Source organism: Gordonia otitidis (assembly GCF_020735545.1).
Taxonomy (GTDB): Bacteria; Actinomycetota; Actinomycetes; order Mycobacteriales; family Mycobacteriaceae; genus Gordonia; species Gordonia otitidis.
Genome location: NZ_CP085974.1, coordinates 2,130,448 through 2,188,118, shown reverse-complemented (window position 1 = coordinate 2,188,118; position 57,671 = coordinate 2,130,448). Strand labels below are relative to the sequence as shown.

Sequence of the window (57,671 nt, the reverse complement as noted above, 5' to 3'; positions counted from 1 at the left end):
CCGTACGCCGACTTCCAGCTCCTGCGCTTCCCCGACAAAGACCAGGCCATGGAGAAGATCCGAGATCTCGCCTTGCTCTCGGACATTCTGCCGACCGCGTTTCACGGACTCATGGAAGCGGGCGCCAAACCAGGATCCACCGTCTATATCGCCGGCGCTGGCCCCGTCGGGCGCTGCGGAGCCGCGGCGGCACGACTGCTCGGGGCCTCGTGCATCATCGTCGGCGACTACCATCAAGACCGGTTGGACCTGGTCAAAAGCAACGGCTGCGAGACTATTGATCTCAGTCAAGACATCCCCCTCACCGATCAGATCGAGGCAATCCTCGGCGAGCCCATGGTCGATTGCGCCGTCGACTATGTCGGCACCGAAGCTCACGGTATCGGTGCTGACGCGCAGTCCATGGACCCCGCAAACGCGATCAATCAGGTTCTCGACGCCACCAGGGCCGGCGGAGCTACTGGCGTTATCGGCGTCTACGGGCCCGACCCACTTGCCGCGTCGAAGGATGAGCAACAGGGCACCTATCCGATCGACTTCGGTAAGGCCTGGATCAAGTCGCCACGCGTGACGGCAGGGCAGGCACCGATCATGCACTACAACCGCGAACTGATGATGGCCATCCTCTGGGACCGCATGCCCTACCTCAGCGCAATGCTCAACACCCAGGTCATCAGCCTCGACGAGGCGCCCGCCGCCTACGAGACCTTCGACCAGGGCTCGCCGAACAAATTCATCATCGACCCCCACGGGATGCTCTCAGCCTGAGCGCTACCAGCTACCTAGACGTGGTCGGCCCTGTGTCTGCACAGAAGCGCAGACACAGGGCCGATGGTTTACTAAAGCGAGAACCTAACCCACTGGCGGTGATCACGAGATGGTCGATACACACGACATTGAACTCCCAGTGTTCGAACATTGGTCTACGGCCGACACCACCGACGACACTATTGGCGACCGATGGGCGCAGATCCGTCGACACAGTTACACCGACGTCGCTACCGATCCCGTTCTTCCAGGCTTCTACGGCGACGTTGCTCTTGGCCGATACACCAATTTCACGTTGTCGACCAAGCGCGCCAACGCCGAGGACGCCCGTCGCTCGGCAACCCGCATCGCGCGGGGACATGACGCCGATGAGTATCTCTTCGCAACGTTCCAGATCCGTGGTAGCTGCCTGATCGAGCAGGCCGACCACACCCACCTCGCCGCACCCGGATCGCTGTTCATCTACGACAGCTCCCTGCCGTTCCGCATGCGCGCCGATGGACCCTACGAGCAGGTGGTCGTCCAGGTGGGCGCCGATCGCGCCTTCGCACTAGCCGGCATGGACCGCACCACCGATATCCTCGCCACACCCATGGAGTGTTCTGGAGTTCTCTCCGCTGTGTCTGCATTCTTCACCCAACTGGCCCACTACCAGGCCGACGACCCCGTCGCAGCAGCCCGACTCGAACCGCACGCAGCCTCATTAGCCGTGTCTTTGCTACGGCTGACTAGCCCCCTACGCCCGCCGGCCGAGATACCCGCGCTCCTTCGTCGCGATCAAGTAATCGCCTACATTCATGCACACCTCACCGACCCTGACCTCGACGCCGACCGCATCGCCGATGCGGTGAGATTGTCCCGCAGAAGCCTCTACCGACTCTTTCACGACACCGACTACACGCTCATGGACTACCTGCGCAGGGCCCGCGTTGAAGCCGCACAGAACCTGCTCCGCAACCACCCCACAAAGTCTATTTCTCACATCTCGCGGGAAGCGGGCTTCAACGACGAACGCTCGTTCTACCGCACCTTCCGAACCATCACAGGCATGACGCCGAACGACTACCGCGAACAGTTCCATTAGCCGCCCGGCCACGCAGTCGTCTCCCCCGCTCGCCTAACCGAACCAGCATGCACGCCGCCTGGTTTCCCGACGTGAGCGCGCCCCAAAGCGAGCTTGCATCAGGGTCGCGCCGACGGAATCCCGGGTGTTGACACCGGCTTTGGCCAAGGCGTGAGCGTGTCCCGTTTCAGTTACGGTGACACTGGACCGTAGCGGGATCGTCCCCGTCAAGGCGCGGGTAGACCCATTCGATGCGAGTCATCTCGCTATCGGGGCTCACGCCGCGATGGGTGGCGCAGAAGAACTCGACAAACTGCGCTCGCGTCAGCTCCGGAAACCCTTCGGCGACGACATCGGAGGCCGTTGCTCGCCCTGGCCGCAATCGACGACGGCCTGCCGACAAGATCTCGTACCGCTGTGGCGATCGCGTCTCTACTTGGGGCATCGGTGGGGTTGCCCGCGTACCTGCTGCTGCGTGAGCGCGCCCAACCGCTGGGCGACGAGGGCGGGTGAGCCGAAGTCGAGCACATCGAGGGCGTCGGTGACTATCTTTCGTCTGTGGTCAGGCAGCTCGACGTATACCTATTTGCGGAGCTGCTCGACGACGCCACCTGTCGTCGCCGCGTAGTCATCGGCGTTGGCCCGCTCGTCGTCTGTGAACGCCTGCACATCTCCCGGCCCGGCTTACGTATACGACCAGGTCAAGCAGCAGTTGCGGCTGCAGTCCGACCGGCCCACCGCCCTCCGAGAGGCGATCTACGCCTGCCGCAAAGGCGGCAGCCTCTTCATCCTCGGAGTCTTCGGCGGGTTCGTCGACAAATTCCCTCTCTGTGCGATGGTGAACAAGAGCATGACCGTGCGCGGGGCCCAGCAGCACGGCCATCGCTACATCCCCCAGATCCTGCAGCACATCGCCGACGGCGACCTCTCTACCGAGCACCTCGCCACCCACATGATGCCGCTGGACCAAGGACCCCACGGCTACGAGATGTTTAAGTACAAGCAGGACGGCTGCGTCCGGGCCGTCTTCCAACTCGACCGATGACCCAAGCAGTAAGCCAGCACCGGTCGCGGACGCGCCGGCCCTTCGAGGATCTCAGCCCACGTCCCACCTCAGGACAACCAGAAGGAAGTGATCGCGGATGCGACGGATAACGCTGCCGAGCGGGGAGTCCATCCCTGTGCTGGGCCAGGGCACCTGGGGCTGGGGTGAGGACCCCGGCCGCCGCGGCGACGAAGTCGCCGCGCTGCACGCCGGCCTCGAGCTGGGCGTGACGCTGGTCGACACCGCCGAGATGTACGCTGACGGCGGCGCGGAGGAGGTGGTCGGTGAAGCATTGGCGGGTCGCCGCGACGAGGCATTCGTGGTCAGCAAGGTCCTTCCGTCCCACGCCTCCCGTTCCGGCACGATCGCGGCCTGCGAACGCAGCCTGAAACGCCTGGGCACCGATCGGATCGACCTCTACCTGCTGCACTGGCAGGGCAGGTACCCGCTGCAGGACACCGTCGCGGCCTTCCAACAGCTCGTCGAGGACGGGAAAATCCGATACTGGGGCGTCAGCAACTTCGACCACCGGGCCCTCGCCGACCTGCAGGACGTGCCGGGCAGCAGCGGGCTGGCCACGGATCAGGTGCTGTACAACCTGTCGCGGCGAGGACCGGAGTACGACCTCCTGCCGTGGTGCGCCGACCACCAGCTGCCGGTCATGGCGTATTCGCCGATCGAGCAGGGCCGCATCCTTCACGACACGACGCTGAACGACGTCGCGGCGCGTCACAGCGTCAGCGCCGCGGCGGCGGGCATCGCCTGGGTGCTGCGCCGCGACTCGCTCTGCACGATCCCCAAGGCGAGCAGCCCGCAGCACGTGCGAGACAACGCCACAGCACTGGACGTGGAGCTGACCCGCGAAGACCTGGATGCTCTGGACCGTGCGTTCCCGCCCCCGAGCGGACCGCGACCACTAGAAATGCTGTGACCCTGACCAAGGGCGCAGCCCGGTCGGTCCGGGCAGCGCGGCAGCACCGTCGGTGAGGGTGGGAGTTGCCGGGCTTGAAAGGGGATGATTTCGCGGATGTCAGAGAACTCTGAGCCGGGCAGCGAGGCCGACGCGCGGGACAGCGGCAGCGGGTCGGTGGGCAACCTTGAGCTGTTCTTCGACCTGGTGTTCGTGTACGCCATGGCGCAGCTGACCGAGCTGGTGCGGGACGACGTTTCGTGGCGGGGTTTCGGTCATGGTGTGCTCGGCCTACTGGCGGTGTGGTGGGCCTGGGTCTGCTACACCTGGCTCACCAACACCTTCACCACGAATCGGGTGGTATTTCGCTGCCTGGTCATCGCCGCCATGGCTGCGATGCTGCTGGCCGTAAGCGCACTCCCGACCGCGTTCAGCACCGGAGCCTTCGTCTTCGGGCTTGCCCTGCTCGCCATCCGCGTCATCCACCTGGTCTTGTTCGTCGTGGACGCCTCCCACGACGACGAACACCTCCGTGCAGGCCTCCTGCGGCTGGCCCCGAGCCTGCTCATCGCACCAGTCCTGATCGCCGTCGCCGCCGCCTTCCCAGCCCCCTACCGAGAGCTGCTCTGGATCGGCGCAGCCATCATCGACTTCGGCGGACCCCTGGTCGCCGGGGTCGAGGTTTTCCGGGTAATGCCCTCCTACTTCGTCGAGCGCCACGGCAACATCATCATCATCGCGCTCGGTGAAGCCGTCGTCGGGCTGGGCACCGGGCCAGCGAGCACCTGCAGCAACCGGTCGTGCTCGCCGCCGCTGTCCTCGGAGTCCTGATCGCCGCCTCGTTGTGGTGGACCTACTTCGGTCTGACCGCCGGCGCCGAGCAACGCCTCAAAGACGCCGACGGGCCCGAACGCGCCCGACTGGCCCGCGACGCCTACAGCTACCTCCACCTTCCCCTGGTCGCCGGGGTCGCCTTCTTCGGCTTCGGCGCCAGCGTGGCGCTCGAGCACGTGTTCGACCCGTTACCGCTGCTGCCGGCCATCGCCCTCAGTGGCGGGGTGGGTCTGTTCTACGCCGCCGATGTCGCCTACCGATGGCGCGATCACCATCAGCTCGTGCCGGACCGCCTCCTCACGGCGGCCGCATCCCTGCTCATCATCCCGCCAGCACTGATCATGCCCGCATGGTCAGTGTTGACGGTTCTCACCGCGGTCGGCGCCCTGCGCCTGACGTGCGAACTCGTGCGACGGCCGCGGATCGGTCCCGCAGCCGCCGGCCAAGTCCACTGAGGCCGGAACGCCTAGGGCGTGTCTGACAATGAATCCAGGGGTCGGCTGGCACCTTCGAAGACGTGTCCGCGGTCCCCACTCGCTGAAGCTCGAGGGTGCCCGCTTTGTCGGCAGGAGCCTGCGGGACGCAGCGGCGCGCCGAGGACGCCGAGGGACTGCGCGGGGCCTGGGGCGCGGTAGAAGGCGCATGGCGCCAGGCGACCGACCGCGCATCGGCGCTCCCGGACGGCGCAGTCGACGTCTCGGTCGAGGGAGAGTGGTGCTTCTCCCAGACCCTGCGCCACCTCGTCTTCACGACCGGGCCTGGCTGAGCCGGGGGGGGCAGGACCCCAGGTCAACGAGGTGTCGACCGGTCGGCCGCCACGCCACAGGCCACACGCTCGAACGGTTTGCGGAGCCCTGGTTGCGTCGAAAGGTATTTTGCAGCAGACGGTTTGGCGCAGGTTGTGCTGAGGATGAGTGTGCTGGATATCACCGAGGTGTGCAAAGGCCTCGCCGAGAAACTGGGTGCCGCACGCACCGCGACGGACGGACATACGCCTATTCCATTCGAGGTTCTTGATGTACTTGAGCAGGCGGTGAGGCGGGCAATTGAGACTAGACGCCCGTTTAGCCCGAGGCCAGGGAGAGGATGGCGGCAATCTGGGATTCGGGTGCATGGAGATCCTCCGCGTCGGATGATGTCGAATGACGGCCCCGCGGTGAAACTGTCCTCAGTGACAGCCGATGTGTGAGTTCGGCGTGGATTCTTGCAGGTCGGCGAGTTCGAAGTCCTAGTGTCCTGAGTCATTAATTCGTGTGCAGTAGTGGGCGATGGAGTCGAGGATCTGGTCAGCGGTCTTGACCCACACGTAGGGGCGGGGGTTGTCGTTCCAGGTCTCGATCCACGCTCTGATGTCGGCGTTGAGTGCTCGTACGGTGCGGTGGGTGGAGCGTTGGAGTTTCTTGGTGGTCAGTTCGGCGAACCAGCGTTCGACGAGGTTCATCCAGGATGAGCTGGTGGGGGTGAAGTGGACAACAAACCGTGGGTGCGCGGTCAGCCATCGTTTGACCGCGGGTGTCTTGTGGGTGGAGGCGTTGTCCATGACCAGGTGGACGTCGAGCTCGTCGGGTACTTCGGCGTCGATCTTGCGGAGGAATCCGATGAATTCTGTTGCGCGATGCCGTGAGTGAAGCGAACCGATGACTTTTCCCGACGCGATGTCCAACGCCGCGTACAGGCTGGAGGTGCTGTTGCGCACGTAGTCGTGGCTGGCCCGTTGCGGGGTGCCCGGGAGCATGGGAAAGATCGGCTGGGTGCGATCGAGAGCTTGGATCTGGGTCTTCTCGTCAACGCAGAGCACCAGGGCACGTTCGGGTGGGTTCATGTAGAGCCCGACGACGTCGCGGACCTTCTCGGTGAACATGGGATCTTTCGACAGCTTCCACGAATCCTGTTTGTGTGGAGCCAATCCGAACGCTCTCCATACACGCGAAACAGTTGACTGCGACATGCCGAGATGCTCAGCCATCGACCGAGTCGACCAGTGTGTCGCATTCTTCGGCGTGGTCTCGAGAGTTGCGGTGATCAGGTCTTTGATCTGCTCGTCGTCGACGGTTCGAGGTCGCCCGGGCCGGGGTTCGTCGAGCAACCCCTCGCAGCGGTGCTCGACGAACCGGCCTCGCCATCGCCGCACGGTACCTCGGTTGAGGCCGAGTCGTTGTGCCACTTCGGTATTCGACCCGCCATCAGCGGCAGCGAGAACGATTCGTGATCGCATCGCCAAACCCGAGGCCGTCGTTCGCCGACGCGCCCACCCTTCGAGCTCACGGCGCTCGTCATCGGTCAGAACAATATCCACTGCTCGCGGACCCCGGGTTGCCATTCCCCAGTCTATCAACCGAATGACAATTAATGACTCAGGACACTAGCGGTAGGCGATCACGGTGCCGACGGTCATGGCAACAGCGAATGCGGAGAACGCTGCGGCCCGTAGATAGCGATTCTTCACTTGACGCGGCGTCGTCCCAGTGTGAGTGTGAGGAAGTCAGAGGTTTGCCAAGCACAACCATTTGGAGACTCGCCATGAAGGCTGTCGTCTATCAGGGGCCCAGAGATGTCGCGGTCACGGATGTTCCGGACGCGAAGATCGAACGTCCCACCGATGTGCTGGTCAAGGTGACAACGACCAATATCTGCGGCTCGGACCTGCACATGTATGAGGGCCGGACCTCCTTCGAGCAGGGCCGCACGTTCGGCCACGAGAACATGGGGGAGGTGGTGGAGGTCGGTCAGGGCGTGGAGAAGGTCAAGGTGGGCGACCGGGTCGTGCTGCCCTTCAACATCTCGTGTGGGTTCTGCAAGAACTGCGAGCGCGGTCTCACGAATTACTGCCTGACCACGCAGCCTGACCCGTCCGCCGCCGGTGCGGCATACGGATTTGCGGACATGGGCCCGTACGGCGGAGGCCAAGCGGAGCTGCTCCGGGTCCCCTTCGGCGACCACAACGCGCTGCGCCTGGGTGAGGATGCGCAGGAGAAGGAGAACGACTACGTCATGCTCTCCGACATCTTCCCCACCGGTTACCACGCCACCGAGATGGCCGGCGTGATCCCGGGCGACAGCGTCGTGATCGCCGGGGCCGGACCGGTGGGGCTGATGGCTGCCCTGTCCGCGACGAACGCGGTGCGCTTCACCGGCGGGATCGGCACCGTCGGCGTGTTCGTCCCCCAGGATCCGGGTGCCGAGGACGACTTGGCCAAGCAGGGCAAGGCGGCCATCGACTTCGGCACCCACTGGTTCAAGGGGCAGACCATGGGCAACGGTCAAGCCCCGGTCAAGAAGTACAACCGCCGGCTCCGGGACCTGATCGCGGCTGACAAGGCGAAGCCGTCCTGGATCGTCTCCCACGAGATCTCGCTGGAAGAGGCCGCCGACGCCTACAGGAACTTCGACGCCCGGTCCGAGGGCTGGACCAAGGTCGTCATCAAGCCAGGTACGTCCAGCGGAAAGAAGGCGAACTGACATGGCAGCAGATCTGCAGGGCAGGAGAGTCGCGATCCTCGCCGCGGACGGGGTCGAACGCGTCGAGCTCGAGCAACCCCGCGAGGCACTGGACAGGGCCGGCGCCCGGACCGAGGTCCTGTCGATCCACGACGGCGAGATCAAGGCCCGTAAGAACGACCTGGATGAAGCGGGCACGTTCACCGTCGACGGGCTGGTCGCCGACGCCTCGATGGGCGACTACGACGCCCTGCTGCTTCCCGGCGGCACGGTGAACCCCGACCAGCTCCGGGTCGACGAGGACGCTGTCGCGTTCGTCCGCGATTTCGTCGAGAGTGGCAAGCCTGTGGCGGCGATCTGTCACGGGCCTTGGACGTTGATCGAGGCCGGTGTGGTTACTGGTCGCACCCTGACGTCCTTCCCGAGCATCCGCACGGACCTGCGCAACGCCGGCGCGAACGTCGTCGACCAGGAGGTCGTGGTCGACAAGAATCTCATCACCAGCCGCACGCCCGACGATCTGTCGGCGTTCTGCGACGCGCTCGTGTCCCAACTCGCCGGCACCACGACAAAGGAATAGGAGACATCATGAGTGTGACCAAGGGATTGCTGGTCAGGTTCGACGCGTTGCCCGGCAAGGAGGACGAGGTGAAGGACTTCCTCGACAGCGGCCGTGGGCTTGTCGAGGGAGAGCAGGCCACCACCGCGTGGTTCGCGATCCGCCTCGGGCCGACCTCGTTCGGCATCTTCGACGTCTTTCCGGACGACGCCGGACGTGATGCCCACCTGTCCGGACCCGTGGCGGAAGCGCTCGGCGAGAACGCCGGCACGTTGTTCTCCGAACCCACGATCGAGAAGCTCGACGTCCTGGCTTCCAAGCTCCCCGCCTGACACCACAGACCGGGAGTACTGACCCCGATATGAGGGGTCGCTGCGCGCGGTGACTTCGGGCTGACACAGCCCGTTGACGTCGTGGCAGCGGCCCCTTCTCTTGCGGCCTATCGCCCATCCCTAACAGATCGAGGAACCGCGATGACAGGAACTGACGACGACGTTGCCCCGACGCGTTCACCCGAGGTAGCAGTGATCGGGGGCGGGATCGTCGGTCTGTCGACGGCGTACGCGCTGCGGGAGCAGGGCGTGCCGGTGCGCTTGTACGAGGCCGGTCTGCCCGGAACGGGTCAGTCCGCGGGCGAGTCGCGGATCTTCCGGCATGCCCACGACGACCCGCGACTCGTCGCTTTCGCGCGCGAAAGCCGCGGCGTATGGGATGAGTGGGCCGAACACTTCGACGTCGAGCTGGTCTCATCAGACGGTGTCGTGGCGATCGGCGAGAGCGCCCTGGCGCGGCTGCGGGTGCTCGACCAGGTCGGCGGCGTGGAAGCGCACGAGATCGATGCAGCCGAGCTCGCCCAGCGAATGCCGCTGCTCGCTGGGTACTCGGGGCCAGCGGTGCTCGACGAGTCGGGCGGCGCGATCCGCACCCGCACCGCGATCACGGCACTCGCGGGTGCCCTCGCAGATGCCGTCACCACCGCAGAGGTCATCTCCATCGATCCCCGTGCCGATGGGACGGTCGAGGTGCGCAGCGTCACCGACCGGGCTGTCTACTCCAAGGTGGTCGTGTGCGCCGGCCGCGAAACCGCCCGCCTGGCCCGCAGCGTCGGCCTGTCGCTGCCGGTTCGCCTTGCCGCACACGTCCGGCTGACCTTCGACGTGAAAGCCGCCGCCCCGGCTCGAGTCGCGTGCCTGCAGGACAGCAGCGGCGTCTTCGGCGAAGTCGGCGTGTACGCGACGCCGCTACCGGGCAACAGCAGTTATTCGGTCGGACTCAGCGAAACCGTCGGCGTCCGCGACGACGGAACGTTCATCGACCCTGCGGCGATTCGATCGCTGGACGAACGCGCGCGCGAGTACGTGACACGGGCGCTGCCCGGTCTCCACCCAGAGCCGCGCGACTTTCTTCACTGCTGGGTGACCGACCTCCCATGGAGCGAGGACGGGGTGGCCGTGTGGGAGGCAGGCTCTGTCATTTTTGTGGCCGGTCACAATCTGTTCAAGCAGGCACCTGCGCTGGGTCGCGCTCTTGCCCGGGCTGCGACCGGCGGCGGTCTCGCCGCCGACCTCACGCCCGCCGCTCGCCTCGGCGAAGCCCTGCGATAGTTCGCCTGACCCCAGTACGGACGCACTCAATGGGTAAACGTCTCCTCGTCGAGGACAACGGCAGCCCGCCCTGGGTCAACCCAAGAGTCGCGGCTGGACAGCAGTCACAGTCTCAACCACCTTGTCATGGGGTGTCTTCATCGTGAGGATTGGTACGCGGAGGTGCCGCAGCGGGATCCGTCACTGCGGGATCCACCTCTGGCACCTTGCCGTGTCCGCGAACGTAGAACGCGTCCGTCGGAGTAGGCACCTCGGTGAGCGCCGCCAGACCACTCTCGGCGTTGGAGGGTCGCGACTCGTGAACCACCATGTCACCGCGAGTTCCGTACTGGCCCACCAGCCGATACCAGGACCGCAGCCTGAAGCGAGATTTGCGCTGCCTCTCCGATCTTGAGACGTAGCGTTGCCCGCGAACCGGCCCTTCTCTGCGCGTACCGCGCGACGGTGCGCCAGCGCAGCGTACCGGTGACCGATCCCTGAAAGGTCGCGCTCGTCGAAGGCATAGTCACCGTGCCACCGGTCGAGGTACTGCAAGCAGATCGCAACAAGTTGTCGGGCCTGATCGATTGTGACCTCGTGTCCGCGGCGAGAGAAGCGAATGCGCGCGTTGGACACCACCGCCCCTTGCACGTCGGGAACGCCACGGTCGAGATCCATGCACGTGCCAAGCACGGCGTTGAGGTCACTACGGCGCAGCCAGGGAGCGACCCCCCTGAAGAGCAGGCAGCAACTCGACGACGTTCTCCGCGAGCGCGAGCCGACAGGGTATGCTCGGCGAAAACACCGGCATGACGTCGAACTTAGGCGAGACAGCCCTCGCCCATCGGTCGACGCGATTGGCATGTGGCACACAACCAGGAGGTACTCATGACCATCAGGCTCGAATCCGTATCGCTCGAGGACGCTCAGCGCGTGATCGCCGCCGCTCAGGCTAAGGCGGAAGAGATCGGGTCGCCGAGCAACATTGCGGTGGTCGACGCGGGTGCTAATTTAGTTTCCCACATTCGCATGGACAACGCGTGGGTGGGCAGCGTCGACATTTCGATCAACAAGGCCTTTACGGCGCGCGCCTTCGACATCGCCACAAAGGACCTGGCCGAAAATGCTCAGCCCGGTGAGCAGTTCTACGGCATCCAGAACTCGAACCATGGCAGGGTCATGGTCTTCGCTGGCGGCATCCCGCTGCGCCGCGACGGCCTGGTCGTCGGCGCGGTAGGAGTGAGCGGGGGTAGCGGCGAGCAGGATCAGACGGTCGCCGAGGCAGCTGTAGCGGCGTTCTAATCCATCCCAGAGAACGCAAAACCGAGCAAAGGATAGAAGGTCAGCAAAGCGCTTCTGGTGCGCCTCGAAGCACTGCCCGGCAGGGAGGAAGAAGTCCGCGACTTCTTGAACCAGGGGCTGTCAATCGTAGAGGGTGAGCCCAAGACGGGCCTTGACCCCGGATCGTGGACACGATGTCATTTCGGTTATGCCGCTTCCGTGAGGGTAGCTGATCTCGCGGCCGCGTAGGTGTTCTCGTAGCTGTTCGGGGTGATCTGGCCGATCGCGGAGTGGCGTCGGCGCGTGTTGTATCGGTTCGTCCACCGGAACACGGCCCGGTGGGCGGTGGCTTGATCGGGGAACGCCGACGCGCCTTGGAGGAGCTCGCGTTTGAGCGCGGCGTTGAAGCTCTCGGCCAGCGAGTTGTCGGCGCTCGTGCCCACCGCGCCCATGGACTGGGTCACCTTGAGCTGCTCGCAGAGTGCTGCGTAGGCTTTCGACGCGTAGACCGAGCCGTGGTCGCTGTGGAACACTGCGCCGGCCAGCGATCCGCGGTCGCGGTGCGCGCCGCGGAGAGCGCCTTCGACGAGTTCGGTGCGCATGTGGTCGGCGACCTGCCAGCCGGCGAGCTTGCGCGACCCGAGGTCGATGCAGGTCGCCAGATACAGGTTGCTGCCGTCATCGATGGGGAGGTAGGTGATATCGCCGACATACCTGCGGTTCGGCTCCCCGGTGCTGAAGTCCCGCCCGATCAGGTCGGGGAACTTCCGTCCGGACTGGTCCGGGATCGTGGTCTTCACCCGGCGGCGCAGTCGGATCCCGCGAGCGCGTGTTCCCGCATCACCCGAGCGACCCGCTTATGATTCACCCGCCCGGCGGCGGGGACGCCGTCGTTGAGGTCGGCAGTGATCCTCGGTGCCCCGTAGGTGCGGTCACCACCCTGCGCGGGGTCCTGCAGCACCCGGATCCGTGCCGCCAACCGGGCGTCGTCCGCGGCTCGCGCGGCCCGTCCCGGGGCTGCGGCCAGCCACGCGTAGAACGAGGACCGGGCGATCTCGATGACCTCACACAACCGCTTCACGCCGTAGGCGTCCTTGTGGTCCTCGACGAACTGGAAGCGGTTCACCAGTTCGTCTCCGCAGCGAAATACTTCGCCGCCTGACGGAGGATGTCCCGCTCCGTCTCGAGCTTGACCTGCTCCGCTCTCGAGACCGCTAACTCGGCTTCCAACCGGATGATCCTCGCCGCCTGCGACTCCGACCGCACCGACACCGGCGGCGACACCGAACCGGCCGCAGCGGTCCCGGATCCGAGCTTGTCGACCCATTCCTTCAACGCACCACGGGAGATCCCCAAATCGGCCGCGATCGCTTTCAGCGTCGCGCCCGGCGTGGACTCGTACAAATCCACCGCACGCTGCCGGAACTCGTCCGTGTAGTTCTTCCTTGCCATCCCTCAGATTCTCGCTTCCCCAGCATCGTGCTGGAATCAGCGTGTCCAAGATCAGGGGTCAAGCCCCTGTTGTGGATACAGAATGCCATACACCTTTCGACCAGAAGGCGATTACGGCGCGCACCCGCAAAGCATTCTCCTCAGAGAACCATAGGAATAATTCGTCACAGTGACAGTTACCCTCACTGACATCGGGCTTGGAAGCTGACAACCGCATCGGAATCGGTTCCGGCCATCGATGTCATTCGCTGTCACGAGATCCCGGAATGCCCGATTCTACTGACAAATCCGCTGACACCGAGCCTGGAATCTGCCAACTTCTGTCGGAACCTACAAGATCCGACAACAACAACAACTACCCTCGCGCCATGTCAACGAAGCGGCTCAGATGTAGTTGGTGCGCAACGGTAATCGTGGCGGTCGGCCCATTTCGATGCTTGCCAACAATGATGTCGGCCTCGCCCGCGCGAGGATCGTCACGTTCAAAGGCATCCGGCCGATGCAGGAGGATAACCATGTCGGCATCCTGCTCCAGGCTGTTGTGGACCGAAATGCCGTTTGCGACAAAGTTATGTGTCTCCGCGACGGTTCCGTCGAAGACGTCTTGTTCACCGACGCTGGTTATATCGACGATCCGATCCCAGTAGACGTCGTTGGTGGCCAGCATCTCGATGTCGGCACTGTCGAGCACCGCGGCTACCCGAGCGAGTCGAGAACGACTGGGTGAGTGCTTCCACATCGTCGCCCCACAGAAACGCGATCCCATCGCTGCAGCGAATGCTCGGTGCGTCATTCCGTTATGCCGCAACAATTCTCGAACCTGCGTCCACACCGCCGCAGGTACCGTGTCGGCATTGGTGTTCGCCTCGACCGTGTTGAGCTTCTCCAACGCACGCTTCGCAAGGACCCCGCGAACGCCATGGACTCCGATCTTCGCCAAAAACGTCGTCTGATTCTCGACGCCAGTCACGGTGACGTGCCAACACTCGCGATAGCCCGACTTTTCGGTCCGAACCGTACGCGAATAGATGCCGAATCTCAGAAGTAGATTGGCGACGTCGTCCGCCAGGCGACGCGAGGTAGTTGCGTAGTAGATACGGGCCTGACTCGCCTTGTCGTCCCACCGCACCGACCCATCCGTCGACCACAAGTGATGCAGGAACAACGCGATCTGGTCGTTCGGCAGGGAGAATACCGCACAGGGCACGAACTTCTCGTAACTCCGTAACCCGAAAAGACCCAAGCCATCAAGCCACGCTGCGATAGGATTGCGCCTGCCGTGAGTAAGCCGATAAGGCGCCGGAAGTCGCAGAGTTGTCACGCGGGCCGCGGCGTACTCGTCCCGCACGGCCGTGATCCCGAAATGCTCGGCGGCAGCGGCCACAGCCGTGAGATTGTCTTCGTCGATACTCGCGTACCGGATCGGCTGACGCTTGACACATGATCCGTCGCCGATCATGTGCGCCAACATCACAATCTCGGCTTCAGCCATGACGCTGGTGTCACGCGGTTCGGGCGCCCAACGTGGTGCGGCAACGCGATCGTCGACCCGTAAGTCCGACAGCGGGATCCAGCCATCGAGCGTCATGAACGGATGGTTCCCCGTCGCCTCGACGACGCGGCCTGAAGCCATCCGAACCCGGAACACTTCCTTGTGTCCGCTCGGGAACACCTTCACCATCGGGCGAGCCACCATGCGCATACGCTCGTCCAACGACCACACGAGTGGCTGTTCACCGGACTCCAACAATTCGCCGAGCGTCACCTCGGAACCGTTGTCGGCCCTCAAGATCCGCGTCGATGCCGGAAGACAGCCCGACTCGCGAAGATCCGACACCTGCGGCTTCTTGTCGGTGCGCTGCTCCGGTCCGCGGTTGAGCTGGCTGATCGCGACGACCGGAACCTCGAGTTCCTTTGCGAGCAGCTTCAATTGGCGGCTGAACTCCGAGACCTCCTGCTGGCGCGACTCGACCTTTTTGCCCGAGGTCATCAGCTGCATGTAGTCCACCACAACGAGTTTCAGGTCGTGACGCTGTTTGAGGCGTCGCGCCTTGGCGCGGATCTCCATCATGGTGAGGTTCGGCGAGTCGTCGATGAACAGCGGCGCCTCGGAGATCTCACCCATGCGGCGCGCGAGACGGGTCCAGTCATCGTCGGACATGGAACCACCGCGCATGTCGCCGAGTTTGATCTTCGCCTCGGCCGAGAGGAGTCGCATCACGATCTCGACCTTGCTCATCTCCAACGAGAACATCGCGGCCGTCATCTGGTGGCCTATCGAGCACGACCGGATGAAATCCATGGCGAGCGTCGAGTTGTGTGTCGGCACCATGGCTTCGCCTGCGAGATACATGTGGTCGTCGTTGTCGACCTGCACGCACCGGACCGGGACACTGCGCACAGGGCGCACGGCGACAAGTCGTCGGACTCCGGAGCGGCGTCGAAGCTCCTTGTGGCGCAACGCTTTGTGGTAGACGGTGAACACATCATCGTCGCCGGTGTCGACGCGCAGCCAGCCGGTCGCCGACCGCTTGTAGGTGTATCCGAGTCCTGCGACCAGGTCGGCGAGTACGGCGGTCATGTGTCGGGTGGCGGCGGGCACGATGATCCACCCGTCCTCATCGACGCTGGCGCGGGCATCGAGAAGTCCGGCGAGCAGTGCTCGGCGCTGCGCAATCGACCCGCGCAGGTACTCGTAAGGAATGCGGCCGCCGAGATCCGACATCAGCGCCATTACGTCGACATCGCCCTCGGCGTCGATGCGGATACCGATCTCGGGATCGTCGAACGCCATCCCCGCAAGCGCCGCAACGGTATACGGACCGTAGGCGAAGTTCTTGCGCGGCAGGTCGAGCGGCGCGGTGTTGCGCACCATGGCGCAGCCGACGTGCACTCGTAGGTCGGCGGTGGTGAGGGTGCGTTTCTCGTCGTCGATCTCGGCGACCCACTGGTGCTGTTCGTCGGCGACCAGCACGGTGCCGTCGCTGAACTCGACCTCGAAGCACGGCCGGTCGGTCATGACGTCGGTCGCCGCGACGACGCGCGTCGGGGCACCGCTGGCGTCGATGAGTTGGTCGCCGACGCTGACGGTGCCCATCGTGGTCCAGCCGGTCGGCGTCGGCAGCGGGGTGTCGAGGGCGAGTGCCTTGCCGACACCGGGACGCGCGGCCACGATGATCATCTGGCCGGGGTGCAGTCCGTTGGTGAGCTTGTCGAGATCGGCGAAGCCGGTGGGCACCCCGAGCGAGATGCCGCCACGCGAGGCGATGGAGTCGATCTCGTCCATCGTCGGCTGCAGCAACTCTTCGAGCGGCACGTAGTCCTCGGCGGTGCGGCGCTCGGTGACCTCGTACACCTCGGCCTGGGCGCGGTCGACGACCTCCGCGACGTCTTGACCGTCGGCTCCCGAATAGCCGAACTGCACGATGCGCGTACCCGCCTCGACAAGGCGTCGGAGAATGGCCTTCTCTGCGACGATCTCGGCGTAGTAGCCGGCGTTGGCGGCGGTGGGGACCGTCGAGATCAGCGTGTGCAGGTAGGGCGCGCCGCCGATGCGGCGCAGTTCTCCCGCGCGCTCGAGCTCGGCGGCGACGGTGACTGCGTCGGCGGGCTCGCCCTTTCCGTACAGCTCGAGGATCGCCTCGTACACAGCCTGGTGTGCCGGCCGGTAGAAGTCGTTGGTGCGGATCTTCTCGATGACGTCGGCGATTGCGTCCTTCGAGAGCATCATGCCGCCGAGCACCGACTGCTCTGCGGCCATGTCCTGCGGCGGTTGCCTCCCGAACTCCTCGACGGGGATGTCGGGCTCATCTGCTCGGCCGGAATCCCGCGGCGCGTCATGGCCGCGATCATCGACAACTGCCACCCTGTGCCAACCTCTCGAATTCGAAACCCTGACGATCGACGTCCCCCAACCGTCACATTCGTCGAACACGGCGGTGCGCAGACGATTCCACCGTCAGCTGCAGCAGGTTGGCAGAGCCGTCTTTGTTCATACCCTCGAGGTCTGACACGTCGACTCGACGGACTCCGGTCGCGACCTTGTCGGGCACTGTTCGGAGACATTAGGGGGCGACGACGCCGCACTCAAATGCTCCTGTGTACGGATCTGTGGATGACCTGTGGACGATGCGCGAACAACGCAGCGACCGTTGTGCAGGCCCTGTGGACAACATGGGGAGTTTGTGTGTGCACAAACGCGTTTGTGCACGTCAGGGACTGTGCGCGATTTCCACAGCAAAGAACTTGTATTCACTCGGCGTGTCACGGTGAAGTCGCATTCGGGCGTGTTCTCCATCTCGGGCAACAAGCGGAGAGCGACGAAGCTGTGAACACTCCGTGTGACGTGGGCGACATTCCCGTTCACCTCGGTATTCGACGCCGGGCCACTCGTCGACAGCATTCGGTGACCCGATTCCGCCACCTCCGCGCCGCCCACTGTGGTGGACTGGGCGCGTGTCGCCTTTGGGTAGTCGTTCACGACAGTCGCGCATTCGGCTGGCGTCCGCGCTCGTCGGTCTCGCAGCGATCTGCGCTTCTGTGGTTCACGCGGCGCCCGCGACGGCAGCGCCCCCTCTCCCGGCGGCTTTCGACCTCTCTCGGTTCCGGACCGTCGACCCGACACAATTCCGTTCACTGGCCTACGACGACAACGGACGATCGTTCTTCACCACCGGCCGATGGAACTGCCAGATAGGTCCGACGTTCCGCTCGGTGGGCTGTCAGGGCCGTCCTGCCACCGCGCCACCGGGCATCCAGGGCGCTGCCATCACCGCCGACGCCCAGGGTCCGTGGTGGGTCCCCAGCGCCGGTGGGCTGACCGGGACCACCTACCGCTTCGGCTCGACGTCGGGCTTCCGCCCGCCGCGTCTTGGCGTCGGTACACGGGTCACGATCGCAGGTGTCACCTGCACCGTGCCGTCCAGCACTCAGGTCGCGTGCCGTACCGGCGAGCGGGCGCTCATCTTCGCCCCCGGGTTCCACAAGTTCTATTACCCGGCAGCCGACACCGCACACAACGGAAACCCTGCGGCACGCTACCTACCGGTGTCGTTGCGATCGTCTGATCAGCTACCGAATCTGCCCGCGCCACCGATGTAAACGGCACGGCCGCGTCGATATGAGCGATCGCTCAGCTCGCCGCAGCGGACGCGACTGCCGTCGACGTCGAGCGGTGCCGACGAACGTGCACTCGACGCGGCGTCGCGGTCATCAGAAGACTGGCATCAATTCCGTACGGGACAGCAACGACGGGCAGATCACCGGTGGCGCAAAGCCTTCGGGCCAGCTGCGTCGGGATCGACCCGCAGCCGAGGACCACGGCTGCAGCGCCGATGTCTCGTGCTTCGCGCGCGAGCACGACCGCCGGTGCACCGCTGCGTACCAGTCCGTGAACAGTCCGAGCTCCCGCAGCATGCGCGATCTCGCGCGCATGGCGCTGCACCTCGTGGATCACGGCCAGGTCTGTGAGCAGATATCCCTCGTCGCGGAGAGCGTCCCGCAGCCGACGTTCTTCGGCAGACCCCCTACCGGAACGCTGATAGCTGACGGGCGACGTCGGACGGACCGCGCTGACGAGATACAGCGGTGCAGTGTCGCCGACCGCTCGTGCCGCGTGCTCGACGGCCCACCGCGATCGGTCGGTGCCGCAGACCCCGATGACGATGGGTCGTTGGCCGTCCGGCGCCGAATCCGGTGTAGGAGTGCACCTGCTATCTGACGCGAGTGGAGTCCCACCACGGAGCGGGATGGTTGCGACCTGATGGTGGGTGATGTGGTGTCCGAAGAGTGTGCGTTTCATGACGACTCCGAGAGGCAGTACGTATCGTGATCGGACGAGCCCAGATCTGCGGCCGCACGTCGTCGTACTTCCCCGGTTCAAGTACTTCCCCGGTTCACCCGGTCGGGGCTCGCTTGACGATGACGCTACGAGTGCACACCGCCGACGCCGCGCGTAGCCGACTACTCCTTTTGCGTCGGCGCGCGTGTGCCGGGCTGCGGCGGGTACTCGGATCATGAGTCATGCCAACGACTTCCAGAGACGCCAAGAGCCGGGCGGAACGAACCCCGCCCGGCTCTGGTGACCGAGTTACGCTACTGCGAAATCAGGCAGCGACGACGTCGACCTGAACGGTCGCGGTGACGTCGGGATGCAGGTTCACGACGACCGGGAAGGTGCCGGTCGACTTGATGTGTCCCTTGGGCAGTTCGACGTTGCGCTTGTCGACTGCGGGGCCACCTGCGGACTTGATCGCGCCGGCGACATCGCCTGCGGTGACCGAGCCGAACAGCTTGCCCGAATCGTGCGTCTTGACCGTCAGGCTGATTCCCGAGAGATTCTCGAGCGCCTGCTTGACCTCGTTGGCGTGCTCGACGCCACGGATCTCACGAGCCTCTTGCGAGCGTCGGATGGTCTCGACCTGCTTCTCTGCGCCACGGGTGGCCTTGATGGCCAGGCCGCGGGGCAGCAGGTAGTTGCGGCCGTAGCCGTCCTTGACCTCGACGGTGTCGCCGGCTTCGCCGAGGTTCTCCACGGCGGCGGTGAGGATGAGTTTCATGTCTGTATCCCCTTCCGGCTTATCGGGCGGTCGAGGTGAAGGGCAGCAGTGCCACCTCACGCGAGTTCTTGACGGCCACAGCGACGTCGCGCTGGTGCTGGACGCAGTTGCCGGTCACGCGACGCGACCGGATCTTGCCGCGGTCGGACAGGAAACGACGCAGCAGTGCGGTGTCCTTGTAGTCGATATCGGCCTTCTTGTCCTTGCAGAAGGAGCACGCCTTGGTCTTGGTGACCTTCTCGACGCGCACCTTCCGGGTGCTCTTAGCTTTTGCCATGTGTTACTCCAAAGTTGTTGCGCGACAGCATGTGTAGGTGCCGCCGTCGCGAATCAGAAGGGGGGTTCGTCGTCCCCGCCGCCGAAGTTTCCGCCGCTGCTCGCGGGTGCACTGCCCCACGGGTCGTCGGCCACCTGCTGGCCCGATCCCGACCCGCCGCCGCGGCTTCCGCCGCCGGACGAGCCGAAACCACCGCCGCCCCCACCGCGCGAGGCCTTGTTGACCTTCGCGGTGGCGTAGCGCAGTGATGGGCCGATCTCGTCGACCTCGAGCTCCACAACCGTGCGCTTCTCGCCCTCTCGGGTTTCGTACGACCGCTGCTTGAGGCGACCCTGCACGATGACCCGGGATCCCTTGGTCAGACTCTCGGTCACGTTCTCCGCGGCCTCGCGCCAGATGTTGCAGCGCAGGAACAGCGCTTCGCCGTCCTTCCACTCGTTCGTCTGACGATCGAATGTGCGCGGCGTCGACGCCACCGTGAAGTTGGCCACCGCCGCACCCGACGGAGTGAACCGGAGTTCCGGATCAGCCGTGAGGTTGCCGATGACCGTGATGACCGTGTCGCCTGCCATGTGTTTCCCCTTAGGTCTACGTGTGGGCACTCGTCGAAGTCGATGTGCACCGCGAGTTGACCTCAACCCTAGGTGTGGACACCGACGAGATCGATGGATTCGTTCGGTCGATCAGGGATCTGTGGGTTACTTGCGCAGAACCTTCGTGCGCAGAACCGACTCGTTCAGCTTGAGCTGACGATCGAGCTCGCTGACCGTCTTGGGCTCGGCGTTGAGATCGATAACGGCGTAAATGCCTTCGCTGTGCTTCAGGATCTCGTAAGCGAGTCGGCGCTTGCCCCAGATGTCGACGTTGTCCACCTTGCCGCCGTCGTTACGGACAACATTGAGGAAGGTATCGAGTGAAGGGGCGACGGTGCGCTCGTCCAGATTCGGATCGAGGATGACCATCAATTCGTAGTGACGCATAAGACCACATCACCTCCTATGGGCTCATCGGCCACGGACTGTCCGCGGCAGGAGGGTCGCCTGCGTCGGCAACCGCTCCACCATACACGGGACACCCCTGACCAGCGAAATCAGCGTCGCGCCGACTCACGCAGTCGCTCAGCAGCGTCGTCGACAACCCTGCGCAACTCCTCAGGCGACTCGATCACGAAGGCGCATCCGAGTCCTACGAGCACGCTAGGAATCCATTCAAGTCGCTCGGCCGAGATCGACGCCCTGCACCAGATTTCGCCGTCGTCGGTCGAAAGTCGTTCCACGAGGGCAACACTCGCCGGCAGGTGTGCCCGGATGCTGTCCTCGTCGGCCTGGATACGGAGCGACACCTGCCAGGCGCGCTCCGCGGTGGCGAAGCGATGCGCGAGGTCGAGCGGACCGCGTTCGTCGCGGAAGGGGCGTGAGGTGTATTCGCCATCCAGAGTGCGGATCGTCTGCACCCTGTCGACCCGGAACGTGCGTTCGGCACCCCTGCGCAGATCGAGACCGACCATGTACCAGTGACCCCTGTAGGCGATGAGGTCGTAGGGGTGCACCGTGCGGCGCTGCATGGCGCCGGGTTGCGCGGTGCGCGACGCCGACGCCCCGCGGTATGTGATGGCCAGCGGTCGACGATGCGCCACCGCGTCGGCGATCGTCAACAGGACCTCAGCGTCGGCCACCTCCGGTGTGCGCTCTCCCGCGAATATCGCGGTGTGCAGAAGTGCGTCGACCCGTGCCGCCGCGTGGGGCGGGAGCGCTCGTCGCAGCTTGGACAGCGCGGTGTGCACCGCGGTGTCCGATGACAGATCCGTCGACTGCGCACGCAACAATCCGAGGGTCACCGCCACCGCCTCGTCGTCGGACAACATCAGCGGTGGCATGCGGTAGCCGGCCGAGACCCGATAGCCACCGTTGCGCCCACGAACCGACTCGACCGGGATGCCGAGCTCCCGCAGCTGCGCCACGTAGCGCCGCACAGTTCGTTCGTCGACGTCGAGTCGTTCGGCAAGTTCCCCACGTTTGCGCACTCCGCTCGACTGCAGCAGTTCGAGGAGCATCAACATGCGGGAGACGGGAGCCGTCATGCCCCTGATCTTCTCATCAATACTGGACCGATTCTGTCCGGTATCGGACCTAGCGTGAGTGGTCGGTGATCACGAGGTCACCGTTCCCGCCACGGAAAGGTCGCGACATGAATCTGGCAGCCACCCGAATCATCACCGACGACGTCGACGCCCTGGTGACGTTCTACGAGAAGGTCACCAGCCTGACGGCCACCCGCCTGCATCCGTTGTTCGCCGAGTTCGCCACGCCGACCGGAACACTTGCCATCGCGAGTTCGCAGACCATCGGCCTGCTCGGAGAGAACGCACTCGAGCCGCGAGCCAACCGCTCGGTCACGTTGGATTTCCTGGTCGACGACGTCGACGCCCTCTACCCCACGTTGCAGGGCGTCGTCGACGACTTCGTGAACCAACCCACGACCATGCCGTGGGGCAACCGCTCACTGCTGTTCCGCGATCCCGACGGAAACCTCGTCAATCTGTTCAGTCCGGCGACGGACGACGCGCAGGCACGTTTCGCCCAGTGACCTCGTGGAGACCACCGACATCGACGGGTAGGTGACGCAGCCCACCGCACCCCGATCTCCTACCCTGTAGGCCATGCCCGCGCTCCGCTTCTCTCCGACCATGGGCTTCGGGCAGTACACGCTGTCGCGCCGCGGCGAGACGGCGCTGATCCTCCTGGTCTCGCTGCTTCTCACCTCGGTGGCTCTGTACTGGTCATACGTCATCAAACTGAAGTGCGGTGGCGAACCCTTCTACCCCGACGGACGCTCGCACCACTTCCCCGTCGGTGATGTGAACGCCGTGGTCCCCTGCTACTCCGACCTGATGTACCTGTGGGTTGGGCGCGACATCAACAACCATGTCTTCCCGTTCATCCACGGCGGCATCACGGCCGACGGGCACCTGTTCGGCGGTTCCGTCGAGTACCCGGTCTTGTCGGGACTGTTGATGTATCTCGGTGCGATCGGCGCCCACAACGACACCGAGTTCTTCACGCACTCCGCGCTGATCCTCATGCCGTTCGCCTTCGCCATCACGATCATGCTCGCGCTCATGACCCGCTGGTGGGTGCTGCTGTGGGCGGCCACTCCGCCGCTGGTGCTCTACGCGTTCCACAACTGGGAGCTGCCGGTGGTCGCGACGGCGGTCGGCGCCGTGGCGGTGATGGCGTGGGGGGCGTCGATCAGTCCACGCACCGGAGACAGACGGCTCACGCTGCGCACGTCGGCGATACTCGCGGCCGTCCTGTTGGGAATCGGCTTCTGCCTCAAGCTCTATCCGGGCTTCTTCGCGCTGCCGTTGGCGCTGTACGTACTGACGCGCGGCGGCGAGATCGCTGGTCCGGTCCGTCGACGCGGGACTGACGATCTCGACTGGGCAGGTGCCGCCATGACCGCGGTCGCCGCGGCGGTGACGGTCGTGGCGATCCAGCTGCCGTTCATGATCCTGGGCTTCGAGGGGTGGAAAGCTGCGCTCTCGTTCCAGGGCAAACGCAAGTCCGAGGTCGACACCAACTCGATCTGGTACTGGGGTCTCCGCCATTTCACGGGCGGACAGACCGACACCTACAACTCACTCGTCGGACTGCTGTCGCCCCTGCTGATAATCTGCGCCTTCGCGCTCGCGGTGTATCTCGGCTGGCGCGTGTACCTGGACTCCGGGACCTACCCGTGGATCGGCGTCTCGGGTTCGATGCTCGCCGGATTCATGCTGTTCCACAAGGTTCATTCACCGCAGTACACCCTGTGGATTCTGCCGTTCTTCGTCCTCCTCAGGACACGCTGGCCGATCATCGTCGCCTACCTCGTCGCCGACTTCATCCTGGACACCACCATCTTCCGGCTGTTCGGCATCTACACGTCGGGATCGCCGATGCAGTGGTGGGTGATGGCGGGCGTGAACGTCGGCGTCTGGGTGACCGCAGCGATCCACCTGTATCTGATCTTCGCGTTCGTGCGCTCCCCATTGCGAGAACCGTTGGCCACCATCGTCGCTCCCCGTCCGCGACCGTCCGGCGATCCCGAGCCGGTACTCGCGACCTCGTCGTAGAGGAGTCGGCATGAACGAATGGCTCGGCACCGAGACGCTTGTCGGCGAGCGGGTCACCCTGCGGCCGTTGACCTTCGACGACGCTCCCGCGCTCGCGCGAGTGGTCGACGACCCGCAGCGCTTCGCGTGGACGTCGGTCCCCGACGACGAGGCGTCGGCGCGCGACTACATCGCCACGGCCCTGGCCGACGATGCACGCATCGCCTATGCCGTCATCGACAACACCGACGGCCGACTCGTCGGATCGACGAGCTACTACGACATCGATCAGGCCAACCGCTCGGTCGCGATCGGCTACACGTTCTACGCCGATTCAGCACAGGGCACTGCGGTCAACCCGACCGCGAAATACCTTTTGCTGCACCACGCCTTCGAGGACTGCGGAGTGATCCGCGTCGTCTGGCACACCCACGAGAACAATGCTCAGTCGCGGGCTGCGATCGCCAAACTCGGTGCGACGTTCGAGGGCCTTCTCCGCAAGCACCGCCGCTGGGGCGACGGCTGGCGCACCACAGCGCAGTACGCCATGGTCGACGACGACTGGCCGCAAGCGAGAAGTGCTCTACTGCGGCGCATCTCATCCCACTAGTAGGACATCCGCGCGCGACGACCATCATCGCCGTAGTACTGCTCGAGCCTGTGTGCGGCCCATTCGACGAGTTCCGTGGGCGGTTGGAGGTCAGGGGTTGTCATTCAACCTATGACGTCGAGAGTCTCCGAGCGGTTCCGCTCGAATTCTCGGCCATACCCGCACGGGGTTCGAGCGCGTCCGGCCGATAAGCGCCCGCGGCACCGTCGAGCGGGCCGCCCGCGGGATCGTCGAGGGGTCGTCCCCGCCGGTCCCGTCGGACCAGGTCGTCCTCGGGGTGGTAGATCTGCCAGATCACGACGATGCACAGTACGACCACCATCAACCCGCGTAGTGCCACGGCCAGCGTGAACCAGCCCTCGGGCAGCCATCGCCGGGACGGGTCGAGGAACAACGACATCCGCGGCACCCACACCAACGCGTCGATCACCATCCAGGTCATCAGCAGACGCGCATGGGGAATCGCGAGCACGGCGAGGGGCACCAGCCAGAGCGAGTACTGCGGGCTCCACACCTTGTTGACCAGAAGGAAGCCTGCGACCATGAGGAACGCCAGCTGCGCGAGTCGTGGCCGTGTCGGTGCGCGTAGCGCCATGTACCCGATCCCACAGGCGATCACGACCAGCAGGCCGAGTGTGATCGCGTTCAGCAGCGTGATGTTCCATGTGAAACCAGCTGCTTTGGCGAGGATGTGGAAGACCGTGTCGGAGTCGGCACCACGCTCGCCGTTGTAGCGGAAGAACTCATACCATCCGCGCGGATACAGCAGCAGGATCGGGAGATTCACCACGACCCATGTCAGCACCGCCACCGACGCCGCGGCGAAGAAGTCGCTCACGCGTCTGGCTCGCAGGCACAGGACGAGAAGAACGAACAGCAGCAGGATCGGGTACCACTTCGACGCGACGCCCAGCCCGATGAACAGTCCGGCCAACCACGGCTTGTTGCGTGACCACGCGAGGATCGCGACCGCGACCATCGCCACCGCGATGGCGTCGAAGTTGGTGAACGCGTGGACGATCACCAGCGGTGACAGTGCGGCGAGCCACGCGGCCCAGATGCGGGTACGAGCGGTCAGCGCCGTCGCCCACACCACGACGAGCCAGAACAGGGCGAGCCCGAGCGCCACGAGGTCGAAGAACAGGACCACGCTCAGCGCCGCGGGTACACCCCAGTTGTCGTGCAGCCACTGCCACCCGTGCGCCGCCTGCGCCATGCCGTACATGTAGAGCCCGGTGAGCACCGGATACTCCATGTACCGCTTGATGGTGTTGCCGTTCTGGTCCTCCTGGAACCAGTAGGCGCGATAGGGGAAGGCGCCCTTGTCCAGACGTTCTGCGCCGTACAGCGCGATGACGTCGGAGTAGCAGAGGTCGGTGAACTGACGTTGGTTGTCCCAGTCGAGTCGCATCGAGTGCCCGGCGTCGTTGGCTTCCGACGTCGCCGGGGCCTGCTGCAGACACCCGGCCTTTCCGTACCAACTCAGCGCCAATGCGCACAGCGACAACAAGAACAGCACTCGGATCGGTGTCCATCTGCGACTGCGCCCGACCGCACCGTGCGCTCCGAGCGGACCGCCGATCACCCGGCTGGCGTCGCGGACGACGACGTCGCTTCGGCTCAGGATCACCCGCGAATCGTCGCTGCGCGGATCTTCGGACAGGGCGACCGGGCTCATCACGCCGTCGGCGATCACATCCCGCGATCCCGGCGGTTTCGACGCCGCGGCGTCGTCGGAGGCTGCTCGCGCCAACGAGTGGCGATCAGCCGACCGGCGGCTCAGGGGTGTCTCCGCCCTCGTTACCGGTTCCGCCCGTTCCTCCGGTGCCCCCGGTGCCTCCGCCTGTGTTGCCGTTCTCGGTCCCGTTACCGGTGTTGCCGTTTCCGGAGTTCCCCGGCGCCGGGTTGCCCGGGATCGGGATGGTCACACCGGGCGCGAGGGTGATGCCACCACCGCCACCGCCCGGAATCTGCGGTGCCTGCGGGGTGTCCTCACGCTGCGTACGAGTGCGCGGCGAGTTGTAGTTGTAGTCGGGGTTGTAGGTGCTGGTCGGTGCGTCGGCCGGTGCGCCTGCCTGGCCTCCCACAGCCGCGGGCTCGGGGAACTGCTCGATCTGGTCACCCTCGAGTGCGTTGTTCATCGTCTTCCGCCAGATCTGCGACGGCAGCCCGCTGCCGTAGACCGGCGACCCGCCGTAGTTGGTCAGCGCGGTGCCCTTGTCGGTACCGACCCACACCGCGGTGGCCAACTGCGGGGTGTACCCGACCATCCATGCGTCCTTGTTCTGACCGGTGTCGCCGAGCTGGGCGGTACCGGTCTTGGCGGCCGACGGACGTGCACCGTAGGTGTCGTCGGAGAGCGAGTTGCCGTTCGAGTACGCGGCGATCGGCTCGAGAGCCGAGGTCACGTTGTCGGCGACCTTGGCCGGGAAGACCCGCTGACCCTGGTTCTGCTGGTGCTCGTAGAGCACCTCGCCGGTCGAGGTCTCCACCTTCTGTACCAGGTACGGCTCGCGGTACACGCCGGATGCGGCGAGAGTGGCGTACGCCGACGCCATGTCGATGACCCGCGACGGGTACTGACCGAGCACGACGCCGCCCTCGACCTGACCGTCGGGGTTCTGCAGCGTCTTCTGGATGTCGCCGAACGACTCCGCGACGCCGGCCTTGTGCGCGGCGTCGGCGACGGCGCGCGCCTGACCGTCGAGGTCCATCATCAGGCGGTAGTACACGGTGTTGAGCGACATCTTCATCGCGGTCGCGAGGTTGCACGAACCGCAGCTCTCACCGTCGGAGTTCTCGACGGTGAGCCCACTCGAGGTGGTGTACGGGGCCGAGCTGTAGACCTTCGACAGCGGGATACCCTGCTGCAGTGCGGCAATCAAGGCGAAGACCTTGAACGACGATCCCGTCTGCAGACCCGCCTGCGCGTAGTCCCAGCCCTGGCCGTCGTCGCCGCCGTAGTAGCCGCGGACGCCACCGGTCTTGGGATCGATCGACACGACGGCGTCGCGGATCTTGTCCGGCTCCCCGTTGAGCACGCCGTTGTCGCACGAGTAGATCTTGTTCTCCCGGCACGCCGCCTGCACCGCGGCGTTCTGTGCCTTGGGGTCGATGGTCGTGGTGACCTTGAGGCCCTCGGTCCGCACCTGCTGCTCGGAGATGTTGAGCTTGTTGAGCTCGGCCATCACCTGACGCTTGATCAGCCCGTTGGGTCCCGGCGTCTCGACAGCGGCTGCCGGCTGGGGATAGACCTTGGGGTACTGCATCGACGCGCGCTCTGACTGCTTGAGCGAACCGATCTGGACCATGCCGTCGAGGACGTAGTTCCACCGCCCCTCGGACGCGACTTTGTCGACCGCGGGGTCGTAGTAGGAAGGCGAACGGATCGCCGCCGCCAACACCGCCGACTCCTCGGGGGTCAACTTGCTGACGTCCTTACGGAAGTACGCCTGCGATGCCGCGGACACTCCGTACGCACCGCGCCCGAAGTAGATGGTGTTGAGGTAGGCCGCCATGATGTCGTCCTTGGACCACTGCCCCGACATCTTGGTCGCGATCGCGAGCTCCTTGAACTTGCGCTCATAACTGTGCTCGTCGCCGACGAGTGCGTTCTTGACGTATTGCTGCGTGATGGTCGAACCACCACCTGCGTCGGCGTTGTTGGTGAAACGACCCAGCACTGCGCGACCGATGCCGGTCACCGAGAAGCCTTCGTTGCTCCGGAACTGGCGATCCTCCGCCGCGATGACGGCGTCCTGCATCGACTTGGGGATGTCGGTGATCTTGACGTCGGTGCGATTGCCCTCGGGCGGCACGACCTTGGCCAGCGTCTTGCCCGACGAGTCGGTGATCAGCGCCACCTGGTTCTGCTTGATGTCGCCAGGGCTGGGCACGCTCGCGGTCGCGTAAGCGATCGCGAAGGCGAGGATGCCGATCAGAATGACGGCGGGGACCAACCCGCCGAGAATGCCGAGCGTCCAGGCGATAACCCGATGCCGCGACCGCGTAGTCTGCTCGGCATCGTTCTTGGCCGATCCACTCGGTCGTTTACCCGTGCCGCGCGACGACTCCGTCCCGCTCATCGATCACCTTTCCGCACCGCTACCCACAACCCGCTCACGCGTGTTCGAACAGTGTTGTCCGAGGTCAGAACCGCCACCATGGTCGGTTTGCCGCTCCTCACAGTACTTCTCCATCGCATGTAACCCACTCCACTGTGACGTACGCGGTGGTTACGCGGCAAAAACCTGCGGCACACACCACACACGTCTCATCGTCGACGAGCGTCACATCTCTCGTCGACGATCGCGGAACAATCGTTATTCGGCCACCCGCCGACGACGTCGTGTCGATCGCGGCGGCAGACCCGCAACGTACGACTGCACGAGATGGTTCCAGCTGCAGGTACGGCAGACCTCGACGACGTGCACGGTGAATTCTTCGGCAGTCGCGTCGAGTCTCGCGATCTCTTCGGAGGTACGGGCCGACCCCGACACCTGACCGAGCCGGTCGCCGAACACCCACGAAACCAGTGTCACCTGCTCCTTACGGCAGATCGGGCACAGCGTCGACGACGGGCGCCCGTGAAACTTCGCGGCGCGCAACAGGTAGGGATTCGCATCGCACACGTCGGCCACGGCTGTCCGGCCGGAGTGGACATCGGACAGCCGCGACCGACGCTGCAAGGCGTAGTCGACGATCTGGCGCACGTGTTTCAGGGTACGTCGTCGCGATCGGCGGCGTCTCTGTGACGCTCCAGCCAGCTCCGAGTCGTCCACCGGACACCTGTGGGACACGTCTACGACACTCCCCCGTCGACACGGTTATATCGGTGCGATACATTGAGAACAACATCGGCGCGACATGCTGTGCCGTCCCATCGGAGATGCGCGGCGTTCGCGATCAACAGTTCACACACCCGAGGAGGTGCGCACCATGCTGGAGCTCGCCATTCTCGGACTGCTGCTCGAGTCGCCGATGCACGGCTACGAGCTGCGCAAACGCCTCACCGGACTGTTGGGCGCTTTTCGCGCGTTCTCGTACGGCTCCCTGTATCCGACGCTGCGTCGGATGCAGGCCGACGGCCTGATCGACGAGGCAAGTGCGCCGGCGGGCGTCAAAGTTCGACGCGGTCGGCGCGTGTACCAACTGACCGAGAAGGGTCGCACCCGCTTCAACGAGCTCGTCGCCGACACCGGTCCGCAGAATTACACCGACGACGGGTTCGGCGTGCACCTGGCCTTCTTCTCCAGGACTCCGGCGGTGGCCCGGATGCGCATCCTCGAAGGGCGTCGTCGTCAGGTCGAGGAGCGGCGCGAGGGACTGCGTGAACTCGTCACCCGCGCGACACGCGCGTCGGACCGGTACACCCGCCAACTGCACGAGTTGAGCCTCGAATCCAGCGAGCGCGAGGTGCGCTGGCTCAACGAGCTCATCGCCGCAGAACACACACTTCCGGACGCGAGCCCACAGCAGGGCCGCGACGGGACAGAAGAAACACCCGAGCCGCCGGAACCGGCTGCGCTCGACACCGCCCCGGTGCCCCAGAATTCACCGGCGGTGACCCACGTTCCAGGGTCCAGCGACGTTCGCGGTCCCAGAGAAAAAGAAGGAGAACCCGACCATGGGTGAGCCCAATAAGGTGCGCGTGGCCATAGTGGGCGTAGGAAACTGCGCTTCATCCTTGGTCCAGGGCGTTCAGTACTACAAGGACGCCGACGAGAACTCGACCGTCCCCGGCCTGATGCACGTCAAGTTCGGGCAGTATCACGTGCGCGACGTCGAGTTCGTCGCCGCCTTCGACGTCGACGCCAAGAAGGTCGGTTTCGACCTCTCCGACGCGATCTTCGCGAGCGAGAACAACACCATCAAGATCGCCGACGTCCCGCCGACCGGTGTCACCGTGCAGCGCGGCCACACCCTCGACGGTCTGGGCAAGTACTACCTGCAGACCATCACCGAGGCCGACGGCGACGGCGTCGACGTTGTGCAGACACTCAAGGACAACGAGGTCGACGTTTTGGTGTCCTACCTGCCGGTGGGCTCCGAGCAGGCCGACAAGTTCTACGCGCAGTGCGCGATCGACGCGGGCGTCGCCTTCGTCAACGCCCTGCCCGTGTTCATCGCGTCCGACCCCGAGTGGGCCGAGAAGTTCCGCGCCGCAGGCGTGCCGATCGTCGGCGACGACATCAAGAGCCAGGTGGGCGCGACCATCACCCACCGCGTGATGGCCAAGCTGTTCGAGGACCGCGGCGTCGCACTCGACCGCACCTACCAGCTCAACGTCGGCGGCAACATGGACTTCAAGAACATGCTCGAGCGTGAGCGCCTGGAGTCGAAGAAGGTCTCCAAGACCCAGGCTGTCACGTCGAACCTCACCGGCTCGCTCGCCGGCAAGGTCGAGGACAAGAACGTCCACATCGGACCGTCGGACCACGTCGCATGGCTCGACGACCGCAAGTGGGCCTACGTTCGCCTCGAAGGCCGTGCCTTCGGCGACGTTCCGCTGAACCTGGAGTACAAGCTCGAGGTCTGGGACTCCCCCAACTCGGCAGGCATCATCATCGACGCCGTGCGCGCCGCGAAGATCGCCAAGGACCGCGGCATCGGCGGACCGATCCTCCCGGCCTCGGCCTACCTGATGAAGAGCCCGCCCGAGCAGCTCGCCGACGACGTCGCACGCCAGCAGCTGGAGACGTTCATCGAGGGCTGATACCTCACCTCCGCGCCGGAGCGCGCACGTTGCCCCTCGATTCGATCTCGGACCGAGGGGCAACGTCGTTCAGCGCTCGTCGGCTCGCGTTTCGGCGGCGCGGCGGTCTCTACGATGGATTTAGTGATCGATGCAACTACTCGTGCGACTCGTAGGTGGACGATCGTGGCTATCGCAGCGATCTGCGTCGGCATCGCGACGTATCTCCTCGCCGTGCGAACCACCACCGGGCAGCGGATCGAGAACGCGGCTTTACGCGGCGCCGACCATGTGTCCCACGGCGAGTACACCGAGGCAGGTGACGCGCTGGGCCAGATCACCGTGGTGTCACTGGCCATCGCGACCTTGATCGTCCTGATCGTCGCAGCACTGCGAAGGCAACTGCGGGTGGGAGTGGTGGCAGTGGCCATCATCGGCGGAGCACAAGTCGTCACGCAGACACTCAAGCGATTCGTCCTGACCCGGCCGGATCTCGTCGACACGAGCGGACCCTACGCTCACAACAGCTTGCCAAGCGGTCACACCACGATTGCCATCACCGTGCTCTTCGCGATCATGCTCGTGGTCCCGTACCGCGTACGAGGTCTGGCAATCCTGATCGTCACCCCATGGGCGATCAGCATCGGCGCGTACACGATCACCGCGAAATGGCACCGGTTCTCCGACACACTGGCCGCGGATTGTGTGGCACTCGCCGTGGCGTGCCTCGTGTGTCTGGTCGCCGTACGTGTGGGGTGGCTTGACGTCGAGGGACACGCGTCGAGCGTCGACCCCCTCGGTCGCGGCATCATCGCGGCACTCATGGCGCTCGCGTTCGTCGTCTTCGCCGGACTAGGGATCGTGCTGTGGGCCGCGACGTGGCTCGGTGGTGGAAGCACCGACACCGTCGAAGACAATTCCTATCTCGGCGCCAACATGCTGGCGGCAGCCGGATCGACCGGTGTTGCGCTCATCTTCTGGTGGACTCTGCACAAGGTGTCACTGACCTCGCCGGCTCGCGAGGTCGTCGACCATCGCACGCAGCTCGACCACCTCTGACGGGCGTGTTCGTCACGCCTGCGGCGCGAGCACGTCCTCGTGCCCGTGCCTGCGGCACCAGCTGACGATGTAGCGGGCGTGCAGGCCGCACCAGCGGTACACAGAGGCCTGAGTGAGCGTGAGTCGGTCGTCGTGTTCTTTCCGCTCATGCATCATCGGTCCGAGATAGTGGCTGGTCACCTTGTTCGCAGTGTTCGGCGACACCTTGGCGATCGATGCAAGCGTCGCGTTGTCGGAGGCATTACCCGCGGCGATGGCGCCGGCCATCCGGGCGGCGGTGATACCTCTTCTCCCGGTGAACAATTCGTACAGCGGCGGATAGCGCGGCGAGGGCGTGTTGTCGGCCAGCTTCTCTCCGTGCGCAATGGTGCGCAGCGCGGCGACGAGGGGACCGAACCCGTCAGCCTTGGCGACCACACCCCAGACGTCTGAGCGCAATCGCGCTTCCTCCAGGTGATCGGTCTCCATCGAGTGCCCCTGGGTTGCCAGCAGGACCGGCGCAAGCCGGTCCGCCTGCCCGAGGCCGTCGAGCACGTCGAGGCCGTCGAACGTCCACTCGGCGTCAGGGCGGTTGAAGATGAGGTCGGCGGAGACGACGTCGAATCTGACTCGCCCGAACACGCTACGGACGAACTCGTCTCGGTCGTGTGCGACCACTACCGTCGCAGACTCGATCGTCGCTCGAATCGGCTCAGCCACCACATCTCCGAGCGGAGACGCGATCAGGATGCGCATGCCTTCCACGGCACTCCTCGTTCGTTCACACCTTCATGCGTAATCACGTCCACATGTGATCAGTTCGTGCGTGATTTAGTACTACGCTCGGTCAATTGGGCGTTTTCGCGCGCCATTGCCACACCGCAATGTCATCACAAGTGATGACTTGCGCGCGCGTCGGGGGCACGATTTCACCTAACCGGTGAGACCGGCCGCATCACGTCAGATTCGCGCTTCCGTCAGGGCAGCGCGCATTACCCGGGGAGAACCATGACCGTCGACTTCGTCAGAGAGATCGACAATCCGACGCCTGTTCTGAAAACAGTCGCCACTGCAGTCATCATCGCCGAGCACGACGTCATCGACTCCGCGCTCGCGGTGTTCGTCGAAGACGCAGGCCTACACGCAGTCATCATCGACCTCGATCACGCCACCGACTCCCTCGGCGGCCTCGACTCCCCCGCCATCACGATCGTCCGTTCACAGCGCCGTATCGCGCAGGTCCGATCCATTCGCGCGCTGAACGGCTGCATGATCGGAACCGTAGGCGTACCGGTGTCGGACCCGCGCACCGTCGACATCACCGATCCGGGACACGCGCTCGACGTGCTGACGGGGCTGGCCGGCCGGTCGGAGCCGGGTCATCCTCGGATTCCCCGCGTCCACGTCACCGAACGGGAGCGGGAGGTCCTCACCGCGTACGTCCTCGGCGCAACGCTGCGCGAAACGGCACGCCGCTTCTTCATCGCAGAGAGCACCGCCCGCGAGCATTACCGCCGGGTGCGGCAGCGCTACCTCGACGCAGGGCGGCCCGTCGCCAACAAGGCGGAACTGCTGCTTGCCCTCATCGCCGACGGCTGGGTGCGGCCGGAACAACTCTGAGCCGTCGGCACGTGCTGGGCGCTGACGAACGCTGGACACGTCACGCAGGTCAGTAGGCTTGGACCATGCGTGTGCAGCGGTGGGTGGCAACCGGACCGGGCGGTCTCGACGACTTCGCCTTCATCGACGATCAACTGCACCCACCCGGGCCGGGCGAGGTGAGCATCGAGGTCCTGGCCGCAGGGGTCAATCCGGCAGACCTGAAGCACGCGCAGGCAGCGTCGAGTTTTCCCGTCCCGATCGGTTACGAGGTGGCGGGCGTTGTCGCAGCGCTCGGTCCCGCAACCGAGATCGCCTCCGGCTCAGCAGCTCCCGGCGACGACGTGCTCGCCTTCCGGGTGTACGGCGGGTACGCGACCGCACTGACGGTGCCCGCGGAGAAGGTGTTCGCCAAGCCGTCGACGGTCGGCTTCCCCGAGGCCGCGAACCTCTTGCTGGCCGGGACGACGGCGGCAGACATGCTCAGGGCAGCGCGTGCGGTGACCGGCGAGACCATCCTGCTGCACGGGGCGTCGGGTGCGGTGGGCGTGGCGGTCCTGCAACTCGCACGCCTACGCGGGATCACCGTGATCGGCACGGCCAGCCGTCATGGTTTCGAGCGGGTCGCCGCATTCGGCGGTCTCCCAGTCGAATACGGGCCGGGACTGACCGACCGCGTCCGTGCTGCTGCCCCCGATGGCATCGCAGCAGCACTCGACGCCGCGGGCACCGACGAAGCCGTCGACACATCGGAAGAGTTGGTGGCCGACCGATCACGCATCGTCACCATCGTGGCGCGCGACCGTGCTCAGCGCGACGGGTTCGTCGCGCTCGGGGGAACACAGCCCGAGAGCGCCGCCTACCGCGACTCCGTACGCGCGGACCTGATCGCACACGCGGCAGCGGGTGATCTCGTCGTGCCGATCGCGCAGACCTTCCATCTGTCGCAGGCGCGCACCGCGCTGGAATTGGTTTCCGGCGGCCACGCGGGCGGGAAGGTCGCGCTCACGGTGTAGTGATCGCGGCTCCCGTGATCGCGGAGCCGCAGACGTGACACAGTGAAAGACGTGCTGCTGCCCTACCTCGTACCCGCTGCTCCCGAAGTTCCCGACGTGGTGACCGTCGGCGACGACGCACTCTCGCGCGAAGATCTCGTCGGTGCTGCGACTGCCGTCGCCGAGCGCATCCGCGGCGCCCGCACACTCGCAGTCCTCGCTCATCCGACGATCGAGACCGTGCTCGCCGTGGTCGGCGGTCTGATCGCGGGTGTGCCGATCGTGCCGGTTCCACCGGATTCGGGGCCCCGCGAACTCGACCACATCCTGACCGATTCCGGCGCACAGGCGTGGCTCGGAGCCGCACCCGAGTCGACGACGCTGCCGGGCATCCCGATCCGACGTTTCGCCCGGTCGTGGCACTCGCATCCCGAACCGCCCGGCGAGTCGACCGCGCTGATCCTCTACACGTCGGGAACCACCGGACTTCCGAAGGGCGTCCCCATCACTCGGCGCGCCATCGCAGCCGGACTCGACGCTCTCGCCGACGCCTGGGCCTGGACTGCCGACGACGTACTCGCCCACGGCCTCCCGCTGTTCCACGTCCACGGACTGATCCTGGGAGTACTCGGGCCCCTGCGACGCGGCGGTCGCCTCATCCACACCGTGAAGCCGACACCTGCCGGTTACGCCGCAGCCGCTGCCGCTGGTGCGTCGATGCTCTTCGGCGTGCCGACCGTGTGGACGCGGATCGGCTCCGATCCCGCAGCAGCTCAACGGCTCTCGTCCGCGCGACTGCTCGTCTCGGGCAGCGCCCCGCTGCCGGTGCCGGTGTTCGAACGAATCCGAGACCTGACCGGACACGAGATCGTCGAACGGTACGGCATGACCGAGACCATGATCACCGTGTCGACCCGGTTCGACGGCGAGCGTCGACCCGGCTGGGTGGGACTTCCGCTGCGCGGCGTCGAGACACGGCTACGGAGCGCTGAGATCGATTCCGGCACAACCGACCTACCCCACGACGGTGAGACCGTCGGGGATCTGCACGTTCGCGGACCGATGGTGGGGACCGGGTACCTCAATCGGCCGGAAGCGACTGCGGAGAGTTGGCTCGACGACGGCTGGTTCGCAACCGGCGATGTCGCGGTCATCGATCCCGACGGCATGCACCGGATCGTCGGGCGGGCATCCACCGATCTGATCAAGTCGGGTGGTTTCCGTGTTGGCGCCGGCGAGATCGAGACGGTCCTGCTCGGGCATCCCGCCGTCGACGAGGTCGCCGTGATCGGTGTGGCCGACGACGACCTCGGGCAACGAATCGTCGCATACGTGGTCGGCGATGCCGTGCCGGACGACGAACTCATCGAACTGGTGGCCGCCGAGTTGTCACATCACAAACGGCCCAGGGAGATCCGACGCGTCGATGGCCTTCCCCGCAACGCGATGGGCAAGGTTCAGAAGAAACTGCTCGGCGACTGAGAGGAGTTCGTCGGCGATGTTCTGTCACATCGTGGCTGCGTTGGCGCTCGATTCTTCGGACCGCACGCGGTCGATGGCGACGACAAGCGAGATGATCATCGCCTCCAGCGCGTCGTCGGCGATATCGACCTCGTAAGTGTCTCCCCAGCTCAACAGTTTCCGATGGATGCGCGCCACCTCGTGGTTCGCGCGGAACACCGAGAAGTTCATGTCCCACCAGTCGCCGGAAACACTCAGCGCAGCGCCGTCGACCGAGTACTTCGGCTTGAAGAAGCTGAACTCCTTGCGGATCGTGGCGACCAGCCCGACGCCCTCCATCTCGACGGTAAACCGTGGCAGAAAGCTGAACACCGTCTTCGTGATCTGCGCGACGGGTACATCCGACGCCGTGGTGACGGTGAACCGTTTCGGAATCTGCATGAAGCTCCCGCGCACGAAGTAGCGGGGCTGCTGTAGTTCGTCGAACACCGTGAACTTCTCGCCGACAGAAAAGACCTTCTGCTTGATGAAGAGCCGCGACACGATCACCCTCCGTACCGTTTACTCCACCATACGGACGCTGCGGTATGCCCAGTCGACAGCACACAGCGCCCAGTCGACGGCGCACAGCGCACAGTCGACACCACACAGCGCCCAGTCGACACCGTGGACGGGCCGACTGGGCGCTCGTGTGCGTCGAGTGTGCGCTGCTCAGTGCGCTCCGACAGGGGCATGCCCGAGAAACTCGAGGATCGACTGGCGCCTGCGCTGGTACTCCTCGGTGAACTGGGCCTGCGAGTCGCGCGGATTCTCGATGGTGATCACGTCGGCGACGCTCGCCGGCCGGTGGGTCAGGAGTACGACCCGGTCGGCGAGGAGCAGGGCCTCGTCGACGTCGTGCGTGACGAACAGGATGGTCATGCGCGTCTGCTCCCAGACCGAGATCAGCAGTTGCTGCATGTCGAGCCTGGTCTGTGCGTCGAGGGCGCCGAACGGCTCGTCCATCAGCATGACCAGCGGATCGCAGGCTAGTGTGCGTGCGAGTTGCACGCGCTGGCGCATGCCGCCGGACAGGTGGCTCGGCAGATGGTCGAGGTAGGCGCTCAGGCCGACCTGGTCGAGGTACTTCGCGGCCTCCCGCTTCGACTCCGAGCGTCCCAGTCCGCGCAACCGCAGCGGGAACTGCACGTTCTTGGCCGCGGTACGCCACGGGAAGAGCGCGTCCTCCTGGAAGACCATCGCGCAGTGGGCGTCGTTGCCGGTGACAGGTCGTCCGTTGACGGTCGCCTCGCCGCCCATTGGGGTGAGGAGCCCGGCGAGGGCGCGCAGGATGGTCGACTTGCCGCAGCCCGACGGCCCCAGGAAGACGACGACCTCACCGGGCTCGATGTCGAGCGTGATGTTGGCGGCCACCTTGCCGTCGAAACCGAGTTGGAGTCGATCGAGGTTCACCGCGGCGCCGGGACCGTCGTTGCTCACGGGGATGTCACTGGTGAACCGAGCCTGGATGGCTGCGGCGCGGGTGGCGGCCGAGCGGCGTCGTGTTTCAGTGTTGTGTGCCATGGGATTGCGCTTCCTGTGTGGTGGCTTGTGTTCGGGAGTGTGGCTGCGTGATTCAGTGCTGCGTGGTTCAGTGCTGGTGCTTCAGTGCTTGTGGTTCAGTGCTTGGCGCGCGGCAGCCAGTGGTTGATGCGACGGCCGATCATCTCGACGATCCATGCGGTGATCAGACCGAGGGCCCCGATGGAGAGCATGCCGACGACGACTCCCGCGTAGTCGAGCAGCCCGTAGGCCTGCCATGTGTAGTAGCCGATGCCGAACTGCCCGGAGATCATCTCGGCACTGACCACGCAGATCCAGGCGACGCCCATCGCGACCGACAGCCCCGAGAAGATGCCTGGCAGGGCACCCGGCAGGACGACCTGCCGCAGGATCGTCGTACGGCTGGCCCCCATGGTGTACGCCGCTTCCTCCCACACCTTGGGCAGCGAGTCCATCGCGTGGATGGTGCTGACGAGCACGGGGAAGAATGCCGCGAAGAAGGTGATGAAGACGATGCCCTGTTCGCTCGACGGGAAGAGCAGGATCGTCAGCGGCACGAGTGCGATGGCCGGGATCGGGCGGACGATCTCGATGAACGGGCGCAACGTCTTTCGGGCGATCTCGGAGCGGCCGATCAGCATGCCGAGGGCGACGCCGACAACCGCGGCCAGCGCGAAGCCGAGCAGGATGCGCTGCAGACTGGCCAGCAGATCCTCGTAGTACGCGCTCGAACCGAGCCGCTCGCCGAAGCTGTCGAGGACGGCGCCCGGGGTGGGCATCCGGTTGAAACGCAACCAGGCGACGACCTGATTCTCGGTGAGCAGGTACCAGACGGCGATGAACGCGGCGATGGGGATGAGTGGCAGGAGGATCGAGGCGGCGAGCTTGCGGGCTCGCACGGCGTCGACGATGCTGCGCCGGCCTGTCGGCGGCTCGACCGGGGCCGAGGACGACGCGGATGCCAGGCGTGACGTGTTGTCCTCGTCGCTGGCAGATCGTGTTGTGGTGGGGGCTGAGGATGCCATGGTGTGGGTTCCTTCCTGGAGGTGTGGGCGCTCGGTGCGTGCGCGGTCAGTCGGTGGTGGTGGACTGCGACACCGCGGTCCGATAGTCGACGGGAGTGGTCCCGGGGTGGCTGCGCTGGTAGTCAGCTGCGCCGGCCTGGGTGGCGAAGGGCAGATAGCGGGCGGTGACCGGTGCTGCCGGATCGACCAGCCACGTCGCGTGGTCGGCGAACAGCTTGGTGCCGGTCACGGCGTCGGGGACGTAGACGGCACGCGGTGTGCGCGACGTCGTTTCGGCGACTCGGCGTAGCAGGCAGCTCGGCGTGGCGGCCGGCACCGTGTGGTCGTCGCCGGAGAACCACACCTCGGAGGCCGTTGCCGGGTCGCCGACCGGAAGCCTGCAGAGCTCGTCGGTGCCGGTGAGCGGCGTCGGGTTGGCCAGGTTGTCGCGGTGGGCGGTGTACGACGCTCCGAGCGTGTGACGAACGGCCGACTCGTTGATGAATCCGTCGATGTCGAAGTCCTTCGTCACGGACTTCCGCTTGACCAGGAACTTCTTGACCTGCTGCAGGGATTCGCGGAACTGCTGTTTGATCGGCAGGTCGAAGGAGACGAGACCGTTGGGCCCGTTGTAGAGGTAGGCGACCTCGGGTTCGATGCCGGTGATCTTGCTGAGGCGTTGGGCCGCCTGCAGAGGCTGTGTGCGCAGGTAGTCGTTGGTCTTCGACATCGCCGTCACGAACGCCGAGATCACTTCGGGGTGGGCGCCGGCGAACTGCTTGCGGGTGACGACGCCGTGGAAGGTCGGGACTCCGTTGTCGCCGCCGTCGTAGAGCAACCGGCCTTGGTTGCGGAAGACGACGAGCTGTGGCCACGGAACGAACTGGGTGAGGGCGTCGACCTGCCCACCTTCGATGGCCGCCGCACCGATCGAGGGATCCTGGTTGGCCACGTGCACGTCGTCGGTCGACATGCCCGCCTTCTGCAGCGCGGTGGAGAACATTCCGTCGCCCGCCGAGCCGAGGCTGGTGGATACGCTCTCACCCTTGAGGTCTGCCAGCGTCGTGGCCTTCGACGAGTTCGGTACCACAACCTGGTTGAGCGAGCCGCGCAGGTTGTATCCGGTGGTGGCGACGAACTCCGTCGCGGCGTCGTCGTACTTGCGGGTCTTGGAGCCGTTGGTCAGCAACGGGTAGTCGCCCATCGACCCGATGTCGACGTGGGTGGCGATCATCGCCGCGGTCAGCGGGGCGCCGGAGGAGAAGTCCTGCCAGACGACGCGATACTTGGTCCCGGTCTTCTTGCCGGCGCCGGAGAGAGCCTTCTCGAACTCCCCGCGGTCGCGCATGAGGGTGCCTGCATTGACGGTGTTGATGGTCTTGGACTGGTAACCGACATTGACGGTGACCGTGTCGCCGCCGACCACGCCGCAGCCGGAGAGCATGCCCGACAGGGCAGCGCCGACGGTGACTGCGGCGACCGTCAGGCGACCGCGACTACGGACTCGGGAAGCCGATGCGGTACTGCTGCGGCCTTGCGAAGTGGTGCTCTTGGACATGCATCAAGACTCTGAGGATTCTGTTACAACCGGGCGACTCACCATTGCACCTCGGTTAAGCCACCAGGTCAGCGAGTTGCGCCGCTACGTCAACCCGGATGGCAGGCATCGCCATTTACCCGAACCCGTTGGTACACAGTTCATCTCGCATCAATGTCGAATCCATACCTGAGCGGGTGTTCGCCGGTTACGCAGGCGGACAACACGATTACGCAGGGGGTTGAGTTGGCGCGGAGACGTGTTCCTGCGCGAGAGTGGAGAGGTGCCCGAGAATGACATGAGCGAGAGTTCCGACCAGCCGTCGCACGAACCGGATTATCGATTCACGCTGGCAAACGAGCGCACGTTCCTGGCGTGGCAGCGGACCGCCCTCGGACTCCTCGCGGCCGCTGTCGCAGCGCTGCAGTTCCTACCGGATCCGACCCATCCCGCGTTTCGATACGGGCTTGGTCTGTCGCTCGGGGTTCTCGCCGTCATCGTCTCTGCGGGCGGCATGCGCCGCTGGTGGGCCAACGACTACGCGATCCGCCGCGACCGCCCACTGCCGAAAACGCCGCTCATCGCGATCCTCGGTATCGCGCTGGTGGTCATCGGAGTCGTCGCGGTCGTCACCGCTCTGATCTTCGCGTTGGTATGACCGACCCCGAGTCCGGCACCGACCCCGACTACGGAGCCGACGGTGGCCTACAAGCCGAGCGCACCGATCTCTCGTGGAGCAGGACTTCGATCGCCATCATCGTCAACGGCCTGCTGGTGGCCGGCCGCGACGTGCTGCGTCCGGAGTCTTCGCCGACGCCGCTGGTCTACGCGCTGGCGGGTGTCGCGGCCGCGGCTGCCCTCGTGGTGGCCGTGATCGGCCGACGACGCCGTCGCGCACTCTCCGAGCGAACCGTGCCCCTGCACCGGGCCGACACCGTTGCCATGACGACGACAGGCGCCGCGGTGATGGTCACGATCATCGTGCTCATCACCGCGGCGCTGTTGTGAGCCCGGCGGGGGTTGGATTCAGTTGGACGGATCCGGCACGCTGAGCCGACCGTGGAGCAGCGCCGACGAGTCGTTGAGTCCGGTCAGGCTGACGCGTTTGCCGTTGCGCCGGAAGCGTTCACAGACACCGTCGAGGGCTGCCACGCTCGTCGCATCCCAGATGTGCGCCTGCGACAGATCGAGCTCGACATCCGGCGCTGCGCACGCGTAGTCGAATCTGTCGGTGAGCACGTTGCTCGACGCGAAGAACAGTGATCCGGTCAGACGGTGCACACACCGCGCGCCGCCGGACTCGTCGGACGGTTCATGATGCTCGTGATCGCTGACGACGGCGCTCGTCGACTGCCGTCGCACGAAGATCCCGCAGGCACAGACGACGCCCGCGATCACCCCCAACGCCAGATTGTGCGTCACGACCGTCACGACGACGGTGATCAGCATTGTCGCGGATTCACCGATCGGCATGCGGCGCAAGGTACTCGGCGCGATCGAGCGCCAGTCCATCGTGGCCACCGACACCATGATCATCACCGCGACGAGAGCGGCCATCGGGATCGCGGCGAGCACCGGACTGAAGAAGGCGAGCATGCACAGCAGAGCCACTCCCGCCACGAATGTGGAGAGGCGTGTTCGCGCGCCACAGGTCTTGACGTTCATCATGGTCTGCCCGATCATCGCGCAGCCGCCCATGCCGCCGAAGAATCCGACGACGATGTTCGACACCCCCTGCCCCCAACTCTCCCGTCGCGGATTCGACGGAGTATCGGTGATCTCGTCGACGATGCGCTCGGTGATCAGCGATTCGAGCAGTCCGACCAGCGCGACCGCCAGTGCATAGGGAGCGATGATGCGTACCGTCTCCCAGTTCATCGGCACATTCGGCAACCCGGGTATCGGCAGCCCGGACGAGACGTCGCCCTCGTCCGCCACCCGCGGGACGCTCAGTGAGAACACGACGGCCGCGCCCGTGAGCAACGCGGTGGCGATCAGTGGTGCCGGGATCACGGTCGTGATCCTGGGCAGCAGGAGCATCAGCGCCAGACCCGCCGCGACCATCGGATAGACCAGCCACGGCACCCCGACGAGATGTGGGATCTGTGCACTGAAGATGAGGATGGCCAGCGCGTTGACGAAGCCGGTCATCACGCTCTGCGGGATGAACCGCATCATCTTGGCGACGCCTGCGAATGCAAGGAGAATCTGCAGGACTCCGGCGGCGATGACCGTGACGATCAGGTAGTCGACGCCGTGATCGCGTACCACCGGCGCGACGACGAGCGCGACCGAACCGGCCGCAGCCGACACCATCGCGGGTCGACCCCCGACGACGGCGATCGTCATCGCGAAGATGAAAGACGTAAACAGCCCGACGGCGGGTCCGACTCCCGCGATGATCGAGAAGGAGATGGTCTCGGGGATCAGGGCGAGCGCGGTGACCAGGCCGGCGAAGACCTCGGTGCGCAGCAGTCGCGGATCGCGCAGAGCGGCCATCACCGTGATCTGCGGCCTGCGGTGCTCGGTTTCCCGGCGCGGCACGGTTGATGCCTGGTCATCGGTCACGGACATCGCCGGCTCCTCCTCGGGTCTCGATGTGGTCGATCTGGCTCATGTGTGGTTGTTCGTTCGTGTGGTTGATCGTTCGTCTGGTTGATCGCCGTGCTGGGCGAGCGGTCTGGGCGGCGTTGCCGTTGCGGCGTCGACCATCGCCGACGGCACGCGAACGCCGGTGGAGTCCCATCAGCGGGACTCCACCGGCGGTCGACGTCAGGCCGAGACCGTCTCGAACGTGCGCTGGGGCACGAAGTCGAGAGGTGCGCCCGGCGGGATCAGTTCTTCGCGCTCGATGCTCTCGTTGTACTCACGGATCACCCGGTGCGCGTGCTGCATGACCCACCACCGGACGAAGGTCTGGTTGACGGCTTCACGCTCCTTGGGATCCTCGAGCAAGTTGATGATACGCGCGAAGCCCAGCGGGATTTCCGGGTCGTGGAAGTGCTGCTGGCGCACGAAGCTGATCTTGAACTGCAGCCACTTGACCGCATGCAGTTCGTCGTTGAGCCACACCATGCTCGCCTCGCGTGCGGACTTGTCTGCGCCGGAGAAGAATTCGCGCTGGTCGATCCCGTCGATAAGTCGATCGTCGGGGATCTCGCAGTCGGCGAAACGCAGCAATGTGGTGAACATGTCTGTGACGTGGACCATTTCGTTGCTCTCACGTGGCTTGACTCGCCCCGGCCATCTGATCAGCGCCGGAGTGCGGATTCCGCCTTCGGCCGAGCTGAAGTAGGAGCCGTCGAAGAAGCCTGCGGTGCCGCGACCCGCGAGGTGATCCTCCGGCCCGTTGTCGCCCGCGAAGACAACGATGGTGTTGTCGGCGATACCCAGCTCGTCGAGTTCGTCGAGCAGGCTCTGGAAGTCGTGGTCGAGCATCAGCAGGGCGTCGCCCCAGTCACCATTGTCACTCTTGCCCTTGAACTCCTCGCGCACCTCGATGGGGAAGTGCAGAAGCGAGTGGTTGTGGTAGAGGAAGAAGGGCTTGTCATCGGCGACGGCCTTGCGCATGAAGTTCTTTGCGCGGCGGTCGTATTCGGCGTCCATACGGCCCTTCAGCTCGACGGTCAGCTGCTCGTCGGTTGCGATCACGCCGCCCGACTTGGTGCCGTCGTACATGTAGGACCAGCCGTCCCGGTCGCCGTCGTACCAGGGATCGTCGGGCCACAGGCATTCGTCGTAGGTACGTGCGGGACCGTAGAACTCGTCGAATCCGTGATCGGTCGGCCAGCGTCCGTCCTCGGCGCCGATGTGCCACTTGCCGTAGCAGGCGGTTGCGTAGCCTGCGTCCGACAGGATGTCGCCCATGGTGCGTTCCCAGGCGACGAGGCCGCCCGCGTTGCCGCCCAGTGCGATCGTGTGGTTACCCGAGCGGATCGGATAGCGACCCGTCATGAGTGCCGAACGCGTTGGGGTGCATTGCGGTTCGACGACGAAGTGCGACAGCTTCAGCGAGTCGCCCGCAAAGGAGTCGATGTTCTTGGTGTCGGCGCCGCGCAGGATGCCGCCGCCATAGCAACCGAGCTCGCCGAGCCCGAGGTTGTCGACGTGGAAGTAGACGATGTTCGGCTGCTTCTGGGGTGATTCGGACATGGGTGATCCTCATTTCTCTTTCATTGGGTGTTCTCGACTCGTCCCACACAGGCGCGGGATGGTCAGTCGGTCTGGTAGGCGGGTAACTGTCAGCGCTGCAGGCGCGGAGTCACGGACGTGAGCGAGACCCGGTCCGAGCGGTAGCGCACGGATTCGAGGTCGAACGGGGTGCCGTCTTCGAGAAAGGTGAGACGGTGCATCAACAACACTGGTGAGCCGGGACGGACGTCGAGCAGACGTGCGGTTCCCGTATCGGCCGCAACGGCTTCGACGGTGTTCTCCGCTTGTCCGAGCCGTACGCCGAGGCGCTCCTCGAGGAGCCCGAACACGTCCTCCTCGACGAGGTTGGCTCCCTCGAGGGCGTCGATCGCCTCGGGGCGCAGCGACGTGGTGTCGAGCGACAACGGCACCGTCGCGACGGTGCGAAGTCGCTCGATGAACAGGATCGGACTCCCTTCGGGGATCGCGAGTTTGGTTGCGACGAACGGCGTTGCCGCCGACTCGCGAGCCGAGAGCACCTTGTTCTCCACGGTGAGTTGATGGCCGGCAAGCGATTCCGCTAGTCCCTCGAGTCGATCGATCCGCTGCCGGAGCTTGGCTCCGGTGACGAAGGTCCCGGCGCCCTGGACGCGGGTGATGAGCCCCTCGGCGCGGAGCAGATCGAGTGCCTCGCGAATGGCGTTGCGGCTGACCCCGAGTTCTTTGGCCAGTTGGTTCTCTGGTGGCAGGAGCGGCCGCGGTGCCGCCAGTCCGCCGAACACGCCGTCGAGGATCTGGGTGCGCAACACGTCACGCACCCAGCGCGCAGCATCCTCGCGCGTTCCGGCGTACTTCCGCACCTGCGGGCGCGGGAAGTCTTTCGGAGCTATCCGTGGTCTCGATGGCATGTGACTATGGTGCGGCTCGTTCATTCCGGATGATTTGCCATGGAATTATCCGTTTGTTACGCCAGTATTTCCAGCCCCAACGTGCTGGCCAGCGGCTTTTCCGCGGCGCAAGCGATGAGAAACGCCACTTGTGCGCTGACGTCGACACGACTCGACCCCGGTGCGCACCTGATTGGGCGCGCGACCGGGGTCGATACAGCTGGTGTGGATGCAGCTGGTGGATCAGATGTCCAGGAACCGTTCGTCCTTCGCGTTGCGGACGATGAAGCCGCGGCGAGCGTCGACGTCCTCGCCCATGAGGATCGAGAAGAGCTCGTCGGCAAGCGCGGCGTCGGACAGTGTGAGCTGTCGCAGTATTCGCGTCTGGGGATCCATCGTCGTCTCCCAGAGCTCGGACGGATTCATCTCGCCGAGACCTTTGTAGCGCTGGATTGCGCTGTCGGACGGCAGTTTTCTTCCCGCATCCCGCCCGCGTGCCAGGATCTCGTCGCGCTGGCGGTCGGAGTAGGCATAGTCGGGCTGGCCCTTCTGCCACTTGATCTTGTAGAGCGGTGGTGCCGCCAGGTAGACGTGACCCTGCTCGATCAGCGGGCGCATGAAGCGGAACAGCAGGGTGAGCAGGAGCGTCGAGATGTGTTGTCCGTCGACGTCTGCGTCGGCCATCAGGACGATCTTGTGATAGCGCAGTTTCGACAGGTCGAACTCGTCGTGGATGCCTGTGCCGAGCGCCGTGATGATCGCCTGCACCTCGGTGTTCTTGAGAACACGGTCGATGCGGGCCTTCTCGACGTTGATGATCTTGCCGCGCAACGGAAGAATCGCCTGGTACATCGAATCTCGTCCGGACTTCGCGCTGCCGCCTGCCGAGTCGCCCTCGACGATGAACAGTTCACCGCGCTCGGCGTCGCTGCTGCGACAGTCCGCCAGTTTGCCCGGGAGTCCGCCGAGGCTTCCTGCTGTCTTGCGGCGCACCAGTTCCCGTGCTCGTCGGGCCGCGGTACGTGCTTGAGCCGACGCCGCTGCCTTGGCGAGAACAGTCTTGGCTTCGGCGGGGTTGGCGTCGAACCATTCGGCCAGTTGCTCGTGACAGACTCGCTGCACGAACGAGCGGATCTCGCTGTTGCCCAGTCGAGTCTTCGTCTGACCCTCGAACTGCGGGTCGGCGACCTTGACCGACACGATCGCTGCGAGTCCTTCGCGGATGTCGTCGCCGGTGAGATTGGAGTCCTTCTCCTTGAGGACCTTCAGCGTCCTGGCGTACTTGTTCACCACCGTGGTCAACGCCGCGCGGAAGCCCTCCTCGTGGACTCCACCCTCATGGGTGTTGATCGTATTGGCAAAGGTGTGGACCGACTCCGAGTACCCCGAATTCCACTGCAGTGCAACCTCGAGTTCATGTCCAGGGGCGTGGCCGGTGAACCCGATGACGGACGGATGCAGCGGGGTCCTGCTGCGGTTGACGTGCGCAACGAAGTCGACGAGTCCGTCGGGGTAGCAGAAGCGGCTGCGCTCTCCGTCGCGCTCGTCGAGCAGGAGGATCTCGAGCCCACTGTTGAGGAAGGCCATCTCCTGCAGGCGTTTGGCTACCGTGTCGCGGTTGAACTCGGTGGTCTCGAAGACGTCGGGGTCCGGCCAGAATCGGACGGTAGTACCGGTTTCACGTGTCGCCGAGCCGCGCGCCAGCGTCCCGGGCACCGATCTGTCGTAGGTTTGCGACCATCGGTAGCCGTCCCGGCTGATATCGACCTCGAGTCGTGTCGACAGTGCGTTCACCACCGATACGCCGACCCCGTGCAAGCCTCCGGACACCGCGTATGCGCCGCCCTCGACGTCGAACTTGCCACCGGCATGCAACTGGGTCATGACGACGTCGACGGTCGGAATTCCCGTGGCGTGCACGGCGACCGGTATCCCGCGCCCGTTGTCGGTGACCGCTGCGCCTCCGTCGGCGAGGAGCGTGACCTCGACGCGCGTCGCGTGGCCGGCCATCGCCTCGTCGACGCCGTTGTCGATGACCTCCCACAGCATGTGGTGCAGGCCGCGTGCACTCGTCGACCCGATGTACATGCCCGGGCGCTTCCGCACCACGTCGAGGCCTTCGAGAATGGTGATCGAGTCGGCTCCGTAGGCCACGTCGTCGGCCGGTGTGTCGTGTTCTGGACGCATGGATTGTTGTGGACGCATGGTGCGTTCAGGGCGCATGGTGTTTTCGGGGCGCATGGTGTTTTCGGGGCGCATGGTGGTGGTCACGTGTCAGCCCTCGCGCACGATGCAGCGGAAGCCGATGTGGCTGGTGGACGCGTCCTCGGTATGGCTCTGTCGTGCCGACGGCCGGTACCGCACACAATAATTCGGCGCACACAGATGCGATCCGCCCTTGATGGTGCGGCGTGCAAAGCGCTCGACGCCGTGCCCGGTGTCGACGGCCGCGCGTTGCACGGGATTTCGGGGTATACAGCACGTGCTCGCAGGCGCGACGTTCTTGTCGCCCGCAGCGTGATCGGTGGTGTAATGGTCGCACGTCCACTCCCACACGTTGCCGATGACGTCGACGAGTCCATACCCGTTGGGACGGAAGCGCCCGACCGGCGAGGTGCGGGAGTAGCCGTCCTCTTCGGTGTTCTGCCAAGGGAATTCGCCGTACCAGGTGTTGGCCGCCGGTCGCCCGTGCGGATGGAGTTCGTCGCCCCAGGCGTACGGCTTACGGTCGAGGCCCCCACGGGCCGCATACTCCCATTCCGCCTCGGTGGGCAGTTCCTTGCCCGCCCATGCGGCATACGCCTGGGCGTCGGCATAGGACACATGCGTGACAGGGTGTCGGTTCCTGGCACCGACATTGCTCCCGGGACCCTCCGGGTGCTCCCAGTCGGCGCCGGGAACATACGACCACCACCGGCGATAGTCGTCGAGCGGCACCGGCCCCGGCGGTGGCGTGAACACCATCGATCCCGCTCGCAGGAGCGTCGGATCGGCATCTGGGTAATCGGCCGGGTCGGGCTCGCGCGCAGCGGTGGTCACGTATCCGGTGTCGCGGACGAAGCGTCGGAACTCGGCAACCGTCACAGGGTGCACATCCATCCAGAACCCGTCGACCGCGACCTGGTGCACCGGCCGCTCTTCCGGGTAGAAGTCCTCCGATCCCATCCAGAAGATGCCGGCGGGGATGTAGGCCATGTTCTTTCGCGCGGACGCGGTGGTGGGTACAGGTGTGTCGACGAGCATGTCGCCATGCTGCCAAGCCTTCCGTGTCGCGGCGTTACCCTGCGTGTTACGCCACCTCGTCGCGCGTGAACAGGCTGGTGACGCAGCCCGCGGTTGGCAGAACCGCGCCGTTCCGCCACCCGGGACGCTGCGTCGAAGTGGTGGCGTGGTTCTCGTCAGAGGACCGTCGCCGTCCTCGTTCAACGCCATACTGGCGCCATGTCAGTCCAGAGAACGAGTCCATCGCCGGTCACCGTCCGGCCTGCCACCGAGTTCGACGACGTCGCCGCGGTTCTCGGGCCCAAGCATCCCGACGCCAATGTGTGCTGGTGTCTGAGCTACCGCATCTCCGGCGCGGAGAACCAGCAACTTCGGGGACCTGCTCGTGGCGATCGCGTCCGAGCGCTCTGTGCGGAGCGCACCCCGCCGGGTGTGCTTGCCTACGATGCCGCCGGCGAGGTGGTGGGGTGGGCGGCGATTCATCCACGAGCAGATACGACATTCGCGCGCAACCGAAGGATTCCACACGTCGACGATCTACCGGTCTGGTCGCTCTGGTGTGTCCGGGTGCGGCCCGGTCATCGGAAGCAGGGAATCACCTCGCCCTTGATCGCCGGGGCGGTCGACTTCGCCCGGGACAGCGGAGCGCCTGTCGTCGAAAGCTATCCCGTCGACAACAACGGCGAGCGAGTTGATCTGACCATGGCCTATGTCGGCACTCGGATGATGTTCGAACGCGCGGGATTCCGGAAGGTCGCCGACACCACGTCCGTCCTCAACGGGTTCCCGCGAGTCCTCATGCGACTCGACCTGCGATGAACAGTCAGCGCAGATCGTCGAAGGCACGGTTCGGGACATGAATCCAGCCCTCACGCTGTGCGACCGGCATGTCGAACTCGTCGGGTAACGTCGTCGCACCGAGGCTCGCTGCCCGCGCGATGAGCGCGGTGACGACGGCGTCGAAGGCGTTGTCGTCGTGACACATCAGGTCGACGTATGCTCCGAGGTCCAGCCACGGTGCCGCCGCCTGCAGATCCTCGCAGAGACTCTGCAGCACAGCTCGATTGCCCGACCGCTTGTATCCGCGTGACGTCAGCCCCCAATGTTTGAGCGCACCAGCCGGATACGCCTCCACAGCCCAGCCGTCGACGCGATCGGTCACGTCGAGATCCGCGAGCAGCCCCGCACACCGGAAAGCGACATGCGCGATCTGATCTGCCGACACGCTCAAGGGGCGGCCGAGTCCGTGCTCCACGAGATACAGGTCGGTGCGTCGGTATGCCAGCGGGCGCCGTCGTCCGATGTCGTCGAGCCGGGAGTCGGTGGGTGTGGTGCCCCGATGGTGGCGCGCAACGAACTCGACGAAGCCGTCCGGCCATCCGAACGGCGAGTCGATGCCGCATCGATCAGTACCGTCGACAAGCTGTCGGATCGTCGAATCGTCTGCGGGGGTGACCAATTGGAGTAGTCGGGCGTGGTGTTCAGTCCACTGGACGACGGCAACGGCGGTCGACGCAGGCGACGCCGAGAGGTCGACGCCTGCGGTGAGCACGCTCAGATGTTCCCGTCGAGGAACTCGGCGTACGCGGGAAGGTCGAGTTGGCCGTGGCCGGACAGCCCGATCACGACGACCTGCTCGGCAGGATTGTCGGCGACCTGTCGAGCGCATGCTGCGATGGCGTGCGTGGACTCAGGCGCTGGCACGATGCCCTGCGTGCGCGCGAACTGCACCCCGGCGGCGAAAGCGTCGTGCTGGTCGATCGCGACACCCTCCACCAGACCGAGCTCGACGGTGTGACTCAACGCAGGCGCCATGCCGTGGTAGCGCAGACCTCCCGCGTGGATGGGGTCCGGCACGAAATCCATTCCGAGAGTGTGCATCTTGAGCAGTGGCGTGAGACCGGCTACGTCGCCGTGGTCGTAGCGGTACTCCCCCTGGGTGATCGAGGGACACGCGGACGGTTCCGCGGCTATCACACGCGCATCGGATCGTCCGTGCAGTTTCTCGCGGAGGAACGGGAACGACAGCCCGGCAAGGTTGGAACCGCCTCCCGCGCAACCGAACACAAAGTCGGCGCCACCGGGCTCGACGGCCACGAGCTGCTCGACTGCCTCCTGGCCGATCACGCTCTGGTGCAGCACAACGTGATTGAGCACGCTGCCGAGCGCGTAGCGTGCATCTGGGTCATTGGCAGCGACCTCGACGGCCTCACTGACCGCCATACCGAGGCTGCCGGTGGTATCTGGTGTCTTGGCGAGGATCGCGCGGCCCGACTCCGTCAGCGTGGACGGGCTGGAGTGGATGGTGCCGCCGTAGGTTCGGATCAGGTAGCCGCGGTAGGGCTTCGACTCATAGGACGCACGCACCTGCCAGACCTCGACGTCGATGCCGAACTGCGCGCCGGCGAACGCCAGTGCGCAGCCCCACTGGCCGGCTCCGGTCTCGGTGGTGAGCTTGCGGACGCCGTCGACGCTGTTGTAATACGCCTGCGCGACAGCCGAGTTGGTTTTGTGCGAGCCGACGGGGCTGACGCCCTCGTACTTCACGTAAATCCGAGCGCCGGTGTTGAGCGACTCCTCGAAACGTCGCGCGCGGATCAGCGGCGAGGGCCTCCACATCTTGTAGATCTCGCGCACCGGCTCGGGGATCTCGATATACGGCTCGGTCGAGACCTCCTGTGCGATCAGTCCGCTCGGGAACAACGCGACGAGATCGTCGGGGCCGACTGGCTCCTTGGTACCGGGATGCAGGTGCGGCGGGATCGGCTCGGGCAGTTCCGCCGCGAGGTTGTACCAGTGCGTCGGCACGTCCACGGTGATGAGGTCCGGGTTGCTGGCGTCCACGTGCATCGTCATGCGAATACTGTAGACCGCGCTCTCCCCGGCCCGCGGGCTGGTTTTGCTGCTCGATGTCGGGGTCGGGGATCGGCGTGTGGGGTTCGGCGAAGTTCGGCGGAGTTCGGCGGCGGACTCTGCTCGGGAAGTTTCCCGCGGAAGAGGTCCTTCCCCTGGTTTCTGCGCCGGTTCCGGGCCCGCGCACCCCTTTCCCCAGAAACTTCCCGCCGAGCACACCCTTCCCTCACTTCCTGACCCCTCCCCTAGAAACAACCCACGGAAACGACAGAAACCCGCGGAAGAAACCCTTCCCCTACTTTCTGCACCCGGTCCCGAGCCCTCCGCGGACCCCGCGCACGCCTTCCCCTGGTTTCTACAGCCGGTTCCAGGCCCGCCGCGCACCCCGCGCACCCCTTTCCCCAGAAACTTCCCGCCGAGCACACCCTTCCCCCACTTCCTGACCCCTCCCCTAGAAACAACCCACGGAAACGACAGAAACCCGCGGAAGAAACCCTTCCCCTACTTTCCGCACCGGCCCGCAGGCCCCGCGCGCCCTTTCCCCTACTATCTGCAGCCGCCCACAGGTCCGCGGCAGGCCCGCGCGCACTTTCCCCCAGAACCTTCCCGCGGGGCACACCCTTCCGCCACTTACCGCACCCACGACCCGCGCCCCGAAGCCCGAGGCGACGCCGCCCCGACGACGAAGGCGGGGGCCGGCGTCGTCGCCGATCCCCGCCTCGCGTCAGGAGATGTCAGTCCCGGGAGCCACTGGGCTCCGACCACTTCCAGTCGCGCACCTCGGGCAGGTCCTCGAAGTGTTCGCGGACGTAGTCGTGGTGGCGTGCGAGCTGGTTGTTGCAGAACTCGACCAGCTCCTCGGCCTTCTCCGGCGCACGGCGGGCACGACGCAGCGCCTCGATCACCAGGTGGTAGCGGCTCATCTTGTTGAGCACGACCATGTCGAACGGCGTCGTGGTGGTGCCCTGCTCAGAGAAGCCCCGCACGTGGAAACGACCCGGATGGGTCCGACCGTGCACCAGCTGGTGGATCGCACGCGGGTAGCCGTGGAATCCGAAGACCACGTCGACGTCGCGGGTGAACAGGTCGACGAACTTGTCCTCCGGCAGACCGTGGGGATGGTCGTTCTGCGGTAGCAGCACCATCAGATCAATGACGTTCACGACACGTACCCGCAGGTACGGAACCCACTCGCGCAGCAGCTGCGCTGCGGCGAGGATCTCCTGGGTCGGCACGTCGCCCGCGCAGGCGAGCACGATGTCCGGTAGCTCGCCCGGCACGTTCTCCGTGCCTGCCCACTCCCAGATCGACGCTCCGGCAGCCGCCTGCTTGTTGGCCTCCTCCAGCGAGAGGTACTGCAGGTGGGGTTGTTTGTCGACGACGATCAGGTTGACGTGATCACGGCTGCGGAAGCAGTGATCCGAGATCGACAGCAGGGTGTTGGAGTCCGGTGGCAGCCAGACACGGACGATCTCGGGTGACAGCGGGAGTACGAGGTCGATGAGTCCCGGGCCCTGGTGGGAGAAACCGTTGTGGTCGTTACGCCAGCAGGTCGAGGTCAGTAGGATGTTCAACGACGCCACCGGTTCGCGCCACGGCAGCGTGGTCGCGTGCTGCAGCCACTTGGTGTGCTGGACGACCATCGACGCGCTGACCATGGCGAAGGCCTCGTACGTGGCGAACAGCCCGTGTCGGCCGGTGAGCGTGTATCCCTCCAGCCAGCCCTGGCACAGGTGCTCACTGAGCACCTCCATCACACGTCCGAACGGCGACAGATTGTCGTCGAAGTCCTTGAGCGGGAGCTGCCACGCTCTATCGGTGACCTCGAAGACGGCCTGCAGCCGGTTACTGGCCGTCTCGTCGGGGCAGAACAACCGGAAGGTGCCGCCACCGTCGTCGTCGGAGTTCTGTGTGTAGATGTCGCGCATGAACTCGCCGAGTACGCGCGTCGTCTCGAACAGAACGTCGCCGGGCTCGGTGATGTCGAGCGCGTACTGCTCGATCGGGGGCAGTCGCAGCGGTGACAGCAGCCTGCCGCCGTTCGCGTACGGACTCGACCCCATTCTCAGATCACCGGGGGGCGCCAGTGATGCGATCGATTCGACGATGTCCCCGTCCTCGTCGAAGATCTCCTCAGGCTTGTACGACTTGAGCCACCTCTCGAGGATTGCGAGGTGCTCGGGGTTTTCCCGGACCCCCGACAACGGCACCTGGTGAGCCCAATGTGTTCCCTCGATCTTCTTGCCGTCGACCTCCTTCGGACCCGTCCAGCCCTTGGGCGTGCGCATCACGATGGCAGGCCAGTGCGTATCCGGGAGCGGCGAATCAGCACCGAAACCCCGCGCCTCCGACTGGATTTCGACGATCCGCCTGCGCGCTTCGACGATCGCGGCGCGCAGATCGGTGAAGACCTGTGCGGGATCGTCGCCCTCGACGAAGGTCGGTACCCACCCCTGCCCGCGCAGGTAGTCGGTGACCTCGCCGTCGGTGCTGCGTCCGAGCACCGTCGGGCCGGCGATCTTGGCCTCGTTGAGGTGCAGGATCGGCAGCACCGCGCCGTCGCGAGCGGCGTTGAGGAACGCCGGGATCTTCCACGACCCCGACAGCGGCCCGGTCTCTGCTTCACCGTCACCGATGACACACGCGACCGTGAGGTCGGGATGGTCGTAGGCGGCGCCTGCGGCGTGGACCAATGCGTAGCCGAGTTCGCCGCCCTCGTGGATGCTTCCCGGGGTCTGCACGCTCACGTGGCTGGGGATACCGCCGGGAGTGGAGAACTGCCTGCACAGTGCGCGAACACCCTCGGCATCACGGGAGATGCGTGGATAGATCTCGGTGTAGGTCCCCTCCAGATAGGTGTTCGCGACGAGCGCCGGTCCACCGTGGCCTGGACCCGTGATGTAGAGCCACGGTGTCTCCGACTCCTTGATGATGCGATTGAGCACCGTGTAGATCGCCGAGAGTCCCGGGCTGGTTCCCCAGTGCCCGAGCAGACGGGGCTTGATGTGATCGCGTGTGAGCGGCTCGCGGAGCAGGACGTTCTCCTGCAGATAGATCTGGGCAACGGTGAGATAGTTCGCCGCCGCCCACCATCGCAGGTCGGCGTCGAGATCCGCCTGCTGGTATGCGCGCTGCTGGGTGGAGACCTCGGTCATGCGGGTTCCCTTCGAACTCGTCGACTCCTGATGGTGCTCTGTCCACTCCCCCTTCTTCATTTCTACGCGGCAACCATGCCGCGCGGGCGCATCTTCACCGTTTATTCGCCCAGAGTGTTACCCAAGAGGCGGTGCGAGCGCCGTGCTCTTCGTTCGGCGAACTCACTCAGGGAGCCGATAGACCTGTCGTGGACGGCCGGTGGTTCCGTAGTTGAGTCTCGACGTATCTCAGATCACAGTGAAGTTTGTGCGCGTAACACTCGTTTTGCGCATTTCGCGCGCGGCGTCTGCCGCTCACAGCACTCAATCCGGAAGCATCGGCGCATCGTCGCCGTGATGGCGCCCGAGGAGCACGCCGCGGGTGACGGCGTCGCGGCCGAACCGCGTGCGCAGGTCGTCCATCGCGGTGTCGAGGTGGGCGCCACGGCTGCTCAGCGGACTCGACACGTCGACCGCGCGCACAGAACGGTCGGCTGGGTCGGGCTGGTCGAACGGCAAGGTGAGCTGGACCGAGTCGCGATCGTCGAGCCCCGACAGGGAGAGTCCGATCAGCGTGCAGCCGCGGTCGCGGATCAGTGGCAGTGCGTCGGCGAGCAGCCCGCGCGCCGACGACATGATGACGTCGGTGCGGTCGGTGGCATCGGAAAGGGTGCGTGACCGGGTCGCACGCGCGAAGTCGTCGAAGCGGAGTCGGAGAACCACTGTGCGGCATACTCTTTCAGCGTTTCGGAGCCGACGGCCGAGCCGTTCGACGATCGCGACGACAGTCGCCTCGAGATCGGCCTCGCTCTTCGGTCGACGACCGAGCGCGCGCTGGGATCCGATCGAGGAGCGTCGGTGGCCGGTCTCGACACGACGCGGGTCGGTCGCCATCGACAGCGCGAACAGATGTCGGGCCGCGCCTGCTCCGACGATGTGCGTGAGGGATCGCTCACCGAGCCGCGCGATGCCGCCGACCGTGGTGACCCGGGCGTCGTACAGCTTTGCCTCCGTGACCGGCCCGACTCCCCATAGTCGACGCACGGGCAGCGGGTGCAGAAACTCGAGTTCGGTTCCCGGCGGCACCTCGAGCAGACCGTCGGGCTTGCCGACGGCGCTGGCGACCTTCGCAAGGAACTTGGTGCGGGCCAGGCCGACGGTGATCGGCAGGCCGACGTCGTCGCGGACGCGCCTGCGCAGCCGTTCGGCGATCTCGACGGGCGTGCCCGACACCCGACGAAGCCCTGCGACGTCGAGGAATGCCTCGTCGACCGAGATCCCCTCGACGAGAGGCGTGGTGTCGTGGAAGATCTCGAACACCGCGCGGCTGGCCTCGACGTAGGCGTCGAAGCGGGGCACCACAACGACCGCTCGCGGACACAGCGCCCGCGCCTCGTGTCCCGGCATCGGCGACCGGACGCCGAATGCCTTGGCCTCGTAGCTGGCAGCCAGCACCACGCCGCCGCCGACCAGCACGGGTTTCCCGCGCAACGACGGGTCGTCACGCTGCTCGACGGAGGCGTAGAACGAGTCGAGATCTGCGTGCAGGATCGACGCCTCCGCGCGTTCCCGACGATCGATCCTCATAGAACATATGTTCGCACACGGGTGTGACACCCGGGCTCTGTCGGTCGTGCTCAGCCCGTGCGCGACCGTCGACGCCACGCGTCCTTGTCGGTGGCGCGGTCGTCCTGCACGGCCGGAGGCCAACTGCTCGCACCCAGTTCGCGCGAGGTGTTGCGGGCGACGTCGCGCAGCATCGACGACACCGACGGATCAAGCGGCCACTGCTCGGCCGTCGCCACCACTCCTACGGCGCCGATGGGCCCACCCATCCGATCGGTCAGCACCGCCGCGAGTTCACACTCGCCGAGCACGGCCTCCTCGACGGATTCGGCGAGGCCGGTGGCGCGCACGTCGGCGAGGCCTGCACGCACCGCGTGCGGGTCGGTGACCGTTGTTCCGGTCATGTCACGAAGGTCGGCACCGAGGATGTCGTCGGTGATCTTCGCGTCGAACGCCATGATCGCCTTGCCGAGCGCTGACGCGTGCGCGGGGATGACGATTCCCACCTCGGGCATCTGGCGCGAACCGTCGAGCCGTGGTTGGTGGTGCACCACCACGACGTCGTCGATGAGCATGACCGCGGTACGGACGGCGAGTCCGCTACGCCGCGCGAGGTCCTCGGCCCACGGGGCGATCCGCGCCCGCAGTTCGAGGCTGTCGAGATAGACGTTGCCGAAGGTGAGCACCGCGGGTCCGAGGCGGTAGCGACCGGAGTCACGCTCCTGCACGACCATCCGGTGCGCGAGCAGGGTGCGCACGATCCCGTGCACCGTCGACGGTGGCAGCTCGAGTCGTTCGGCGATCTGACCGAGACTCATCCTGTGGTCGCCCGCGAGCACCGTGAGCACACGAAGCGCGCGGTCTACCGACTGGATCATCCGGACATTCTCCCAACAAAGCGGTGGTGGGCATTCCGGAATGAACGCCTCGCCGGGTATTGATCGTCACATATTGCATGCCGTAGTGTCCTAAGTCATTCGATAATGTCGAATGAATGACGTGAGGTGCCCACGCCGTTGCCACGAGGAGTCTTTCCATGAAGAAGTTCATCAACGATCCGGCGGACGTGTTGGCCGACGCACTGCGTGGCGTCGCGGCCGCCCACCCCCGACTGCGCGTCGACCACGACGCTCGCGTGATCTTCCGCGCCGACGAACCGCGACAGGGCAAGGTCGGGCTCGTGTCCGGGGGCGGCAGCGGTCACGAACCGCTGCACGGCGGCTTCGTCGGTACGGGCATGCTCGACGCGGCTGCCTGCGGCGAGGTCTTCACCTCACCGGTGCCCGACCAGATCCTGGCCGCCACGAGCGGCGTCGACGGTGGCGCCGGTGTACTCCACATCGTCAAGAACTACAGCGGCGACGTGATGAACTTCGAGATGGCAGCGGAACTCGCGGACGTCGAGGTCGTCTCGGTGATCGTCGACGACGACGTCGCCGTGCAGGACAGCAGCTACACGGTGGGTCGACGGGGAGTCGCGGGAACTGTCTTCGTCGAGAAGATCGCAGGCGCGGTGGCCGAGCGAGGAGCCAGCCTCT

The 57,671-nt window shown here is 65.4% G+C and carries 50 protein-coding genes and 2 pseudogenes (2 of these 52 only partly in view); 25 read left to right on the top strand and 27 right to left on the bottom strand.

Going from position 1 to position 57,671, the window contains the following annotated elements:
- The 6 genes and pseudogenes from LK459_RS09875 to LK459_RS09850 all read left to right on the top strand — a co-directional run.
- On the top strand, positions 1-768 hold the 3' portion of the coding sequence (locus LK459_RS09875; protein ID WP_064862424.1) for an alcohol dehydrogenase catalytic domain-containing protein. Its footprint begins 426 nt before the window's first position; only the last 768 of its 1,194 coding nucleotides appear in the window; its start codon lies off the left edge, out of view; the stop codon is at positions 766-768.
- A 109-nt stretch (positions 769-877) separates the two neighbouring features.
- The gene (locus tag LK459_RS09870; protein WP_227923059.1) at positions 878-1,852 is read left to right on the top strand and encodes a helix-turn-helix domain-containing protein; all 975 of its coding nucleotides are present in this window, start codon (positions 878-880) and stop codon (positions 1,850-1,852) included.
- Between the two features lie 634 nt (positions 1,853-2,486).
- The gene (locus tag LK459_RS09865) at positions 2,487-2,876 is read left to right on the top strand and encodes an MDR/zinc-dependent alcohol dehydrogenase-like family protein (protein WP_227923058.1); all 390 of its coding nucleotides are present in this window, start codon (positions 2,487-2,489) and stop codon (positions 2,874-2,876) included.
- Between the two features lie 136 nt (positions 2,877-3,012).
- Entirely contained in the window at positions 3,013-3,807 is a 795-nt protein-coding gene (locus tag LK459_RS09860) for an aldo/keto reductase (RefSeq protein WP_227923055.1), read from the top strand.
- Positions 3,808-3,891: 84 nt separating this feature from the next.
- A pseudogene (locus LK459_RS09855) lies at positions 3,892-5,075 on the top strand (low temperature requirement protein A).
- A 104-nt stretch (positions 5,076-5,179) separates the two neighbouring features.
- Positions 5,180-5,386, top strand: a complete 207-nt coding sequence (locus tag LK459_RS09850) for a hypothetical protein (protein ID WP_227923054.1) — start codon at positions 5,180-5,182, stop codon at positions 5,384-5,386.
- Positions 5,387-5,848: 462 nt separating this feature from the next.
- Here the strand turns inward: LK459_RS09850 and LK459_RS09845 are convergent, their stop codons facing one another.
- Positions 5,849-6,940 carry an IS630 family transposase gene (locus tag LK459_RS09845; RefSeq protein WP_227923052.1) on the bottom strand — a complete coding sequence of 364 codons (1,092 nt, stop codon included), beginning with the start codon at positions 6,938-6,940 and terminating at the stop codon, positions 5,849-5,851.
- 200 nt (positions 6,941-7,140) lie between these two features.
- Here LK459_RS09845 and LK459_RS09840 point away from each other — a divergent pair, with 200 nt between their 5' ends.
- From LK459_RS09840 to LK459_RS09820, 5 genes are all read left to right on the top strand, one after another.
- Positions 7,141-8,079: a glutathione-independent formaldehyde dehydrogenase gene (locus LK459_RS09840; RefSeq protein WP_227923051.1), complete on the top strand. Its 939-nt coding sequence runs from the start codon at positions 7,141-7,143 to the stop codon at positions 8,077-8,079.
- A 1-nt stretch (position 8,080) separates the two neighbouring features.
- Positions 8,081-8,638, top strand: coding sequence for a type 1 glutamine amidotransferase domain-containing protein (locus LK459_RS09835; protein WP_227923049.1), 558 nt, complete (start codon positions 8,081-8,083; stop codon positions 8,636-8,638).
- A gap of 8 nt (positions 8,639-8,646) precedes the next feature.
- A complete protein-coding gene (locus LK459_RS09830; RefSeq protein ID WP_227923047.1) occupies positions 8,647-8,949 on the top strand; it encodes a putative quinol monooxygenase in 303 nt (100 codons plus the stop codon).
- A 141-nt stretch (positions 8,950-9,090) separates the two neighbouring features.
- Positions 9,091-10,221 carry an NAD(P)/FAD-dependent oxidoreductase gene (locus tag LK459_RS09825; protein WP_173674802.1) on the top strand — a complete coding sequence of 377 codons (1,131 nt, stop codon included), beginning with the start codon at positions 9,091-9,093 and terminating at the stop codon, positions 10,219-10,221.
- 867 nt (positions 10,222-11,088) lie between these two features.
- Complete coding sequence (locus LK459_RS09820) at positions 11,089-11,502, top strand: GlcG/HbpS family heme-binding protein (RefSeq protein ID WP_007241306.1); 414 nt, start codon at positions 11,089-11,091, stop codon at positions 11,500-11,502.
- A 185-nt stretch (positions 11,503-11,687) separates the two neighbouring features.
- On the opposite strand, the pseudogene LK459_RS09810 reads toward LK459_RS09820, so the two are convergent.
- Together LK459_RS09810 and LK459_RS09805 are read right to left on the bottom strand one after the other, a co-directional pair.
- Positions 11,688-12,933: pseudogene (locus LK459_RS09810) on the bottom strand (IS3 family transposase).
- Between the two features lie 355 nt (positions 12,934-13,288).
- Positions 13,289-16,798 carry a replicative DNA helicase gene (locus LK459_RS09805; protein WP_227923045.1) on the bottom strand — a complete coding sequence of 1,170 codons (3,510 nt, stop codon included), beginning with the start codon at positions 16,796-16,798 and terminating at the stop codon, positions 13,289-13,291.
- A 599-nt stretch (positions 16,799-17,397) separates the two neighbouring features.
- Between LK459_RS09805 and LK459_RS09800 the strand changes: the two genes are divergently transcribed.
- On the top strand, positions 17,398-18,033 hold the full coding sequence (locus tag LK459_RS09800) for a hypothetical protein (RefSeq protein ID WP_407648791.1): 636 nt from the start codon (positions 17,398-17,400) through the stop codon (positions 18,031-18,033).
- 31 nt (positions 18,034-18,064) lie between these two features.
- On the opposite strand, the gene LK459_RS09795 is transcribed toward LK459_RS09800, so the two are convergent.
- The 6 genes from LK459_RS09795 to LK459_RS09770 all read right to left on the bottom strand — a co-directional run bounded on the left by LK459_RS09795 (position 18,065) and on the right by LK459_RS09770 (position 21,847).
- On the bottom strand, positions 18,065-18,733 hold the full coding sequence (locus LK459_RS09795) for a universal stress protein (protein ID WP_227923044.1): 669 nt from the start codon (positions 18,731-18,733) through the stop codon (positions 18,065-18,067).
- A gap of 304 nt (positions 18,734-19,037) precedes the next feature.
- Positions 19,038-19,490 (bottom strand): 50S ribosomal protein L9, encoded by a 453-nt coding sequence (rplI, locus tag LK459_RS09790; protein ID WP_007240967.1) that lies wholly within the window; start codon positions 19,488-19,490, stop codon positions 19,038-19,040.
- Positions 19,491-19,509: 19 nt separating this feature from the next.
- Positions 19,510-19,767 (bottom strand): 30S ribosomal protein S18, encoded by a 258-nt coding sequence (gene rpsR / locus LK459_RS09785; RefSeq protein WP_005177187.1) that lies wholly within the window; start codon positions 19,765-19,767, stop codon positions 19,510-19,512.
- Positions 19,768-19,820: 53 nt separating this feature from the next.
- On the bottom strand, positions 19,821-20,339 hold the full coding sequence (locus tag LK459_RS09780; protein WP_007240968.1) for a single-stranded DNA-binding protein: 519 nt from the start codon (positions 20,337-20,339) through the stop codon (positions 19,821-19,823).
- Positions 20,340-20,465: 126 nt separating this feature from the next.
- Positions 20,466-20,747 carry a 30S ribosomal protein S6 gene (rpsF, locus tag LK459_RS09775; protein WP_005202393.1) on the bottom strand — a complete coding sequence of 94 codons (282 nt, stop codon included), beginning with the start codon at positions 20,745-20,747 and terminating at the stop codon, positions 20,466-20,468.
- Positions 20,748-20,857: 110 nt separating this feature from the next.
- Complete coding sequence (locus LK459_RS09770; RefSeq protein WP_227923042.1) at positions 20,858-21,847, bottom strand: helix-turn-helix transcriptional regulator; 990 nt, start codon at positions 21,845-21,847, stop codon at positions 20,858-20,860.
- Positions 21,848-21,954: 107 nt separating this feature from the next.
- Here LK459_RS09770 and LK459_RS09765 point away from each other — a divergent pair, with 107 nt between their 5' ends.
- The 3 genes from LK459_RS09765 (at position 21,955) to LK459_RS09755 (ending at position 24,470) form a co-directional block, all read left to right on the top strand.
- A complete protein-coding gene (locus tag LK459_RS09765) occupies positions 21,955-22,353 on the top strand; it encodes a VOC family protein (protein ID WP_227923040.1) in 399 nt (132 codons plus the stop codon).
- Positions 22,354-22,426: 73 nt separating this feature from the next.
- Positions 22,427-23,881 carry a hypothetical protein gene (locus LK459_RS09760; RefSeq protein ID WP_227923039.1) on the top strand — a complete coding sequence of 485 codons (1,455 nt, stop codon included), beginning with the start codon at positions 22,427-22,429 and terminating at the stop codon, positions 23,879-23,881.
- 10 nt (positions 23,882-23,891) lie between these two features.
- Positions 23,892-24,470, top strand: coding sequence for a GNAT family N-acetyltransferase (locus LK459_RS09755; protein ID WP_227923037.1), 579 nt, complete (start codon positions 23,892-23,894; stop codon positions 24,468-24,470).
- 109 nt (positions 24,471-24,579) lie between these two features.
- Here LK459_RS09755 and LK459_RS09750 read toward each other — a convergent pair whose 3' ends face one another.
- The 3 genes from LK459_RS09750 to LK459_RS09740 form a co-directional block, all read right to left on the bottom strand.
- Positions 24,580-26,148 (bottom strand): glycosyltransferase family 87 protein, encoded by a 1,569-nt coding sequence (locus tag LK459_RS09750; protein WP_227923662.1) that lies wholly within the window; start codon positions 26,146-26,148, stop codon positions 24,580-24,582.
- A gap of 85 nt (positions 26,149-26,233) precedes the next feature.
- Complete coding sequence (locus tag LK459_RS09745) at positions 26,234-28,555, bottom strand: transglycosylase domain-containing protein (RefSeq protein WP_227923036.1); 2,322 nt, start codon at positions 28,553-28,555, stop codon at positions 26,234-26,236.
- A gap of 237 nt (positions 28,556-28,792) precedes the next feature.
- Entirely contained in the window at positions 28,793-29,182 is a 390-nt protein-coding gene (locus tag LK459_RS09740) for a DUF5318 family protein (protein ID WP_007240975.1), read from the bottom strand.
- 226 nt (positions 29,183-29,408) lie between these two features.
- On the opposite strand from LK459_RS09740, the gene LK459_RS09735 reads away from it, so the two are divergent.
- The 3 genes from LK459_RS09735 to LK459_RS09725 all read left to right on the top strand — a co-directional run bounded on the left by LK459_RS09735 (position 29,409) and on the right by LK459_RS09725 (position 32,223).
- The gene (locus LK459_RS09735) at positions 29,409-30,104 is read left to right on the top strand and encodes a PadR family transcriptional regulator (protein WP_007240976.1); all 696 of its coding nucleotides are present in this window, start codon (positions 29,409-29,411) and stop codon (positions 30,102-30,104) included.
- Positions 30,097-31,185: an inositol-3-phosphate synthase gene (locus LK459_RS09730; RefSeq protein WP_227923035.1), complete on the top strand. Its 1,089-nt coding sequence runs from the start codon at positions 30,097-30,099 to the stop codon at positions 31,183-31,185. Before LK459_RS09735 ends, LK459_RS09730 begins: the two co-directional genes overlap by 8 nt.
- A 165-nt stretch (positions 31,186-31,350) precedes the next feature.
- Complete coding sequence (locus LK459_RS09725; RefSeq protein ID WP_227923034.1) at positions 31,351-32,223, top strand: phosphatase PAP2 family protein; 873 nt, start codon at positions 31,351-31,353, stop codon at positions 32,221-32,223.
- Between the two features lie 12 nt (positions 32,224-32,235).
- On the opposite strand, the gene LK459_RS09720 is transcribed toward LK459_RS09725, so the two are convergent.
- Positions 32,236-32,958 (bottom strand): MSMEG_1198 family transcriptional regulator, encoded by a 723-nt coding sequence (locus LK459_RS09720; RefSeq protein WP_227923033.1) that lies wholly within the window; start codon positions 32,956-32,958, stop codon positions 32,236-32,238.
- Between the two features lie 252 nt (positions 32,959-33,210).
- Here LK459_RS09720 and LK459_RS09715 point away from each other — a divergent pair, with 252 nt between their 5' ends.
- From LK459_RS09715 to LK459_RS09705, 3 genes are all read left to right on the top strand, one after another.
- The gene (locus LK459_RS09715; protein WP_007238201.1) at positions 33,211-33,822 is read left to right on the top strand and encodes a helix-turn-helix transcriptional regulator; all 612 of its coding nucleotides are present in this window, start codon (positions 33,211-33,213) and stop codon (positions 33,820-33,822) included.
- Between the two features lie 65 nt (positions 33,823-33,887).
- Positions 33,888-34,817, top strand: coding sequence for a quinone oxidoreductase family protein (locus tag LK459_RS09710; RefSeq protein ID WP_227923032.1), 930 nt, complete (start codon positions 33,888-33,890; stop codon positions 34,815-34,817).
- Positions 34,818-34,868: 51 nt separating this feature from the next.
- Entirely contained in the window at positions 34,869-36,278 is a 1,410-nt protein-coding gene (locus LK459_RS09705; RefSeq protein ID WP_227923660.1) for an acyl-CoA synthetase, read from the top strand.
- A 24-nt stretch (positions 36,279-36,302) separates the two neighbouring features.
- On the opposite strand, the gene LK459_RS09700 is transcribed toward LK459_RS09705, so the two are convergent.
- The 4 genes from LK459_RS09700 to LK459_RS09685 form a co-directional block, all read right to left on the bottom strand.
- Complete coding sequence (locus LK459_RS09700) at positions 36,303-36,800, bottom strand: LURP-one-related/scramblase family protein (protein ID WP_039993791.1); 498 nt, start codon at positions 36,798-36,800, stop codon at positions 36,303-36,305.
- Between the two features lie 168 nt (positions 36,801-36,968).
- A complete protein-coding gene (locus tag LK459_RS09695; protein WP_007238197.1) occupies positions 36,969-37,820 on the bottom strand; it encodes an ABC transporter ATP-binding protein in 852 nt (283 codons plus the stop codon).
- Between the two features lie 95 nt (positions 37,821-37,915).
- Positions 37,916-38,824, bottom strand: a complete 909-nt coding sequence (locus LK459_RS09690; RefSeq protein WP_227923030.1) for an ABC transporter permease — start codon at positions 38,822-38,824, stop codon at positions 37,916-37,918.
- A gap of 46 nt (positions 38,825-38,870) precedes the next feature.
- A complete protein-coding gene (locus LK459_RS09685) occupies positions 38,871-40,361 on the bottom strand; it encodes an ABC transporter substrate-binding protein (protein WP_227923029.1) in 1,491 nt (496 codons plus the stop codon).
- A gap of 277 nt (positions 40,362-40,638) precedes the next feature.
- On the opposite strand from LK459_RS09685, the gene LK459_RS09680 reads away from it, so the two are divergent.
- Positions 40,639-40,998, top strand: a complete 360-nt coding sequence (locus tag LK459_RS09680) for a YidH family protein (protein WP_227923027.1) — start codon at positions 40,639-40,641, stop codon at positions 40,996-40,998.
- On the top strand, positions 40,995-41,348 hold the full coding sequence (locus tag LK459_RS09675) for a DUF202 domain-containing protein (RefSeq protein WP_007238193.1): 354 nt from the start codon (positions 40,995-40,997) through the stop codon (positions 41,346-41,348). The genes LK459_RS09680 and LK459_RS09675 overlap by 4 nt, the downstream gene beginning before the upstream one ends.
- A gap of 18 nt (positions 41,349-41,366) precedes the next feature.
- Here LK459_RS09675 and LK459_RS09670 read toward each other — a convergent pair whose 3' ends face one another.
- The 5 genes from LK459_RS09670 to LK459_RS09650 all read right to left on the bottom strand — a co-directional run bounded on the left by LK459_RS09670 (position 41,367) and on the right by LK459_RS09650 (position 48,601).
- Complete coding sequence (locus LK459_RS09670) at positions 41,367-42,914, bottom strand: SulP family inorganic anion transporter (protein ID WP_227923025.1); 1,548 nt, start codon at positions 42,912-42,914, stop codon at positions 41,367-41,369.
- A 198-nt stretch (positions 42,915-43,112) separates the two neighbouring features.
- The gene (locus LK459_RS09665) at positions 43,113-44,492 is read right to left on the bottom strand and encodes an arylsulfatase (protein WP_007236864.1); all 1,380 of its coding nucleotides are present in this window, start codon (positions 44,490-44,492) and stop codon (positions 43,113-43,115) included.
- Between the two features lie 89 nt (positions 44,493-44,581).
- A complete protein-coding gene (locus LK459_RS09660) occupies positions 44,582-45,379 on the bottom strand; it encodes a GntR family transcriptional regulator (RefSeq protein WP_227923024.1) in 798 nt (265 codons plus the stop codon).
- 222 nt (positions 45,380-45,601) lie between these two features.
- A complete protein-coding gene (gene gyrB / locus LK459_RS09655; RefSeq protein ID WP_227923022.1) occupies positions 45,602-47,545 on the bottom strand; it encodes a DNA topoisomerase (ATP-hydrolyzing) subunit B in 1,944 nt (647 codons plus the stop codon).
- 87 nt (positions 47,546-47,632) lie between these two features.
- Positions 47,633-48,601, bottom strand: a complete 969-nt coding sequence (locus LK459_RS09650; RefSeq protein ID WP_227923020.1) for a formylglycine-generating enzyme family protein — start codon at positions 48,599-48,601, stop codon at positions 47,633-47,635.
- A gap of 198 nt (positions 48,602-48,799) precedes the next feature.
- On the opposite strand from LK459_RS09650, the gene LK459_RS09645 reads away from it, so the two are divergent.
- On the top strand, positions 48,800-49,399 hold the full coding sequence (locus LK459_RS09645) for a GNAT family N-acetyltransferase (protein WP_227923019.1): 600 nt from the start codon (positions 48,800-48,802) through the stop codon (positions 49,397-49,399).
- Positions 49,400-49,403: 4 nt separating this feature from the next.
- Here the strand turns inward: LK459_RS09645 and LK459_RS09640 are convergent, their stop codons facing one another.
- The 5 genes from LK459_RS09640 to LK459_RS09620 all read right to left on the bottom strand — a co-directional run bounded on the left by LK459_RS09640 (position 49,404) and on the right by LK459_RS09620 (position 57,011).
- Entirely contained in the window at positions 49,404-50,132 is a 729-nt protein-coding gene (locus tag LK459_RS09640) for a DUF429 domain-containing protein (RefSeq protein ID WP_227923017.1), read from the bottom strand.
- A 2-nt stretch (positions 50,133-50,134) separates the two neighbouring features.
- Positions 50,135-51,436, bottom strand: coding sequence for a TrpB-like pyridoxal phosphate-dependent enzyme (locus tag LK459_RS09635; RefSeq protein WP_227923015.1), 1,302 nt, complete (start codon positions 51,434-51,436; stop codon positions 50,135-50,137).
- Between the two features lie 731 nt (positions 51,437-52,167).
- Entirely contained in the window at positions 52,168-54,588 is a 2,421-nt protein-coding gene (locus tag LK459_RS09630; protein ID WP_227923013.1) for a phosphoketolase family protein, read from the bottom strand.
- A gap of 303 nt (positions 54,589-54,891) precedes the next feature.
- Positions 54,892-56,154, bottom strand: coding sequence for a DNA polymerase IV (gene dinB, locus LK459_RS09625; protein ID WP_227923012.1), 1,263 nt, complete (start codon positions 56,152-56,154; stop codon positions 54,892-54,894).
- 50 nt (positions 56,155-56,204) lie between these two features.
- Positions 56,205-57,011: an IclR family transcriptional regulator gene (locus LK459_RS09620; protein WP_227923010.1), complete on the bottom strand. Its 807-nt coding sequence runs from the start codon at positions 57,009-57,011 to the stop codon at positions 56,205-56,207.
- Between the two features lie 158 nt (positions 57,012-57,169).
- Here LK459_RS09620 and dhaK point away from each other — a divergent pair, with 158 nt between their 5' ends.
- On the top strand, positions 57,170-57,671 hold the 5' portion of the coding sequence (gene dhaK / locus LK459_RS09615; RefSeq protein ID WP_227923008.1) for a dihydroxyacetone kinase subunit DhaK. The gene runs 488 nt beyond the window's last position; only the first 502 of its 990 coding nucleotides appear in the window; the start codon lies at positions 57,170-57,172; the stop codon falls past the right edge of the window.

Excerpts from the sequence above, each read along its gene's own strand:
- LK459_RS09870 (WP_227923059.1), top strand. The coding sequence starts at position 878 with ATGGTCGATACACACGACATTGAACTCCCAGTGTTCGAACATTGGTCT.
- LK459_RS09845 (WP_227923052.1), bottom strand. The coding sequence starts at position 6,940 with ATGGCAACCCGGGGTCCGCGAGCAGTGGATATTGTTCTGACCGATGAC.
- LK459_RS09840 (WP_227923051.1), top strand. The coding sequence starts at position 7,141 with ATGAAGGCTGTCGTCTATCAGGGGCCCAGAGATGTCGCGGTCACGGAT.
- LK459_RS09835 (WP_227923049.1), top strand. The coding sequence starts at position 8,081 with ATGGCAGCAGATCTGCAGGGCAGGAGAGTCGCGATCCTCGCCGCGGAC.
- LK459_RS09830 (WP_227923047.1), top strand. The coding sequence starts at position 8,647 with ATGAGTGTGACCAAGGGATTGCTGGTCAGGTTCGACGCGTTGCCCGGC.
- LK459_RS09825 (WP_173674802.1), top strand. The coding sequence starts at position 9,091 with ATGACAGGAACTGACGACGACGTTGCCCCGACGCGTTCACCCGAGGTA.
- LK459_RS09820 (WP_007241306.1), top strand. The coding sequence starts at position 11,089 with ATGACCATCAGGCTCGAATCCGTATCGCTCGAGGACGCTCAGCGCGTG.
- LK459_RS09795 (WP_227923044.1), bottom strand. The coding sequence starts at position 18,733 with ATGAAACGCACACTCTTCGGACACCACATCACCCACCATCAGGTCGCA.
- rplI (WP_007240967.1), bottom strand. The coding sequence starts at position 19,490 with ATGAAACTCATCCTCACCGCCGCCGTGGAGAACCTCGGCGAAGCCGGC.
- rpsR (WP_005177187.1), bottom strand. The coding sequence starts at position 19,767 with ATGGCAAAAGCTAAGAGCACCCGGAAGGTGCGCGTCGAGAAGGTCACC.
- LK459_RS09780 (WP_007240968.1), bottom strand. The coding sequence starts at position 20,339 with ATGGCAGGCGACACGGTCATCACGGTCATCGGCAACCTCACGGCTGAT.
- rpsF (WP_005202393.1), bottom strand. The coding sequence starts at position 20,747 with ATGCGTCACTACGAATTGATGGTCATCCTCGATCCGAATCTGGACGAG.
- LK459_RS09770 (WP_227923042.1), bottom strand. The coding sequence starts at position 21,847 with ATGACGGCTCCCGTCTCCCGCATGTTGATGCTCCTCGAACTGCTGCAG.
- LK459_RS09765 (WP_227923040.1), top strand. The coding sequence starts at position 21,955 with ATGAATCTGGCAGCCACCCGAATCATCACCGACGACGTCGACGCCCTG.
- LK459_RS09760 (WP_227923039.1), top strand. The coding sequence starts at position 22,427 with ATGCCCGCGCTCCGCTTCTCTCCGACCATGGGCTTCGGGCAGTACACG.
- LK459_RS09755 (WP_227923037.1), top strand. The coding sequence starts at position 23,892 with ATGAACGAATGGCTCGGCACCGAGACGCTTGTCGGCGAGCGGGTCACC.
- LK459_RS09750 (WP_227923662.1), bottom strand. The coding sequence starts at position 26,148 with ATGAGCCCGGTCGCCCTGTCCGAAGATCCGCGCAGCGACGATTCGCGG.
- LK459_RS09745 (WP_227923036.1), bottom strand. The coding sequence starts at position 28,555 with ATGAGCGGGACGGAGTCGTCGCGCGGCACGGGTAAACGACCGAGTGGA.
- LK459_RS09735 (WP_007240976.1), top strand. The coding sequence starts at position 29,409 with ATGCTGGAGCTCGCCATTCTCGGACTGCTGCTCGAGTCGCCGATGCAC.
- LK459_RS09730 (WP_227923035.1), top strand. The coding sequence starts at position 30,097 with ATGGGTGAGCCCAATAAGGTGCGCGTGGCCATAGTGGGCGTAGGAAAC.
- LK459_RS09720 (WP_227923033.1), bottom strand. The coding sequence starts at position 32,958 with ATGCGCATCCTGATCGCGTCTCCGCTCGGAGATGTGGTGGCTGAGCCG.
- LK459_RS09715 (WP_007238201.1), top strand. The coding sequence starts at position 33,211 with ATGACCGTCGACTTCGTCAGAGAGATCGACAATCCGACGCCTGTTCTG.
- LK459_RS09710 (WP_227923032.1), top strand. The coding sequence starts at position 33,888 with ATGCGTGTGCAGCGGTGGGTGGCAACCGGACCGGGCGGTCTCGACGAC.
- LK459_RS09695 (WP_007238197.1), bottom strand. The coding sequence starts at position 37,820 with ATGGCACACAACACTGAAACACGACGCCGCTCGGCCGCCACCCGCGCC.
- LK459_RS09690 (WP_227923030.1), bottom strand. The coding sequence starts at position 38,824 with ATGGCATCCTCAGCCCCCACCACAACACGATCTGCCAGCGACGAGGAC.
- LK459_RS09685 (WP_227923029.1), bottom strand. The coding sequence starts at position 40,361 with ATGTCCAAGAGCACCACTTCGCAAGGCCGCAGCAGTACCGCATCGGCT.
- LK459_RS09680 (WP_227923027.1), top strand. The coding sequence starts at position 40,639 with ATGAGCGAGAGTTCCGACCAGCCGTCGCACGAACCGGATTATCGATTC.
- LK459_RS09675 (WP_007238193.1), top strand. The coding sequence starts at position 40,995 with ATGACCGACCCCGAGTCCGGCACCGACCCCGACTACGGAGCCGACGGT.
- LK459_RS09670 (WP_227923025.1), bottom strand. The coding sequence starts at position 42,914 with ATGTCCGTGACCGATGACCAGGCATCAACCGTGCCGCGCCGGGAAACC.
- LK459_RS09665 (WP_007236864.1), bottom strand. The coding sequence starts at position 44,492 with ATGTCCGAATCACCCCAGAAGCAGCCGAACATCGTCTACTTCCACGTC.
- LK459_RS09660 (WP_227923024.1), bottom strand. The coding sequence starts at position 45,379 with ATGCCATCGAGACCACGGATAGCTCCGAAAGACTTCCCGCGCCCGCAG.
- gyrB (WP_227923022.1), bottom strand. The coding sequence starts at position 47,545 with ATGCGTCCAGAACACGACACACCGGCCGACGACGTGGCCTACGGAGCC.
- LK459_RS09650 (WP_227923020.1), bottom strand. The coding sequence starts at position 48,601 with ATGCTCGTCGACACACCTGTACCCACCACCGCGTCCGCGCGAAAGAAC.
- LK459_RS09645 (WP_227923019.1), top strand. The coding sequence starts at position 48,800 with ATGTCAGTCCAGAGAACGAGTCCATCGCCGGTCACCGTCCGGCCTGCC.
- LK459_RS09635 (WP_227923015.1), bottom strand. The coding sequence starts at position 51,436 with ATGACGATGCACGTGGACGCCAGCAACCCGGACCTCATCACCGTGGAC.
- LK459_RS09630 (WP_227923013.1), bottom strand. The coding sequence starts at position 54,588 with ATGACCGAGGTCTCCACCCAGCAGCGCGCATACCAGCAGGCGGATCTC.
- dinB (WP_227923012.1), bottom strand. The coding sequence starts at position 56,154 with ATGAGGATCGATCGTCGGGAACGCGCGGAGGCGTCGATCCTGCACGCA.
- LK459_RS09620 (WP_227923010.1), bottom strand. The coding sequence starts at position 57,011 with ATGATCCAGTCGGTAGACCGCGCGCTTCGTGTGCTCACGGTGCTCGCG.